The sequence below is a fragment of the Methylobacterium organophilum genome, from assembly GCF_022179465.1.
In the GTDB taxonomy this organism is placed as follows: domain Bacteria; phylum Pseudomonadota; class Alphaproteobacteria; order Rhizobiales; family Beijerinckiaceae; genus Methylobacterium; species Methylobacterium organophilum.
In genome coordinates, this window is sequence record NZ_BPQV01000014.1 from 110,066 (window position 1) to 165,424 (window position 55,359).

At 70.9% G+C, this 55,359-nt stretch carries 55 protein-coding genes (2 of these 55 only partly in view); 24 read left to right on the plus strand and 31 right to left on the minus strand.

From position 1 onward, the window contains the following. The 3 genes in view from MFF21_RS20610 to MFF21_RS20620 are tightly spaced (at most 49 nt apart) and all read right to left on the minus strand, a layout consistent with a single transcriptional unit that may run on beyond the window. On the minus strand, positions 1–260 hold the start of the coding sequence (locus tag MFF21_RS20610) for an RBBP9/YdeN family alpha/beta hydrolase (RefSeq protein ID WP_238313530.1). Its footprint begins 292 nt before the window's first position; 260 of the gene's 552 nt are visible here — the first part of the coding sequence; it begins with the start codon at positions 258–260; its stop codon lies beyond the left edge, outside the window. Between the two features lie 42 nt (positions 261–302). Beyond that, positions 303–1,376, minus strand: a complete 1,074-nt coding sequence (locus MFF21_RS20615) for an apurinic/apyrimidinic endonuclease family protein (RefSeq protein WP_238313531.1) — start codon at positions 1,374–1,376, stop codon at positions 303–305. A gap of 49 nt (positions 1,377–1,425) precedes the next feature. Continuing rightward, a complete protein-coding gene (locus MFF21_RS20620; protein WP_238313533.1) occupies positions 1,426–2,973 on the minus strand; it encodes a CYTH and CHAD domain-containing protein in 1,548 nt (515 codons plus the stop codon). A gap of 262 nt (positions 2,974–3,235) precedes the next feature. On the opposite strand from MFF21_RS20620, the gene MFF21_RS20625 reads away from it, so the two are divergent. Beyond that, positions 3,236–3,886 (plus strand): hypothetical protein, encoded by a 651-nt coding sequence (locus MFF21_RS20625; protein WP_238313535.1) that lies wholly within the window; start codon positions 3,236–3,238, stop codon positions 3,884–3,886. A 54-nt stretch (positions 3,887–3,940) separates the two neighbouring features. Here MFF21_RS20625 and MFF21_RS20630 read toward each other — a convergent pair whose 3' ends face one another. From MFF21_RS20630 to MFF21_RS20655, 6 genes are all read right to left on the minus strand, one after another. Beyond that, positions 3,941–4,174, minus strand: coding sequence for a hypothetical protein (locus MFF21_RS20630; protein WP_238313537.1), 234 nt, complete (start codon positions 4,172–4,174; stop codon positions 3,941–3,943). 539 nt (positions 4,175–4,713) lie between these two features. Further along, positions 4,714–6,249 carry an ATP-binding protein gene (locus MFF21_RS20635; protein ID WP_238313539.1) on the minus strand — a complete coding sequence of 512 codons (1,536 nt, stop codon included), beginning with the start codon at positions 6,247–6,249 and terminating at the stop codon, positions 4,714–4,716. A gap of 135 nt (positions 6,250–6,384) precedes the next feature. Continuing rightward, positions 6,385–6,750 carry a VanZ family protein gene (locus MFF21_RS20640; RefSeq protein WP_238313541.1) on the minus strand — a complete coding sequence of 122 codons (366 nt, stop codon included), beginning with the start codon at positions 6,748–6,750 and terminating at the stop codon, positions 6,385–6,387. Between the two features lie 105 nt (positions 6,751–6,855). Continuing rightward, entirely contained in the window at positions 6,856–7,194 is a 339-nt protein-coding gene (locus tag MFF21_RS20645) for a DUF3325 domain-containing protein (RefSeq protein WP_238313543.1), read from the minus strand. Positions 7,195–7,218: 24 nt separating this feature from the next. Continuing rightward, positions 7,219–8,769 (minus strand): PepSY-associated TM helix domain-containing protein, encoded by a 1,551-nt coding sequence (locus MFF21_RS20650; RefSeq protein WP_238313544.1) that lies wholly within the window; start codon positions 8,767–8,769, stop codon positions 7,219–7,221. Between the two features lie 25 nt (positions 8,770–8,794). Then, entirely contained in the window at positions 8,795–9,100 is a 306-nt protein-coding gene (locus MFF21_RS20655; RefSeq protein ID WP_238313546.1) for an iron transporter, read from the minus strand. Positions 9,101–9,710: 610 nt separating this feature from the next. Here MFF21_RS20655 and MFF21_RS20660 point away from each other — a divergent pair. Beyond that, a complete protein-coding gene (locus MFF21_RS20660) occupies positions 9,711–9,911 on the plus strand; it encodes a hypothetical protein (protein ID WP_238313548.1) in 201 nt (66 codons plus the stop codon). A gap of 65 nt (positions 9,912–9,976) precedes the next feature. Here MFF21_RS20660 and MFF21_RS20665 read toward each other — a convergent pair whose 3' ends face one another. Genes MFF21_RS20665 through MFF21_RS20695 form a run of 7 tightly spaced genes read right to left on the minus strand, consistent with a single transcriptional unit; the run spans position 9,977 to position 14,217 of the window. Then, positions 9,977–11,758, minus strand: a complete 1,782-nt coding sequence (locus MFF21_RS20665; RefSeq protein ID WP_238313550.1) for a complex I subunit 5 family protein — start codon at positions 11,756–11,758, stop codon at positions 9,977–9,979. Continuing rightward, the gene (locus tag MFF21_RS20670; protein ID WP_238313552.1) at positions 11,755–12,165 is read right to left on the minus strand and encodes a sodium:proton antiporter; all 411 of its coding nucleotides are present in this window, start codon (positions 12,163–12,165) and stop codon (positions 11,755–11,757) included. Before MFF21_RS20670 ends, MFF21_RS20665 begins: the two co-directional genes overlap by 4 nt. Before the next feature lies 1 nt (position 12,166). Next, positions 12,167–12,940 carry an MnhB domain-containing protein gene (locus tag MFF21_RS20675; protein ID WP_238313553.1) on the minus strand — a complete coding sequence of 258 codons (774 nt, stop codon included), beginning with the start codon at positions 12,938–12,940 and terminating at the stop codon, positions 12,167–12,169. Next, positions 12,937–13,197, minus strand: a complete 261-nt coding sequence (locus tag MFF21_RS20680; protein WP_238313556.1) for a Na(+)/H(+) antiporter subunit B — start codon at positions 13,195–13,197, stop codon at positions 12,937–12,939. Before MFF21_RS20680 ends, MFF21_RS20675 begins: the two co-directional genes overlap by 4 nt. Continuing rightward, positions 13,194–13,490: a monovalent cation/H(+) antiporter subunit G gene (locus tag MFF21_RS20685; protein ID WP_238313557.1), complete on the minus strand. Its 297-nt coding sequence runs from the start codon at positions 13,488–13,490 to the stop codon at positions 13,194–13,196. The genes MFF21_RS20680 and MFF21_RS20685 overlap by 4 nt, the downstream gene beginning before the upstream one ends. Continuing rightward, the gene (locus tag MFF21_RS20690) at positions 13,487–13,744 is read right to left on the minus strand and encodes a hypothetical protein (RefSeq protein ID WP_238313559.1); all 258 of its coding nucleotides are present in this window, start codon (positions 13,742–13,744) and stop codon (positions 13,487–13,489) included. The genes MFF21_RS20685 and MFF21_RS20690 overlap by 4 nt, the downstream gene beginning before the upstream one ends. Then, entirely contained in the window at positions 13,741–14,217 is a 477-nt protein-coding gene (locus tag MFF21_RS20695) for a Na+/H+ antiporter subunit E (protein ID WP_238313561.1), read from the minus strand. Before MFF21_RS20695 ends, MFF21_RS20690 begins: the two co-directional genes overlap by 4 nt. A 252-nt stretch (positions 14,218–14,469) precedes the next feature. Between MFF21_RS20695 and MFF21_RS20700 the strand changes: the two genes are divergently transcribed. Next, positions 14,470–14,739 carry a hypothetical protein gene (locus tag MFF21_RS20700; RefSeq protein ID WP_238313563.1) on the plus strand — a complete coding sequence of 90 codons (270 nt, stop codon included), beginning with the start codon at positions 14,470–14,472 and terminating at the stop codon, positions 14,737–14,739. 52 nt (positions 14,740–14,791) lie between these two features. On the opposite strand, the gene MFF21_RS20705 is transcribed toward MFF21_RS20700, so the two are convergent. Further along, positions 14,792–15,160 carry a hypothetical protein gene (locus tag MFF21_RS20705; protein WP_238313565.1) on the minus strand — a complete coding sequence of 123 codons (369 nt, stop codon included), beginning with the start codon at positions 15,158–15,160 and terminating at the stop codon, positions 14,792–14,794. Between the two features lie 556 nt (positions 15,161–15,716). Between MFF21_RS20705 and MFF21_RS20710 the strand changes: the two genes are divergently transcribed. Beyond that, entirely contained in the window at positions 15,717–17,339 is a 1,623-nt protein-coding gene (locus tag MFF21_RS20710) for a porin (RefSeq protein ID WP_238313567.1), read from the plus strand. Positions 17,340–17,360: 21 nt separating this feature from the next. Here MFF21_RS20710 and MFF21_RS20715 read toward each other — a convergent pair whose 3' ends face one another. Continuing rightward, positions 17,361–19,226: an ABC-F family ATP-binding cassette domain-containing protein gene (locus tag MFF21_RS20715; RefSeq protein ID WP_238313569.1), complete on the minus strand. Its 1,866-nt coding sequence runs from the start codon at positions 19,224–19,226 to the stop codon at positions 17,361–17,363. 230 nt (positions 19,227–19,456) lie between these two features. Here MFF21_RS20715 and MFF21_RS20720 point away from each other — a divergent pair, with 230 nt between their 5' ends. The 4 genes from MFF21_RS20720 to MFF21_RS20735 all read left to right on the plus strand — a co-directional run bounded on the left by MFF21_RS20720 (position 19,457) and on the right by MFF21_RS20735 (position 23,027). Beyond that, positions 19,457–20,149, plus strand: a complete 693-nt coding sequence (locus tag MFF21_RS20720) for a Crp/Fnr family transcriptional regulator (RefSeq protein ID WP_238313571.1) — start codon at positions 19,457–19,459, stop codon at positions 20,147–20,149. A 90-nt stretch (positions 20,150–20,239) separates the two neighbouring features. Continuing rightward, on the plus strand, positions 20,240–21,325 hold the full coding sequence (locus MFF21_RS20725; protein WP_238313573.1) for an ABC transporter ATP-binding protein: 1,086 nt from the start codon (positions 20,240–20,242) through the stop codon (positions 21,323–21,325). Next, positions 21,322–22,248: an ABC transporter permease subunit gene (locus tag MFF21_RS20730; RefSeq protein ID WP_238313574.1), complete on the plus strand. Its 927-nt coding sequence runs from the start codon at positions 21,322–21,324 to the stop codon at positions 22,246–22,248. The genes MFF21_RS20725 and MFF21_RS20730 overlap by 4 nt, the downstream gene beginning before the upstream one ends. After that, positions 22,245–23,027: an ABC transporter permease gene (locus MFF21_RS20735; RefSeq protein ID WP_238313575.1), complete on the plus strand. Its 783-nt coding sequence runs from the start codon at positions 22,245–22,247 to the stop codon at positions 23,025–23,027. Before MFF21_RS20730 ends, MFF21_RS20735 begins: the two co-directional genes overlap by 4 nt. Before the next feature lie 78 nt (positions 23,028–23,105). On the opposite strand, the gene MFF21_RS20740 is transcribed toward MFF21_RS20735, so the two are convergent. After that, positions 23,106–23,357: a hypothetical protein gene (locus tag MFF21_RS20740; protein WP_238313576.1), complete on the minus strand. Its 252-nt coding sequence runs from the start codon at positions 23,355–23,357 to the stop codon at positions 23,106–23,108. 609 nt (positions 23,358–23,966) lie between these two features. Between MFF21_RS20740 and MFF21_RS20745 the strand changes: the two genes are divergently transcribed. After that, the gene (locus MFF21_RS20745) at positions 23,967–24,338 is read left to right on the plus strand and encodes a hypothetical protein (RefSeq protein WP_238313577.1); all 372 of its coding nucleotides are present in this window, start codon (positions 23,967–23,969) and stop codon (positions 24,336–24,338) included. Positions 24,339–24,386: 48 nt separating this feature from the next. Here the strand turns inward: MFF21_RS20745 and MFF21_RS20750 are convergent, their stop codons facing one another. The 4 genes from MFF21_RS20750 to MFF21_RS20765 all read right to left on the minus strand — a co-directional run bounded on the left by MFF21_RS20750 (position 24,387) and on the right by MFF21_RS20765 (position 28,716). Then, a complete protein-coding gene (locus tag MFF21_RS20750; RefSeq protein WP_238313578.1) occupies positions 24,387–26,630 on the minus strand; it encodes a xanthine dehydrogenase family protein molybdopterin-binding subunit in 2,244 nt (747 codons plus the stop codon). Further along, positions 26,623–27,681, minus strand: a complete 1,059-nt coding sequence (locus tag MFF21_RS20755; RefSeq protein ID WP_238313580.1) for an FAD binding domain-containing protein — start codon at positions 27,679–27,681, stop codon at positions 26,623–26,625. Before MFF21_RS20755 ends, MFF21_RS20750 begins: the two co-directional genes overlap by 8 nt. Beyond that, positions 27,678–28,163 carry a (2Fe-2S)-binding protein gene (locus MFF21_RS20760; RefSeq protein ID WP_238313582.1) on the minus strand — a complete coding sequence of 162 codons (486 nt, stop codon included), beginning with the start codon at positions 28,161–28,163 and terminating at the stop codon, positions 27,678–27,680. Before MFF21_RS20760 ends, MFF21_RS20755 begins: the two co-directional genes overlap by 4 nt. Before the next feature lie 160 nt (positions 28,164–28,323). Further along, entirely contained in the window at positions 28,324–28,716 is a 393-nt protein-coding gene (locus tag MFF21_RS20765; RefSeq protein ID WP_238313584.1) for a c-type cytochrome, read from the minus strand. Between the two features lie 450 nt (positions 28,717–29,166). On the opposite strand from MFF21_RS20765, the gene MFF21_RS20770 reads away from it, so the two are divergent. The 3 genes from MFF21_RS20770 to MFF21_RS20780 all read left to right on the plus strand — a co-directional run bounded on the left by MFF21_RS20770 (position 29,167) and on the right by MFF21_RS20780 (position 34,224). Next, a complete protein-coding gene (locus tag MFF21_RS20770) occupies positions 29,167–30,339 on the plus strand; it encodes an efflux RND transporter periplasmic adaptor subunit (protein ID WP_238313586.1) in 1,173 nt (390 codons plus the stop codon). Between the two features lie 14 nt (positions 30,340–30,353). Next, a complete protein-coding gene (locus MFF21_RS20775) occupies positions 30,354–33,476 on the plus strand; it encodes an efflux RND transporter permease subunit (protein WP_238313588.1) in 3,123 nt (1,040 codons plus the stop codon). Positions 33,477–33,738: 262 nt separating this feature from the next. Beyond that, complete coding sequence (locus MFF21_RS20780; protein ID WP_238313591.1) at positions 33,739–34,224, plus strand: Ros/MucR family transcriptional regulator; 486 nt, start codon at positions 33,739–33,741, stop codon at positions 34,222–34,224. A 391-nt stretch (positions 34,225–34,615) separates the two neighbouring features. On the opposite strand, the gene MFF21_RS20785 is transcribed toward MFF21_RS20780, so the two are convergent. Further along, the gene (locus MFF21_RS20785) at positions 34,616–35,965 is read right to left on the minus strand and encodes an MFS transporter (RefSeq protein ID WP_238313593.1); all 1,350 of its coding nucleotides are present in this window, start codon (positions 35,963–35,965) and stop codon (positions 34,616–34,618) included. Between the two features lie 329 nt (positions 35,966–36,294). Here MFF21_RS20785 and cyoA point away from each other — a divergent pair, with 329 nt between their 5' ends. From cyoA to MFF21_RS20845, 12 genes are all read left to right on the plus strand, one after another. Continuing rightward, entirely contained in the window at positions 36,295–37,467 is a 1,173-nt protein-coding gene (gene cyoA / locus MFF21_RS20790; protein WP_238313595.1) for a ubiquinol oxidase subunit II, read from the plus strand. A gap of 51 nt (positions 37,468–37,518) precedes the next feature. Further along, positions 37,519–39,510, plus strand: coding sequence for a cytochrome o ubiquinol oxidase subunit I (gene cyoB, locus MFF21_RS20795; RefSeq protein WP_238313597.1), 1,992 nt, complete (start codon positions 37,519–37,521; stop codon positions 39,508–39,510). A 4-nt stretch (positions 39,511–39,514) separates the two neighbouring features. Continuing rightward, a complete protein-coding gene (gene cyoC, locus MFF21_RS20800) occupies positions 39,515–40,144 on the plus strand; it encodes a cytochrome o ubiquinol oxidase subunit III (RefSeq protein WP_238313599.1) in 630 nt (209 codons plus the stop codon). Beyond that, positions 40,141–40,590 carry a cytochrome o ubiquinol oxidase subunit IV gene (gene cyoD, locus MFF21_RS20805; RefSeq protein ID WP_238313601.1) on the plus strand — a complete coding sequence of 150 codons (450 nt, stop codon included), beginning with the start codon at positions 40,141–40,143 and terminating at the stop codon, positions 40,588–40,590. The genes cyoC and cyoD overlap by 4 nt, the downstream gene beginning before the upstream one ends. Positions 40,591–40,604: 14 nt before the next feature. Further along, positions 40,605–41,348 (plus strand): SURF1 family protein, encoded by a 744-nt coding sequence (locus tag MFF21_RS20810; protein WP_283950081.1) that lies wholly within the window; start codon positions 40,605–40,607, stop codon positions 41,346–41,348. A gap of 296 nt (positions 41,349–41,644) precedes the next feature. Beyond that, a complete protein-coding gene (locus MFF21_RS20815) occupies positions 41,645–42,817 on the plus strand; it encodes a zinc-dependent alcohol dehydrogenase (protein ID WP_238313603.1) in 1,173 nt (390 codons plus the stop codon). A gap of 32 nt (positions 42,818–42,849) precedes the next feature. After that, positions 42,850–43,428 carry a cyclase dehydrase gene (locus MFF21_RS20820; RefSeq protein WP_238313605.1) on the plus strand — a complete coding sequence of 193 codons (579 nt, stop codon included), beginning with the start codon at positions 42,850–42,852 and terminating at the stop codon, positions 43,426–43,428. 116 nt (positions 43,429–43,544) lie between these two features. Further along, positions 43,545–44,834, plus strand: a complete 1,290-nt coding sequence (rlmN, locus tag MFF21_RS20825; RefSeq protein WP_238313608.1) for a dual-specificity RNA methyltransferase RlmN — start codon at positions 43,545–43,547, stop codon at positions 44,832–44,834. 15 nt (positions 44,835–44,849) lie between these two features. Then, entirely contained in the window at positions 44,850–45,347 is a 498-nt protein-coding gene (locus tag MFF21_RS20830; protein WP_238313610.1) for a hypothetical protein, read from the plus strand. 411 nt (positions 45,348–45,758) lie between these two features. Continuing rightward, on the plus strand, positions 45,759–46,625 hold the full coding sequence (locus tag MFF21_RS20835; RefSeq protein ID WP_238313612.1) for a transporter: 867 nt from the start codon (positions 45,759–45,761) through the stop codon (positions 46,623–46,625). A gap of 89 nt (positions 46,626–46,714) precedes the next feature. Then, positions 46,715–48,472 carry a gamma-glutamyltransferase gene (gene ggt, locus MFF21_RS20840; RefSeq protein WP_238313614.1) on the plus strand — a complete coding sequence of 586 codons (1,758 nt, stop codon included), beginning with the start codon at positions 46,715–46,717 and terminating at the stop codon, positions 48,470–48,472. A 112-nt stretch (positions 48,473–48,584) separates the two neighbouring features. Next, positions 48,585–49,505 carry a LysR family transcriptional regulator gene (locus tag MFF21_RS20845; RefSeq protein ID WP_238313616.1) on the plus strand — a complete coding sequence of 307 codons (921 nt, stop codon included), beginning with the start codon at positions 48,585–48,587 and terminating at the stop codon, positions 49,503–49,505. A gap of 10 nt (positions 49,506–49,515) precedes the next feature. Here MFF21_RS20845 and MFF21_RS20850 read toward each other — a convergent pair whose 3' ends face one another. From MFF21_RS20850 to MFF21_RS20880, 7 genes are all read right to left on the minus strand, one after another. Then, entirely contained in the window at positions 49,516–50,109 is a 594-nt protein-coding gene (locus MFF21_RS20850; RefSeq protein WP_238313618.1) for a flavin reductase, read from the minus strand. A 23-nt stretch (positions 50,110–50,132) separates the two neighbouring features. Next, the gene (gene rutD / locus MFF21_RS20855) at positions 50,133–50,903 is read right to left on the minus strand and encodes a pyrimidine utilization protein D (RefSeq protein ID WP_238313620.1); all 771 of its coding nucleotides are present in this window, start codon (positions 50,901–50,903) and stop codon (positions 50,133–50,135) included. After that, positions 50,903–51,295 (minus strand): pyrimidine utilization protein C, encoded by a 393-nt coding sequence (rutC, locus tag MFF21_RS20860; RefSeq protein WP_238313622.1) that lies wholly within the window; start codon positions 51,293–51,295, stop codon positions 50,903–50,905. Before rutC ends, rutD begins: the two co-directional genes overlap by 1 nt. A gap of 42 nt (positions 51,296–51,337) precedes the next feature. Continuing rightward, a complete protein-coding gene (gene rutB, locus MFF21_RS20865; protein WP_238313624.1) occupies positions 51,338–52,075 on the minus strand; it encodes a pyrimidine utilization protein B in 738 nt (245 codons plus the stop codon). After that, complete coding sequence (gene rutA, locus MFF21_RS20870) at positions 52,075–53,199, minus strand: pyrimidine utilization protein A (protein WP_238313659.1); 1,125 nt, start codon at positions 53,197–53,199, stop codon at positions 52,075–52,077. The genes rutB and rutA overlap by 1 nt, the downstream gene beginning before the upstream one ends. Positions 53,200–53,681: 482 nt before the next feature. Next, positions 53,682–54,314: an HTH-type transcriptional regulator RutR gene (gene rutR, locus MFF21_RS20875; protein ID WP_238313626.1), complete on the minus strand. Its 633-nt coding sequence runs from the start codon at positions 54,312–54,314 to the stop codon at positions 53,682–53,684. Positions 54,315–54,390: 76 nt separating this feature from the next. Then, a protein-coding gene (locus MFF21_RS20880) for an HAL/PAL/TAL family ammonia-lyase (RefSeq protein WP_238313628.1) crosses the window boundary here: on the minus strand, positions 54,391–55,359 show its 3' portion. 669 nt of this gene lie beyond the right edge of the window; 969 of the gene's 1,638 nt are visible here — the last part of the coding sequence; the start codon falls outside the window, past its right edge — the gene reads right to left on this strand; it ends in the stop codon at positions 54,391–54,393.

Here is a 55,359-nt window from a genome sequence, read left to right on the forward strand (position 1 = left end):
TTGCCGGGGGCGAAGCGCGGCGCGGCCTCCACCGCTGCGACCACGCCGAGGCTGTGGGCGATCAGAATCACCGGCTGCGTCGCCGCCGCCACCGCCTCGGCGATGCGGGTGCGCCAGCCCTCCGGGTCCGGGTTGTGCCAGTCGTCCTGGGCGACGATGCGGGCGGTGCGCATCTTGGCGGCCCAGCGCGCCTGCCAATGCTCCTCCTCGGAGCCGGCATAGCCCGGCAGGATCAGGATCTCGGCGTCGGCAGTCTTCATGGGGCCGGGATAGCGCCTGGCGGGGGAAGCGTCGAGATGCGGTCAGGCGGCGGCCCTGGCCCGCCGGCGGGTGATCCAGGCGGCGAGCGCGGTCGAGGCGCGGTTCTTGGCCTTGGCCTCGATTTCGAAATCGCTCCAGGCGAGGTGGCGGGCCACCAGCGCGTTCACCGCCTCGTTCCACATCCCGTCCGAATGGGCCGCGAGGTCGCGCCGGGAATGGCCCGCGGCCGAGAGGGCCGCGTAGTCCGGCAGCACGCGCACGTCGTGATCGGCCAGGAGCGCCTCCCGCGAGACGCTGATATGGCTGACCGGGCGCACCCCGCGCCAGGAAGCGATCACCGCGGGGATGCGCGCATCCTCCGGCTCGAGATAGGCGCCGCCGCTCTCGACCCAGTGATGATGCAGGTCGAGGACGATCGGCACGCGGTCGCCGAGCCGCAGCACCGCGTCCAGGGAGAACAGGGATTCGTCGTTCTCCACCGTGAGCAGGTCGCGGGCGGCCTGGGAGAGCAGGGGCAGGTTCTCGCGGAAGCCCTCGATGCCCGGCTCGCGCCCGCCGATATGGATGTTCACGTGGGCGCCATGCGGATGCCAGCCGCCGCCATAGCCGAGCAACCCCATGATCTCGGCGTGGTATTCGAGCTCGGCGATGCCGTTGCGCTGCGCCTCCGGGTTGCGCGAGGCGATGATGCAGAAGGGGCCGGGATGCATGCTGAGGCGCACGCCGTCCGCCCGCGCCGCCTCGCCGATCCGGCCGAGCCCCGTCTCGATGAGACGCCGGAGCTCGGGCGCCGCGTAGATGTCCCGGGCGACGGGATGGTTGAAACCCGGCAGCACGTCGCTGCTGATGCGCATCAGGCGCTCCAGGGGCGGCCGGCCGGCGACCCAGGCCACCTGCCGCCCGAGCGCCGCGAGGTTGTGGCGGACGATCCCCTCGATCTTCGCCCGGCGTGCGGCCGGGGCGAGCTTGCCGAGATGCGCCATGGTGGTGCCGGTAAGATTCATCGCCAGGGCCGCCGCGCGGGCAGCCTTGAGGGTGGCGTGGCGGCCGGGCTCCTCGTCGGGGATGAACTTGCAGCAGAAGCCGAGGCGGGGCGGGGAGGCGGGCCGGGTCATGACCCGACAACGCCCCAGGCCCGGTTTCGCCCGTTTCAGCGAGCGTTTCTCAACTCCAGAACGGCTTCACGTCGACGAGGGCGTCGAAGCCCGTCTCCGCCTTCTCGATGAGGTCGCCGGCATGGGCCTCGTTGTCCGCCGCCGTCAGCCCCGCCGCGAACAGGGCCGGGCCAGGGGTCTCGGCGCCGGGCTCCTGCGGCGTCAGCATCCGGGCGATGGCGTGGGCCGTGGCGAGGTCGTTGAGCGCGCCGAGCTGGTCCTGCATGTCCGAGAGGGCGACGACGAAGGCCTTGTGCCGGCGGCGCGCCTTCTTGTCGGAGAAGAGCGGCGCGAAGAACTCCGCGCCGTAGCGCAGCTTCTTGGCCTCGATGCGCAGGCGGTGGCGCGCCTCCGGCTCGAGATCGGCGAGGTGCTTGCCGCGCTTGCGCACCCGGCGGCGCAGGCGCTGCAGCACGTCCGCGGCGAAGTCCACCGCCGGCCGGTCGCGCTCGGGCAGCCCTTCCGCCTTGTGCCAGGTCCCCGCCTCCAGCCAGGTGACGAGATCGATGAGAAGGGCGCGCCATTCCGGGCTGCCCAGAACCGCGAGCACCGCGTCGTAGCTCGCCGCGCGCTTCGGGAGCAGCTTCTCCCGCAGCTCCGGCAGGCCCGGCTCGTGGGGCCGCCGCTCGATCTCGGCGGGCAGGGTCTCGCTCAGGAAGACGTCGAGGTTGCGCGCCTCGCCGAAGGGGGCGGTGACGCGCTTGATCTCCCCGCGCAGGCGCTCGGCGGCGGCGTCCTCCTTCAGCATCGGCTTGAACAGGGTGAAGGCGGAGCGCAGCCGCCGCACGGCCACGCGGATCTGGTGCAGCGCCTCGGGGTCGCGATTGAACAGGAACACGTCCTCGTTCAGGCGCAGGTGCCGCAGGCAGCCATGGGCGATCTGCACGAAGGCCTCCCCGGCCGTGCCCTCCGGGTCGAGGGGCGTGGTGCCGGCCTTCGAGGGCTTGTGCAGGCGCTCGCCGATCAGCGCGTCGCCGCGCTCGCCCTTGCTCAGCACGCCGAGGCGCAGGGGCACGGTCTCGGCCAGGGCCTGGGCGAGGGCGAAGAGGTCGGCGGGCTGGCCCTGCTTCAGCTCCAGCTCCAGCTCGCAGACCGGGGCGTCGCCCAGCTCGCTCTCGATGCGGCCGAGATCGAGGGTCATGGCGATGGTCGCGGCGCCGTACGGCACCGTGCGGGCGGTGCGCTCGATCGCGGTGACGAAGAGCGGCGCGAGGGTGGCATCGTCCGCCTTCGCCAGCACGGCGGCCACGGGCGTGTCGGCATAGGCCGCGGGATCGGGCGCGTTGCCCGCGATCTCCCGCTCCCATTCCGGCCGGTCGAACAGGCCGGTGGAGGCGGAGGCGCCCTTCACCGTCTGGAGGATCCGCTCCCCCTCCCGCCGCACCCGCAGGGACAGCCCGGCCGCGCGCAGGTCGCGGGCGGGGGTGTCGAAATAGGTGGCGGAGAGGAGGAGGGGCTCCGTCTCGGCCTCCGCCTGGAGCAGGGGATGCGCCGAGAGCGCGGTGAGGTCCGGGCCGTCGCATTCCAGCTTCAGCTCGATCTCGCGGGCACCCGACATGCGTCCTCTCACCCTCCGTGCGGTGGATCGCGGCAGCGCGCCGCGCCCCTCCAACGCCCGCCACCTCGCGCGGATGCATGGCATGGCGTCAAGCCTCCGCACCGATGCCGGCGCGCTTTGCATGAACGGAATGATCGACGGGAGCACCGGGTTTCGCTAAGCTTGCCACCCGCCGGCCGATCTGCCGTGGCGCCGTCCGTCCCGGCCTTCGGCGATTCGCGCGACGCTTCCGGCGGCCGAGACCGCCACGGGAGAACGCTAGATGTCCCACGGCACCGGCTCCGTCACCGCTCTTCTCGTGCTCCTGCTCGGCACCCTCGCCGCCTCCGCCCAGGAGAGCGGGCGGGAGGCCAGGCCCGGCCAGGGCAGCTGGACCGATCCGCCGGCCCGCACCGCGGCACCGGACAAGAGCGCGGAATCCGCCAAGGCCGCGGAGAGGGCCGCGCCCGTCGCCGGAGCGCGGGCGCCGTCTTCGCAGGAGCGCCAGCGGCCGGGGAAGGTGGCCCGGCAGAGCCCGACGCCCGCCGCCTCCGGCCTCGCCCGGCCCCCGCGCCGCGCGACGGCGCAGCGGACGCGGACGGTCAAAGCGGCGCCGGCGAAGGCACGTCTGACCCGGGTGGCGACGCGGTCACGGCCGCCGCGGCGCGAGGCGGGCCCGGTGCTCGTCCGCGACCGCGCTCCGGCGCGGGCCGTCGACGGTTTCGCCTATGGCCCGGCCTATCCGACCCCGCGGGACTATCCCGTCATGGTCGGGCGCCGGCTGGAACGCGAGGGCTGGGAGGACGAGCGGGCGCACCGCATCGCCCGGGCGCGGGCGGCGGGCTTCCTGGTGATGCGCGCCCGCACCGTCCGCTACCCCGACGGCACGGTGGCGCGCAGCCTCAGGCCGGTGAGCGTGGAGGACGATTTCTGAGGCGGGATCCGGCCCGGCGGGCGCGACGAGCGCCGCGACCGGGGTTCAAAAGGCTTAGCGGATCCGGCCGGGGCGGGCGGGCTCGAACACGATCCGCCGGTGGAACGCGCACCAGCTCTTGCCGTCCGCGACCGGGGCGCCGCAGCAGACGGCGCGGTCGTTCGGCTCGCCGATGATGTATTTGCAGACGAAGGCGCCCGACTGCGCGAAGGGCACGCGCAGCTTCTCGGAGGGCTCCTCGATGGCGTTGGCATCGTCGAACTGCGAGATGCGGAGCATCTGGTTCATGCGTGTCGAACTCGTGTCTCGACCGTGAGAGGATCCACACAGAAGCGCCGTTCCGTCCCGCACCCCTTGTGCGGTCAGGCCGTTTGTCGCTATGCGGTCGATCTCCGGTGGAACTTCAGAAACGTCGGGACCCGTTTCGCGGCGGCTTGATCCAAAACCGAGACTCAACGGCGCATCCCGCTGTTATAACTGGGGTTCTTGCTGCGGCAAACAAGTGCTGGCGTCCCCCCCGCCATGCATGCACAGACCATCACGAAGACGGTGAACGACCCGCAACGGGCCGCGGGCATTGCTTGCGACGGCCGAAGATCAGGGCGTTTTCTTTAATCATTACAATTGTTTGAAACTGTTCTTCGACCTTGAGTTGGAAGGTCCCGAGCCGGATCCCCGGGCGGCGGAACGCAGGCCTGCCTCAATCGGACACAGGGTTTTGACCCCCGCGCGGCATTCCGCGGGGATCCGGGACGAGCGCTTTCACCGCTCCTGTCGAATCGCCGCGAATCGCACCCCTCCCGGCCAGCCGGGCGAGAAGGCGACGGCTACTCCGCCGCGAACAGCGTCGGCTCGTCCGGCTCGGCCTCCGCCGCACGGGGATCGCCGGGGGCGGTCTCGCAGCCGAGGCCGGGCAGGGCGGCGACGCGGGTGCCGCGGAAGCCGGTGCGGCAGACCACGAGGCCGCGGGTCTCCATGTAACTGAGCAGGCGCCGCGCCCGGCCCGGGGAGCGGCTGCCGATGGCCCGCGCCAAGGCCGCATCGCCGGGGCAGGGCGCGCCGGCCAGGGCCGCCCGGGCGATGAGCAGGAACACGCCCTGCACCTCCTCCGGCAGCTGCGCCGCGGCGGCCCTAGCCTGCTCCCAGCGCTCGTCCGGCACGCTCTCGGGGGCGGGCTCCGCCTCGTCGAGGCCGGCCCGGGCGACGCCGAGGCGGCGGCGGAAGGCGGGCAGGTCCATGGCCTCCCCGTCGAGACCGCGCATGCGGCAGCGGACCAGGAAGTCCTGGTACATCACGGCGACCGGCTGGCCGCGCATCTCCGCATCGTCCGCGAGGCCGCGCAGGACGGCGTCGAGGCCGGCGCGCTCCGCCTCCGGGTCGCGGGGCGTCTCGGCCACCGGCTCCGGGCGATGGGCGGCGAGCTCGCGCAGGAGATCGGCGGTGCTGGTGCGGGGCGCCGGCGCCGGGCGCGGAGCCGGGCTCCAGGCGGGCGGGGCCGGCTCGTCGGGGGAGCGGGTGAGGATGAGGGCGCGCAGATCCGCCTCGGAGGCCTGCGGCAAGGGGATGAGCTTGGCCGGCGCCGAGCGGGCGGCGGTGGCGACCGGGCCGATGCGCAGCGCCAGCGGGCGGCGGGCGAGGGCCGGCCCGAGGGCCACGAACTCGCCCCGGGCGAGGTCGCGGAAGCGCTCGGCCCCGCGCCGGTCGAGGCCGAGCAGCTCGGCGGCGCGCTGCATGTCGATGTCGAGGAAGGTGCGGCCCATCAGGAAGTTGGTGGCTTCCGCCGCCACGTTCTTGGCGAGCTTGGCGAGGCGCTGCGTCGCCACGATGCCGGCGAGCCCGCGCTTGCGGCCGCGGCACATCAGGTTGGTCATCGCCCCGAGGGAGGCCTTGCGCGCCTCGTCGGAGACGTCGCCCGCCGCGGCGGGGGCGAAGATCTGCGCCTCGTCGACGATGACGAGGGCCGGGTACCAATGCGCCCGCTCAGCCTCGAACAGCCCGCCGAGGAAGGCGGCGGCGGCGCGCATCTGCGCCTCCATGTCGAGGGCCTCTAGGTTGAGCACCACCGAGACCCGATGCGCCCGCACCCGGGCGGCGATGGCCTGGAGTGCGGCCTCGCCGTGGGTGCCTTCGACCACGACATGGCCATGCGCCTCGGAGAGCGAGACGAAATCGCCCTCCGGGTCGACGATGACCTGCTGCACCGCCCCGGCGCTCTGCTCCAGCAGGCGGCGCAGGAGATGCGACTTGCCCGAACCCGAATTGCCCTGGACGAGGAGACGGGTCGCGAGAAGCTCTTCGAGGTCGAGCAGGGCGGGGCCGCCGCCCGGCCCCAGCGCAGTGCCCATCTCGATGGCGACGCTCATCCTGTCTCCGTTCGCCTCAGAATCCGAACGGGCCTTCTAGCACGCTCAGACCCGGCCCGCGGCGCGGACACCGCGCCGATCCACACGTCTTCTCGCGGGCGATGGGCCGCGGGCGGCAGGCGGAACCGGAGCGGGTCAGGCCCGCGGCGGCGCGTCCGGCCGCACGGTGCGCTGATAGAGCACGAAGAGCAGGCGGGCCGAGAGGCAGCCGAGGATCGCCGCCACCGCCTTCACGTCGAAATCGCTGAAACGCCCGTGGCGGGAATGGACGAGCAGCTGACCCGCCTCGAGGAGCCCGGCCAGCATCACGCAGGCCGCCAGCGCCCAGAGCCAATGCCGGGGATAGGCCAGCGCCAGGGTGAAGCCGAGCAGGGCATAGGCCAGCGCGCGCTCGAGCATGGCGGATTCGAACAGCTCCGGGCGCAGGCCGATCGGCGAGAGCGTGGCGAAGGCCAGGGCCGCGATCAGGAACCAGGCGGCGAGGCGAACGAGGGCGAGCATGGGGAGTCCTCGCCCGGGACGGAGGGATCGGTCAAGGCACAGGCGCGTGCGGCCCATTGCTGACCACCGATGCCCTAAGATTTCGTCAGCCTCGGGCCGCCGCTCTCAGGCCAGGATCGCGACGATCAGCGCCAGGGGGAGGGCGGCGAGCGCCGCCGGGCGGATCAGCCGGGGACGATAGGAGGCGAGCGCCACCACCAGGAGCGCGGCGCCGGTGAGGGCGCCGAGCCATTGCACGGGTCCGAAATTCCAGCCCTCCCGCAGCACCGCCACGGCGAAGGAGGCGGCGATGCCGGCCCAGCCGGCGAGGCGCAGCACCCGCACCCGGCCCGGCGAGGGCCGGCCGGCCAGGGCCTCGGCATGGTGGCGGTTCATGCTGAGGCACAGGGCGGCGAGCGCCGCGAAGCTGAGGCCGAGATTGAGGAGCAGGACGGAAGGCGTCACGGGCACGTCACCGGTTCGAGGCCGTCAGGCCCGTTCGAGTTGGGCGAGGCCCGCCGCCGGCGTCGGCCGCGGGCGCGGGGTCGTGGCCCGGGCCGCGACGACCTTGCGGCTGGCGAAGGCGAGGAGCGCGCCGACGCCGAGGAGCGCCGCATCGAACCCCAGGGACGGGCTGCCCGAGACGCCGAGCGTCAGCAGGTCGACCACGGGCAGGGCGGCGAACAGGGCGGCCCCGGCCGCGAACAGGGCACGCCAGGCCGCCCGCTGCGGCATCAGAAGGCCGAGCCCGGCGGCGAGGCACCAGGCCGCGAAGAAGGCGCGCACCTCCCCGTCGCCGCGCCCGGAAAGGTCGAGGGGCAGCAGGCGGTTCGCCAGAAGATAGGCGGCGATGCCGATCGGCAGGCCGGCGATCACGCCGAGATTGAGCGCGCCGACGAGGCGCAGACCGAAGAAGGGGCGCTCCCCGGGCCGGGGCGCCCGGGCGACGCACCAGAGCACGAGCCCCGTCGCCACCGTGGCCACGCCCATCAGGCCGCACAGGAAGAACAGCACCCGCAGGGCCGGCCCGGCGAAATGAGCTTCGTGCAGGCCGACCATCACCGCGTAGGTCTTCACCGCGGGCTTGGCCTCCGCGAACAGGGTCTCGATCACCGCACCGCTCGCGCCGTCGAAGACGACCTGCGGGTGCTGGTGGGCGAGGCCATGCGGCTCCTCGAACACGGCCGAGACCGTGGCCGAGGCATCGGCGGGGGCGCTGACGATCAGCATTTCCAGGGGCTGGCGGGTCATGCCCGCGGCCCGCTCGACCATGGGCGCCACCGGCGCGAGCGTCCCGGGCCGGTTCGCGTAGGGGCGCTGCGCCGCCATCTGCCCGGCCTCCGCATAGAAGCGCAGCTCGTCGCCCTTGTAGGCCGCCATCAGCCCGAAGGGCATGTAGATCGGCGCCAGGGTGACGAGGCCGGTATAGATCACGAGCAGGTGGTAGGGCAGGGCCAGCACGCCGGTGACGTTGTGCGCGTCGAGCCAACCGCGCTGGGCCGACTTGCCCCGCCGGAAGGTGAAGAAATCCGCAAAGATGCGGCGATGCGTGACGATGCCCGAGAGCAGGGCCACCAGCATGACTAGCGCGCACAGGCCCACGAGATAGCGCCCGAGCAGGGGCGGCATGTGCAGCTCGTAGTGGAAGCGGTAGAGGAAGTCGCCGCCGAGCGTCTCGCGGACCTTGGGCTCGCCGCCGGTCGCGGGATCGATGCGGGCATGGCCGAACGGGGCGTCCGGCGCCGTCATCCAGTACAGGTCGAGGACCGGATCCTCGGGCTTGGGGAAGTTGACGTACCAGGCGATGGCGGCGGGCGCCTTCTCCTTCAGATGGGCGAAGCCCGTCTCCGCGGCCCGGGCGAGCTCGGCCGGACTCGCCGGCACGGCCTGGTCCCGGGCCTCCGGCCGCATCCAGTCGGAGATCTCGGCCCGGTAATAGCTCGCCGTGCCGGTGACGAAGACGCAGAAGAACACCCAGCCGACGACGAAGCCGGCCCAGCTGTGCAGCCAGGCCATGGACTGGCGCAGACCGTTCCTCATCGCTCCCTCCCCATGACCGCCGTTCCTATCCCGCCTGACCGACGCCCGTGGAGAGGGCGAGCCAGAGGGCGGCGCCGAGCCCGAGGAGCGGCAGGCCGAGCCCGATGGTGGCCGCCTTCAGGGAGCGGGCGGAGAAGACGTAGAGAACGGCCAGCGCCATGACGGCAAAGCTCGCCAGGGTGGAGGCGGTCACGGCCTCGGCCCGGTCGAGGGGAAGGGTCAGGGAGAGCAGGGCCGTCAGCAGCGCGGCGAGCCCGTAGCCGCCGAGAGCCGCGAGCGCGATTCGCCCGGCGACGGCGGCACGATCGGCCAGGGTGAGGGACCGACTCACGCAACGCGCTCCTCAATTTCTGCGTGACGCCGCGGGGAGACCCGGCGCCCCGGGACGAGACCCGCGGCGCGACCGGTCCCGCGACGGGAACCGGGTTCGCGGATAGCAGCCCGGGCCAGCGCGAAGCAACGCGAATGTTATGGAACCGTTCTAATCAAGCGGTTGAGGCAGAAGGGGTTTTCCCGAGCCTGGGAAAGGATGCGCCCGTCCTCCTCCGGGACGAATGCGCATCGGCGGACCGGACGGGCCCGTTCGAGCCACCCGATCCGCCGAAGGCGACGTCGCCCTGCTGGGGGGCTGCAGGCGTGCCGCGCATGCCGTTCTAGATTGCAATTAATGCTGCATTGTTTCGGAGCCGCGCCCGCGAGAGCCCGGAAGCGGGACAAAGCGGCCTCCGCCGCCGATTCACCGCCGTCCCATCCGATCGTCGAGTCGGAGCCCGCTCCCCTGGCGCCCGGCAGACGCGGCTCGGGAACTGCGTCTTCTGTGCCATGGTTGACGATTCCTGTGCGCAAGCGACCCGGGATTCGCATCCGCATTCCCCATCTGGGGGATGAACCCCGATGCTACCTCATGTTGATCTTTGCTCGCTGTGGTGGGGAACACGTCCATGCGAAGCTCAACGACTCTTCCTGGCTGGGTCATGCGCCAGCTCAATCGTCGGGCCGGCCGGTACAATGACGACAAGATCGTGCGCTGGATCAGCCTGAATCCCGGACGTGACCGGGCGGACCTGCAGGGCGAGCTGCAGGAGGGCGGCTCCGACAACGTGGTGGATTTCAACAGCCGCCGTCTCCTCGCCGCCTCCTGAAGCGGCCACCCTCAAGAAACTTGACGTTGATTCAAGCCGTCCCGTCGGGGCGGCTTCTTCGTGTTTCAGGCCAGCATCAGCCGGGCGGCGATCAGAGCGAGGCCGAGGGCGAGCCAGGTCACGTAATCGCCGACGAGCCCGCTATGGGCCGCCTCCAGGATCCGGTTGGGCAGGGAGGCGGTGCGCCGCAACCCGCCGGTGAGCCCCGCCGGCAGATGGGCGCGGGACAGGTCGTAGCCCGCCACCACCAGGGCGAGCACCACGGAGAGCCAGGGCAGCCACGGCGCGGCCTCGGCCGCGGTGACGGTCGCGCCGCCCGCATGGGCGAAGGCCGGCACCGCATCCCGCGCCAGGCGCTCCACCGGCCCGGCGGGCACGGCGAGCGCGACGGCGAGCAGGAAAAGGCAGGGGCTCAGCATCAGCCACAGCGGCCGGTCCGCCTTCTCGCGCTCCGCCTCGCTCGGCGCCCGTTCCTCGTCGCCGGCCACCGCCCCCCAGCCGAGGAAGATCCGGCCGGCGGCGCGCAGGACCGCGGCGCCGGTCAGGCCGCAGCCGACGAGGCTCGCGGCGAGGGCGACACCATGCCCGTCCCGGGCGAGCGCGCCCTGCAGCAGGTGGGTGCCGTGATCGAGCAGGCCGAGGGGGAGCCCCGCCAGCAGCAGGCCGCCCAGCGCCATCGCCGCGCCGGTGGGCCCGAGGCCGCGGCCGAGCCCGCGCAGGCCGATCTCGTCGATGCTGGCGCGGGTGGCGAGGAGGATGCCCGCGACCATGAACAGGGCGCCCTTCACCAGCCCGTGGCCGACGAGATAGACGAGGAAGCCGCCGAGCCCGGCCTGGGACAGGGCGCCGATGCCGAGCATCATGATGCCGGCATGGCTGATGGTGGAGAAGGCGAGCAGGCGCTTCAGGTGACGCTGCTTGAAGGCCATCACCCCGCCGAGCAGGGCGGTGACGCCACCGAGCCAGACCATGGCGTCGGAGACCGTACCGGCGATCCGGTCCGAGGCCGAGAACACGACCCAGACGAGCTTGGCGAGGCCGAACAGCCCCAGGGAGACCATCGCCCCCGAAAAGATCACCGAGACCGGGCTCGGGGCGACGGCATGGGCATCGGCCAGCCAGAACTGGAAGGGCACCATCGCCGCCTTGATCATCAGGGCAGTGGCGATCAGGCAGAAGGCCGCCGCGACCAGCGCGTCGCGGGGATGGGCGGCCACCGCCATGCGCAGCCCCTCGAAATCGAGGGTGCCGGCCCGGGCATAGATCAGACCGATGCCGCCGAGCATCAGGAAGCCGGCGAGGCTGTTGGTGACGGTGAAGTTGAGCGCCCCCGACAGGGCGGAGCTCTCCAGCCGGTAGGCGGTGAGCGCGAAGGCCGCCACCGACATCACCTCGAACCAGACGAACAGGTTGAACAGGTCGCGGGTGAAGCAGAAGCCCGTCATCGCCGCCAGGAACAGCAGCATCAGCACCTGGAAATGCCCGTGCACCTCGGCGAAGTAGCCCCAGGCGAAGACGAAGGCCGCCGCGTAGAGCAGGCCGATGAAGGCCGCGATCCAGGCGCTCGCCGCATCGACCTGGAAGCCGATGCCCACGGCCTGCCCCGCCCGGGGCGCCCAGCCGCCGAACCAGTAGACCAGCGGCCCCGCTTCCGCCGCCCGCAGGGCGATGAGCCCGGACAGGCCGCTGCAGAGGAGCGCCGTCAGGGTGGCGAGGATGTCGGGTAGAGGGCCCCGCATCCGGCCGGACAGAGCGAGGGTGAGGGCGCCGACGAGGAGCGGCAGGGCGACCGGCAGGGGCGGCAGCACGGAGGAGGGCAGCCAGGCGAGGGAATCGGCCGGGCTCATGCGCGCCCGTCCTTCCCGTCCGCGGATCTCCCGGCGGGCGCGCCGGGACCCTGCGGATGCATCGGCCGCAGCATCTCCGGGTCGAGGGTGCCGCGCCGCTTGTGGATCTGGATCGCCAGCACGAGGAGCAGCGCGCTCACCGTGGCGCCGACGACGATGTCGGTGAGCACCAGCGCCTGGACCACGGGATCGACGGCGGGGGTGCCGGGCGGGTGGTCGTAGAAGATCGGCGCCACCGCATCGAAGCGGTAGCCGACCGCGAGCAGCAGCACGTAGGTCGCCGACTGGCAGACGGAGAGGCAGCCGACGAGGTGGATGGCGTTGCGGCTCGTGGCGATGCCGTAGAGGCCGATGGCGAAGAGCCAGCCGGCCACCGCATAGGGCAGGGCACCGAGGAAGGCGCCCATGTCAGGCCTCCTCCGAGGAAGCGTCGTCGTCCTCCGGCGCCCGCGTCTCCTCCATGAATTCGAGGAAGAGCTGGGTGAAGCCGCCGAAGACGGCCAGCGCCACGGCCAGGTTGGCCACGAGGATCAGGCCGCCGGAGAACAGGTCCTTGAAGCTGCCCAGCGGCAGGGTGTTCTCGAGGAAGGCGGCGCCGAGCAGCATCGGCCCGAGGCCGCACAGGGTGAAGAGCAGGGCGCCCCCGCCCTCCAGGGCATCGAGCCACTCGGCGTGGATCGCCGCGCGCCAACCGGCATAGCCCTCGCCGAGATAGAAGAGCAGGGTGCCCGAGGCGAGGATGACGCCGCCCTGGAAGCCGCCGCCGGGCGTCACCGTGGCATGGAGCACGACGTAGAGGCCGAACACCACGGTGGGCGGCCCGAACAGGCGGCAGAGCAGGGTCACGGCCTCCGCCCGCGGCACCACCGGCCGGCCGGGCAGGCGGATGGCGCGGTCGGTCGCCTTCTTGCCCCGGGAGCCGCGCAGCAGCACCACGGTGCCGGCGATGGCCGCGAGCAGCATGAACTCCTCGCCGAGGGTGTCGAGGCCGCGGATGTCGAAATTGATCGCGCTCACCAGGTTGGCGACGTGGCGCTCCTTCGGCCCGATCTCGTTGATCAGCGCGCCATAGGGCGGCAGGTCGGTGCCGAAGCCCGGCATCGCCCCCAGAACCGCGACGAGCCCCGGCAGCAGCAGGAGGGCGGCGAGCCCGAGCAGGGCGAGGCGCAGCGGGCGGCTCACGCGTCGGGCTCGCCGCGTTTCGATTGCGCCGTGCGCACGGAGCTGAGCGCCACCAGGAAGAGGAGGGGGACGGCAAGCGTGCCCACGGCCAGCTCCGACAGGGCGACATCCGGCGCCTGCAGGGCGAGGAAGAGCAGGGTGAGCACGAAGCCGTTGATCATCAGGGCGAAAACCTGGCGGCGCGGCTCGCGCATCAGGACCACGCCGGTGCCCGATGCGGCGGCGAGGAGGAGGAGCAGGGCGAGGAGCAGGCTCACGCGTCCCGGCCCTCCCGGATGAGCAGGGCCCGGCCGGTGGCATGGGACAGGGCCGCCCCCGCCAGGACGAGGAGCAGCATCATCGCCAGCACCTTGAAGGAGCGCGGGGAGGGGCCGTCCGCACAGAAGGCGGCGAGGCTGATGCAGGCCCCGGCGACGGCGTTGGAGAACGAGACGGCGTGCAGGATGTCGAGGCCCGAGCGCAGGCGCAGGGCCGCCAGGGCGCCGAGCCACAGGCTCAGCACCGCGCCGGTGAGCGACAGGATCACGAGAAGATCGGCGAGGCCGCTCACAGCCAGCGCTCCAGGAACACGGCGGTGAGCAAAGAGGCGGGCAAGCTGAGCACGACCAGGGTGAGGGCGAGGTCGATCGAGGAGGGCTGGTCGATCGCGAAGGTGAGGAGGATCAGAACCACCACCGTCACGGTGGAGGCGAGCTGGGCCGCCGCGAAGCGCCGGGCGATGTTGCCGCGATAGGCCGCGAGCCCCGACAGGGCGAGGGCCGGGACCAGGGCGCAGGCGGAAACGAGGAAGGGCGTCGCGCTCATCGCGCCGCGGCCCCCGGGGGCAGGACATGGACGAGGATGCGGCCGCGCTCGGCCTCGAGGCGCAGCACGAAGGCGTCCGGCGTGATCGAGGTGGCGAGCACCGAGACGGCGCGGCGGCCGGCCTCCTCCGCCGAATCCCCCCTCAAGGGACAGCCGATGATCTCGCCCTCGGTGGCCGCCCGCACCGTGCCGATCGGGCCGCCCCGCCAGACGCCGCGGGCGAGGCGCAGGCCGACGCGCAGGCTCTCCTTCGGCAACCGGGCGAGGGAGCCGGCAAGCGGCCGCAGGGCGTCGGGGCGGACCCTGAGCGAGTCCTGCCCGCAGAGGGCGAGCCAGCGCAGGGAGATCGTGCCGAGGGCGCCGCAGATCGCGGCGGCGAGGGCCTCGGTGGCGCTGACGCTGCCGACGAGGCCGAGATAGAGCAGGCTCAGCCCGAGCCAGGCGAGGGCGCCCGAGAGGAGGGTGCGGCCCATCGGCCAGGCTCCGCCGTTCCGTCGATCGAGCAAGCGCAACGGAAGGTCGCGGCCAAGGGTTCCGCGCTCTCGGGGTTCCGGCGCGAGGACCGCCTCCGCATGCGCGGGCGGATCTCACGAAATCGTCCGCGGAAAGGTTTCGGAAGCGGGGTCTTCCCCCGGCAACCCCCTTGGCAGCGCCGACCGGCAGGTTCATGCTGCCACAAAAAAGACACCGTCGAAAAACGCGCGTCGTCGACCGGAGGTTACGCCATGCTCATCGCCAATCGCCTCGTCAAATCCGCTTGGATCGCCGTCGAAGTCGGGCGGGAGCGCTGCGAGCGGGTGCTGGTGGTCGAGGCCTATATCGCGGTCAGCCCACTGGAGAAGGATTTCGACGCGGAGCGCTACGAGAAGGTCGTGGAGGACGTGCGCCGCGTGCTCGCCGAGAACCCGGCGATCGACCGCGCCTCGATCCTGAGCATGCACCGCGACAACAACTGCACCGCCCTGTTCCGGACCAAGCAGGCGAGCGCCGCCTGATTCCGCGCCGCCTCTTCCCCACCTCTCATGACCGTGCGGTCGCGGGGCGTCCTCACTCCTGAGGGGCTTCGGCCGGATCGAAGTCCTGGCCGTGATAGGGCTCGTCGACGACCCGCGCTGCCCTGGGCGTGATGCCGGCGCGGCGCTGGTGCCGCGGCTCCCCGGAACTTCCGCAGCCCTGGCAGACGGAGCCCGCCGCACGCCGGCCGCGCTCCGCGATCACCCGGTCGAGATCCGCCTGACGCTCGGCGTAGTTCTGCTGCTCCCGCAGGGCCTGTTCCGTCGCCCGCCCGATCATGGCCGCGGTCACCGCCGCCGACGACGCGGCGCCGGGAAGCGCCCCGGTCGCATCCTGCGCCGACGCCACCGGCGCGGCGCCGAGCAGGGCGACCAGCCCCAGCCCCCTCAACAAGCCCCGCATGGTTGTCTCCTGCACTGGCATCGCAACCCAGCATAGACGCTCTCGCCCGGTCTGTCCGGTGCGCGGCATCGGAGCAAAGGGGGGAGCCTTCGCCCCTTGTCGGAAACTGTCCGGGCTGGCAAGGACCCCCAAGACTTCATCGAATAATGACAATTGTATGACAGTGTATTTTTCTCGAATTGTTGCGGATTAAAATCGAATATCTGATGTTTAGCCTGCTAAGTCATGGTATTGCTCGATAAATCTACAAGAAAACACTCAAAAGAACTTTCAACAACATCCCATCAATGCTATCGGCACCGCATGTTCATGCATCGGCGGGTGGGATCTGCTGCGCGGTGGAGGGGCCCGAACTTGCGTTCGGCCATCGTGCGGCGATCCGGATCGCCTGCATCGCCTCGGGCGGTGCGGATGCGGGACAGCGGCCGGTGCGGTCGCGACCGGACAGGCGCGGCACGGGCTCCGTGCGCTCTCAAGCAATGACGGCACGCTCCGGCCCGGCCTGACGCGGCGCGCGCGGCCGGCCGGCACAGCGAACCCTTGGGGACCTGAAACGATGAAACTGCGTGTCTTGGCGGCCAAGCTGGGATTGACCGCGTTCGCCTTCATGCCGGATGCGGCCGAAGCCCAGACGGTGGCGGAGCTGCAACGCCAGATCGACGAGCTCCGGGCGATCATCAAGCAGCAATCGGCGGAGCGGGACCGGAAGGGCGGCAACGGCCACCGGAGCGGCCATCCTGTCGGCCGCCACGATGCGGGCACGCATCCCGCGGCGAGCCGGCCGGTCGAATCCGCCGTGATCCGGTCCTCGACCAATGGCGCCCCGACGGCCTCGATCACCGGGCGTTCGGATGCGGGCACCTATCCGGCGGCGGGCCGCCCGGTGCAATCGGCCGTGGCCTTGCCGGCCGCGGGCGGCCTGCCGCCGCACACCCTGGTGATCGACGATCCCGGCACCTGGTGGGACGCGCTGGTGCCGCCGATGCCGCAGATCCTCGCCGACGACCCCGCGCACGCGTCGCGGCCCAAGACCTGGTTCGAGCGGATCTCGATCCGCGGCTACACGCAGTTGCGCGTCAACGAGTTCCTCTCCGGCGACGACACCGCGCCCAACGGCTTCTCGCGGCTGCGCTCCGTCCATGACGGCGGCATCACCGACCAGGGCACCTTCACCTTCCGCCGGGTGCGCCTGATCATCCAGGGCAACATCCACGAGCGGGTCTTCCTCTACATCCAGCCGGATTTCGCGGTGAGCGTGAACAACCAGGCCGGCTCGGAGCAGCGCCTGCATTTCGGGCAGCTGCGCGACGCCTTCGCCGACGTGTTCCTGGACGACGAGCACCGGACCAAGCTGCGCTTCGGCCAGCAGAAGGTGCCCTATGGCTGGGAGAACCTGCAATCCTCGCAGAACCGCCTGACGCTGGACCGCAGCGACGCGATCAACAGCGGCATCCCGGGCGAGCGCGATATCGGCATCACCGCCTATTACACGCCCTGGCACGTGCAGCGGATCTGGGACCGCCTCGCCAAGGACGGGCAGAAGCTGTTCGGCAATTACGGCGCCTTCGGCATCGGCGTCTATAACGGCCAGACCATCAACCGCGTCGAGCGCAACAACGACGTGATGGTGGCCGGCATGGCGACCTGGCCGATCGAGCTCGACCGGCTCGGCGAGGCCTTCCGGGGGCAGGTGCTCGAACTCGGCGCCTCGGCCTATCGCAACGCGTTCCAGCCCGAGATCCGCAGCGGCGGCGTGAGCCCGGTCGCCTTCCGGGACGAGCGCGTGGGCGTGCACGCGATCCTCTATCCCCAGCCCTTCGGCCTCCAGGCGGAGTGGAACTGGGGCCGCGGCCCGGAATACGACCCCGTCACCCGGGCCATCGAGACCAAGCCCCTGGAGGGCGGCTACGTCCAGGCCATGTACCGGGTCGACCATTCCCTGGTCGGTCCCTTCATGCCCTATGCCCGCTGGCAGACCTATCGCGGCGGCTGGAAGGTGGGCACCAACGCCCCCCGGCTCGAGACCGACGAGATCGAATTCGGCATCGAGTTCCAGCCGATCAAGGCGGTCGAGGTCACCCTGGCCTATGCCCACATGAATCGCCACGAAGCCGACGAACGCCGCCTCGGCCGCGCCGAGGGCGACCTGTTCCGGGCCCAGCTCCAGATCAACTACTGAGGCGATGCCCGGCCGGCCCGGTCAGGCCGCCTCGATCTCCGTGCTCACCTCCAGCCATTCCTCCTCGGCCCGGGCGAGGGCGTCGGCGGCCTCCGCGCGCATGCGGGCGAGGTCGCCGGCCTTGGCGGCGTCCTTGAGGAAGGCGGTGCCGTCGGCGAGCGCGGCGTCGATCTTGGCCATGGCGTCGGAGAGCTTGGCCATCCGCGCCTCGATCGCTTCGAGGCGCTTCTTGAGGGGCGCCAGAGCCGCCCGGCGCTCCACGGCGGAGCGGCGGGCCTCCGCCTTCTGGCCGCCGGTCGATTCGGCGGCGCCCGCCTCCGCCCGCTCCGGGCCGGCGAGCACTAGGTGGCGGTAATCGTCCATGTCGCCGTCGAAGGCCTTCACCGAGCCGTTGCGCACGAGCCAGAGCCGGTCGGCGCAGGCCTCGATCAGGAAGCGGTCGTGGGAGACCAGGATGACGGCGCCCTCGTAGTCGTTGATCGCCTCGACCAGCGCCTGCCGGCTCTCGATGTCGAGGTGGTTGGTCGGCTCGTCGAGGATGAGCAGGTGCGGGCCGGAAAAGGCGGCGAGACCCATCAGCAGCCGCGCCTTCTCGCCACCTGAGAGCTGGGAGACCGGCGTGTCGGCCTTGGTGGCGGGGAAGCCCAGGCGGGCGGCGGCGGAGCGCACCTTCGCCTCCGGCGCATCGGGCATGAGGTCGCGGACATGGGCGACGGCGCTCTCGGCCGGGCGCAGCTCGTCGAGCTGGTGCTGGGCGAAATAGGCGACCTCCATCTTGGAGGAGCGCTTCAACTCGCCCGAGAGGGGGGCGAGGCGCCCGCCGATCAGCTTGCAGAAGGTCGACTTGCCGTTGCCGTTGGCGCCGAGCAGCGCCACCCGGTCGTCGGGGGCCAGCGAGAGATTGAGGCCCGAGAGCACGACGCGCTCGCCGTAGCCGGCCTGGACGCGCTCCATGGCGACGATGGGCGGCGAGAGCGGCTTTTCCGGGCTCGGCAGGTGGATCACCGGCACGTCGTCCTCGAGGAGGGCCGCGATCGGCTCCATCTTGGCGAGGCGCTTCATGCGCGACTGGGCCTGGCGCGCCTTGGTCGCCTTGGCCTTGAAGCGGTCGATGAAGCTCTGGAGATGGGCGCGCTCGGCGGCCTGCTTGGCCTTGGCCTTGGCCTGCAGCACCCGCTTCTCGGAGAGCTGGCGGGCGAAGGAGCTGTAGCCGCCCCGGTAGATCGTGAGCTTGCCCCGGTCGAGATGCAGGATGTGGTCGACGGAGGTGTCGAGCAGGTCCCGGTCGTGGCTGATGATGATCGCCGTGCGCGGATACTTCTCGAGATAGTCGTAGAGCCAGAGCGTGCCCTCGATGTCGAGGTAGTTGGTCGGCTCGTCGAGCAGCAGCAGGTCCGGCTCGGAGAACAGCACCGCGGCGAGCGCCACGCGCATGCGCCAGCCGCCGGAGAAGGCCGAGCAGGGCCGTCCTTGAGCCTCCGCGTCGAAGCCGAGGCCGTGCAGGATCGCCGCCGCCCGCGCCGGGGCCGAATGGGCGCCGATATCGACGAGCCGGGTCTCGATCTCGGCCCGGCGGAATCCCTCCGCGGTCTCGGCCTCCGCGAGCAGCCGCGTGCGCTCGGTATCGGCGGCGAGCACGACCGCGTGCAGCGTCTCGGGGCCGGCCGGCGCCTCCTGGGCCACCGCGCCGATGCGCATGCCCTTCGGGATCGAGACCGCGCCGGCATCCGTCGGCAGGTCGCCGAGGATCGCCCGGAACAGGGTGGTCTTGCCCGCCCCGTTGCGGCCGACCAGCCCGACCCGCGCCCGATCGGGGATCGCGAAGGTCGCGGAATCGAGGATCACCCGCTCGCCGATGCGGTAGGAGAGGTCGTTGACGCGCAGCATGGGGCCTATTGCCGGGTGACGGCGCGGGAAGGCAAGGGGGCGCAGCGCGCCCGCCATCCACGCCAAACGCCGCCCCGCCACCGCACCGCGACTTGACCCGCCCGGACGAGGCGCTAACGATCCGCCCAAGCTTCGTGTCTCTCGCCCGACGCATGCATCGCCATCGGCGCCGGAATGGGCACCGTTCCCGGGGGGCGTTTCGTGAGCGACGCCTGAAGGGGGTTTAGAGCGTGGCGACAGGCCGGTTGGCGACCATCCCGTTTTTCCGGGAACCCGGGGTCGATCTCTCCACCTACGAGACCCGCTGCCACTGGCGGCGCTTCGACGAGAACGAGGTTCTCGTCGATTACGACGACGTCTCGACCGACGTGTACTTCCTGGCGGCGGGCGAGGTGCGCATCCTCAACCGCTCGCAATCGGGCAAGGAGGTGATCCTCGGCGAGATGCGCGGCGGCGCCTTCTTCGGCGAGCTCGCCGCCTTGGACGGGATCGGCCGCTCGGCCAACGTCACGGCGCTCACCCGCGGCGAGGTCTGCGTGGTGCCGGCCAATGTCTTCCGCCAGATCGTGTTCGCCTCCGAGGCGATCGCCGACCGGCTGTTCCGGCTGCTCGCCAAGCGCGTGCGCGAATTGAACACGCGGCTCATGGAGCACGCGCTCCTCGACCTGCGCCACCGGCTCTACGCGGAGCTTCTGCGCCTGTCGGTGCCCCGGGCGGGGCATGACGGGGAGCGGGTGGTGACGCCGCCGCCCTATCACCACGTGCTCGCCGCCCGCATCGGCTGCCGCCGGGAGCAGGTGACCCGGGAATTCACGGTGATGGCAGGCGAGGGCCTGATCGACCGCACCCGCGGCGCCCTGGTGCTGCGCCGGCCCGACCTGCTCGAAGCCCGCGTCGCCGAGGCCCTGCGCGAGGACGGCTGAGGCCGGCTTCACCTCCGCGCGGCACGGCTTTAGCGTCTCCGCCGCGCCCCCACCCGAAAACCCCGCTGGGCGCCTGATCCCGGACGCATCTTGCTCGCTCCCGCACCGACCGCCTCCGCCCCGCTGCTGCATCTCGACGGCGTCACCAAGCGCTTCGGCGGCCATGTGGCGGTCGATGCCGTCTCCCTCGACCTCGCGGGCGGCGAGTTCTTCTGCCTGCTGGGGCCCTCGGGCTGCGGCAAGAGCACCCTGCTGCGCCTGATCGCCGGGTTCGAGACCGCGAGCGAGGGCGCGATCCGCCTCGACGGGATCGACATCACCGGCTTGCCGCCGCACCGGCGGCCGGTGAACATGATGTTCCAGTCCTACGCGCTGTTTCCGCATCTGAGCGTGGCCGGGAACATCGCCTACGGCCTGAAGGGGCGCGGCCGCGCGGCCATCGCGGCGCGGGTCGCGGAACTGCTGCGCCTCGTGCGCCTCGAAGGCTTCGCCGAGCGCCGGCCGGACAGCCTGTCCGGCGGCCAGCGCCAGCGGGTGGCGCTCGCCCGGGCGCTGGCCCGCGAACCGAAGCTGCTCCTGCTCGACGAGCCCCTCGGCGCCCTCGACCGGGGCCTGCGGGAGGAGACGCAGGCCGAGCTGCGCGCCCTGCAGAAGCGGCTCGGCACCGGCTTCGTGGTGGTCACCCACGATCCGGCGGAGGCGCTCGCCCTGTCCGACCGGATCGGGGTGATGGACCGGGGCCGGCTCGTCCAGGTCGGGCCGCCGCGGGACCTCTACGAGCGGCCGGCGACCCGCTTCGTGGCCGGGCTCCTCGGCGACGTGAACCTGATCGAGGGCCGGCTCGGCCCCGCGGAGAACGGCCGGCGCGTGGTCGACACCGCCCTCGGGCGCCTGCTCTGCGGGCCGAGCGGGGAGGGGGCGCAGGGGGAGGCCGTGGTCGTGGCGATCCGGCCGGAGCGGATCCGCATCGGCGCGGCGCTGGGCGACGAGACCGCGCTCACCGGCATTCTGGAGGAGGCGACCTATCTCGGCGACCGCCTGCGCCGCACGATCCGCATGGAAGACGGCAGCACCCTGCGCGTCGTGGCGAGCCTGCCCGGCCCCGCGGCGGAGGCGCCGGGGACGCGGATCGACCTGAGCCTGCCCGCCGACGCCCTGGTGCTGCTCCCGGCATGAGCGCGCCGGGACCGAAGGGCTTCGGCGACCGGGCTCTGCGCGGGCTGGTGCGCGGCCTGCCCGCCCTGTGGCTCGCCCTGTTCTTCCTCGTGCCCTTCGCGGTCACCCTGAAGATCAGCTTCTCCTCGCCGGCCACCGCGCAGCCGCCCTACCTGCCGGTGATCGACTGGCAGGGCGGCCTCGAGGGCTGGCGCGAGTTCCTGGAAGCCCTCGACTTCCAGAACTACGAGATGCTGGCCTCGGACACGCTCTATCGCGATGCCGCCCTCTCGTCGCTCGGCTACGCGCTCGCCGCGACGGCGCTCCTCGTCCTGATCGGCACGCCCATGGCCCATGCCATGGCACGGGCCGAGCGGCGGTTCCAGCCGCTGCTCGCCGCCCTGGTGATCGTGCCGTTCTGGACGAGCTTCCTGATCCGGGTCTATGCCTGGATCGCGATCCTGAAGCCCGAGGGGCTGCTCAACGCGGCCCTGCTGCGCCTGCACCTGATCGGCGAGCCCCTGCAGATCCTCGACACGCCGCTCGCCGTGCTGATCGGGCTCACCTACGCCTACCTGCCCTTCATGGTGCTGCCGCTCTACGCGGTGATGAGCCGGCTCGACCCCGCCCTGCCGGAGGCGGCGGCCGATCTCGGGGCGGGCCGGGCGCGCATCTTCTTCACGGTGACGCTGCCGCTCGCCGCCCCCGGCCTCGCCGCCGGGGCATTGCTCTGCTTCATCCCCATGGTCGGCGAGTTCATCATCCCCGACCTCCTCGGCGGCTCGGACACGCTGATGCTCGGCCGCGTCCTGTGGAGCGAGTTCTTCTCCAACCGCGACTGGCCGCTCGCCTCCGCCGTGGCGGTGCTGCTCCTCGTCCTCGTCGTCGGCCCGGTGGTGCTGTTCCGCGAGGCGGAGCAGCGGCGCGAGGAGGCGGCGCGATGAGTGCGCTCAACCGCTGGTCGCTCGGGCTCGGGCTGGCCTTCCTCTACGCGCCGATCCTGGTGCTGGTGGCCTATTCCTTCAACGCCTCGAAACTCGTCACCGTCTGGGGCGGCTTCTCGACCCACTGGTACGGCGTGCTCCTGGCCGACGGCCCGCTCATCGCCGCCGCCCTCGTCTCCCTGAAGGTGGCGCTGCTCTCGGCCGGCATCGCCAGCGTGCTCGGCACGCTCGCCGCCCTGGCCCTCGACCGGCACGGGCGCTTCCGCGGGCGCGGCGCCTTCACCGGCATGCTCTACGCGCCGATGGTGATGCCGGAGGTGATGACCGGGCTGTCGCTGCTGCTGCTCTTCGTCGGGATCGGCCTCGACCGGGGGCTGACGACCATCGTGATTGCGCATGCGACCTTCGCCACGGGCTTCGTCGCGGTGGTGGTGGGCGCGCGCCTCAAGGGCCTCGACCGCTCCCTGGAGGAGGCGGCGGCGGATCTCGGGGCGCCGCCCTGGCGGGTCTTCCTCAGCGTGACGCTGCCGCTGATCGCGCCGTCGCTGGCGGCCGGGTTCCTGCTCGCCTTCACCCTGTCGCTGGACGACCTCGTGATCGCGAGCTTCGTCTCGGGACCGGGGGCGACCACCCTGCCGATGCGGCTCTACAGCCAGGTCCGGCTCGGGGTGAATCCGGAGATCAACGCCGCCTCGACCCTGCTGGTGGCGGCGGTGACCGTGATCGTGCTGGCCGCCTCCTGGCTCAGCGCCCGCAGCGGCGGCACGCAGGCCGGCTGAAGCAGCCCGCCCGAGACGGTGCCCCTGACGAGAGCGGAGTTGGTGCGGGGCGTCGCCGCAGCGACGCCCCGGAGATCCTTACGCCTGCGCGACCTCCTGCCACTCGGCGACGCGGGCGAGGCCCTTCTCGGTGATCTGCCAGACGGCGAAGGTGCCGCCGATATGCGGGCCGGCCTGGGTGCCGACGAAGCGCAGCTTGCCGGCGCGCTCCAGCACCCGCAGGCGGGCATGGTCGCGGGGCCAGCCGCGTTCGGGGGTCTGCTTGATGGAGATACGGCCTTCGACACCGAAGGCGGCCTTGGACAGAAGACGGCGGGCATGCGGATGCATGGCAGCTCCATGGTTGGAGAAGCGGGCGGTCTTGTTCGGGTCGCGCCGCCGCGGACGGCAGCACGGAGAAGGCAGGGCAGCGACGTCGCGCATCGGATCCGGTCCGACGCCCGAGAACCTCGCAAGGCATCGGCGGTTTCCGGATCGTGGATCCCACCATCCGGGCCGATGCTTTCGGCCGCAGCGCGCACCCCTTCGCGCATCCCTGGGACGCGTCGCGGCGTGTGCATGATCGAGCGATCGGTCTCGATGGCGCTCCCACCGTCGCCAGCGGAAACACGATGCAGCGGCTTCACATCCCCGCCGGACCCTCCCGGTCCGCGGCGCGAGGCGGTCGGCCGTTGCGGGCCGGTCTCCGAGGGGAAGGCCCGGTCGAGGGCGTCCCGTCGAATCGATGGCCGAGCGCACCGGGGTGCGGCGGGAATCTTAGCCGTTCAGAGTCGTGAAGCAACCCTTGGGCGAACGATTGGCCGACACGATCCGGTGTGCGCCGCCGCAACTGTTCCGCGGCACCACGCAGCCCCGGATTGTTGCGCGGTTGCGCTTTCGCCCGGCCGGCCGCCCTGCCATGGAGCGGAAATCGAAGCTGAGCAGGAGACGATGAGGGGCATGACGGCGCGAATGACGGAGTTGCCCGCGCTCTTGGCCAAGGTGGTCGAGCATGTCCGAACCGCCAACGAGAAAGCGGAAATCGCCCAGGGCCGCATCCTCGAGATGGCCCGCCTGCTCGATGCCCTGGCCGAGGAGAACGCGCAGTTGCGGGCCGATCTCGACGCCCAGGAGGCGGCGGCCGCCCAAGCCGCGACCGAGATCCGCCGGGTCTCGGAGGCGCTGGAGGCCGAGCGGCAGATGCGCGCCCTGATGGAAACCCGCGCCCGCCGGGCGGAGCAGCGCTGCCCGGACCATGGCGGCCATGCGGGCGGCACCAGCCCCCTCTCCGGCCCGGACAGCCTCCGGCCCCCGTCCTCCGCCCTGCACTGAGCGGGGCGGGCGGAGCCGACGCCGGTCAGATGCCGGCCCCGCGCCGCCTCACCCCAGCAGCCGGTCCAGGGTGATCGGGAATTCCCGCACCCGCACGCCCGTGGCGTGATGGATCGCGTTGGCGATGGCGCCCGCCGTGCCGGTGATGCCGATCTCCCCCACGCCCTTGATGCCGAGCGGATTCACGTGCGGATCCTGCTCCTCGACGAGGATCGCCTCGATCGAGGGCAGATCGGCATTCACCGGCACGTGATACTCGCCGAGATTGGCGTTCATGACCCGGCCCGTGCGCGGGTCGAGCACCGCATGCTCGTGCAGGGCGAAGGACACGCCCCAGATCATGCCGCCGTAATACTGGCTGGTGACGAGGCGCGGATTGATCACCCGGCCCGCCGCGAAGGCGCCGACGAGGCGGGTCACCCGCACCTGGCCGAGATCGGGATCGACCGCGACCTCGGCGAAGACCGCGCCGTGAGCATGCATGGCATAGGCGTCCCGCGAAGCCGGATCGGCCACGCCCTTGCCGGAGGCCTTCACCGAGGCGCGGCCGGCCCGCTGCAGGATCTCGGCGAAGGATTCGCTGCGGCTCTCGTCGTCCCGGCGGTGGAGCCGGCCGCCCCGGGCGACCGTGCCGGCATTGCCCGCCCCGAAGAGCGGCGAGCGCTCGTCGCCGGTGGCGAGCTGCGCGAGCTCGGCCAGCACCGCCTGGGTCGCCGCATGGATCGCCGTGCCCGCGGTGGCGGTATGGGCCGAGCCGCCGGCGATGCCGGCATTGGGCAGGTCCGACGAGCCGCTGCGGAAATCGAGCCGGTCGAGATCGAGGCCGAGCCCGTGCGCGGCGATCTGCGCCAGCGCCGTCCAGGCGCCCTGGCCCATGTCGTGCGCGCCGAGCGACACCACGCCGGTGCCGTCGGCCCGGATCTCCGCCTCGGCCTCCCCCTGCATCATCAGGGCCGGGAACAGGGCGGTGCCGACGCCCCAGCCGAGCAGGCGCCCCTCCGGATCCCGGAGGGACCGCGGCGCCCGCGGCCGTCGCTCCCAGCCGAAGCGGGCCGCGCCCTGCGCGTAGCATTCCCGCAGAGCCTTCGAGGAGAAGGGCTTGCCGGAGATCGGTTCGGCCTCCGCGTAGTTCTTCAGGCGGAATTCCAGCGGGTCGAGGCCGCAGGCCTCCGCCATCTCGTCGATGGCGCTCTCCAGTGCGATGCTGCCCGTGGCCTCGCCCGGCGCCCGCATGAAGATCGGCGTGCCGGTATCGACCCGCACCCCCGCATGCGAGGTCGAGAGCGCGGGCGCCGCGTAGAGATAGCGGGAGACGGCGCTGGCCGGCTCGTAGAAATCGTCGAAGCGGCTGGTGGCGGTCAGGGTGTGGTGGTCCAGCGCGGTGAGCGCCCCGGCCGCATCCGTGCCCAGGCGCAGGGTCTGGCGGGTCTCGGCCCTGTGGCCCACGGGGCCGAACATCTGCTCGCGCCGCAGCACCAGCTTCACCGGTCGGCCGGTGAGCTTGGCCGCCATGATGCCGAGCACCTGGGGCCCGCTCATGGTGCCCTTGGAGCCGAAGCCGCCGCCGAGGAAGGGCGAGCGGATCAGGATGTTCTTCGGATCGAGGCCGAACAGGCCGGCGAGCCGCAGTTGGCCCATGGCGAGGCCCTGGCTCGGCGTGTCGACGACGAGCCGGTCGCCCTGCCACTGCGCCACGATGGCATGGGGCTCCAGGGCGTTGTGATACTGAGCCGGGGTCTCGTAGACCGCCTCGATCCTGCGATCCGCCGCGGCGAGGCCGGCCTCCACGTCGCCGCGGGCCACGGTCGCCTTGTCGCCGGCGCCGACGGCGGGGGGCGCGAAGGGCGCGTCCGCATCGAGCCCGAGGGCGGGCGCCTCCGTCTCGTAGCGGGGGCTGAGCAGCTCGGCCCCCTCGGTCGCCGCCTCCAGCGTCTCCGCGATCACCACGGCGATCGGCTGGTGGGCGTAGCGGACCCGGTCGTTCTGCAGGAGGTCGAGCCGGAACATGAAGGGATTTTCCTTCGCGTCCGGGTCGAGGGCGAGCTTCGGGGCGTTGGCGGGCGTCATCACCGCGACGACGCCGGGATGGGCCTCGGCCGCCGCCACGTCGAGATGGGCGACGCGGCCCCGGGCGATGCGGCTCACGGCGATCACCGCATGCAGCAGCCCCTCGGGGCGGTTGTCGGCGGCGTAGGTGGCCGCGCCCGTGACCTTGAGGCGGCCGTCGCGCCGGGTCAGCGGCTGGCCGAGGCTCGACCCGTGCCGGGCCTGCTCGTAGGCGATGTCAGGCATGGAGGCTGTGTCCCGGATGGGGGGCGAAGGGGGAGCCGGGCAGGGCGGGCATCCGCTCCGGCGTGCCGGCGGCGGCGAGCGCGAAGGCGCGCCGGATCAGCCGCCGGGCGAGCTCGATCTTGAAGGCGTTGTTGCCGGAGGGTTTCGCCTCCGCCAGAGCGGCGTCGGCCGCACCACGGAAGGCCGCCTCGGTGGGCTCGGCCCCGGCGAGCAGGCTCTCCGCCGCGCGGGCGCGCCAGGGCTTGAGGGCGACGCCGCCCAGCGCCAGCCGCGCCTGCCCGATCCGCCCCCCGTCAAGGGTGAGCGCCGCAGCGGCGGAGACCACGGCGAAGGCATAGGAGGTGCGCTCGCGGACCTTGAGGTAGCGGCTGTGGCCGGAAAAGGCCGAAGCCTCCGCTGGCAGGCGGACCGCCACGATCAGCTCGCCTGGCGCCAGCACGCTCTCCCGCTCCGGCGCGTCGCCGGGCAGGCGGTGGAAGGCGTCGAGCGCCACCTCGCGGCGGCCGTCCTTGCCCTCGATCTCCACCACCGCGTCGAGGGCGACGAGGGGCACGCAGAAATCGGAGGGATGGGTGGCGATGCAGTGCTCGCTCCAGCCGAGCACGGCGTGCATCCGGTTGGCCCCGCCCCGCGCCTCGCAGCCGGCGCCGGGCGCGCGTTTGTTGCAGGCGCTGGCCGGGTCGTAGAAATAGGCGCAGCGGGTGCGCTGCATCAGGTTGCCGGCGGTGGTGGCCGCATTGCGCAGCTGCGCCGAGGCGCCGGAGAGCAGGGCTTCGGCCACCGCCGGATAGGCCCGGGCGAAGTCCGGGTCGTGGGCGAGATCGGCGTTGCGCACCAGCGCGCCGATCCGCAAGGCCCCGTCCGGCAGTCGCTCGATCCGGTCAAGGCCGGGCAGGCGGGTCACGTCGACGAGGCGGCTCGGGCGGCTGATCCCCCCTTTCATCAGGTCGAGGAGATTGGTGCCGGCGGCGAGATAGGCGGCGCCGGGCTCGGAGGCGGCGGCGACCGCCTCGGCGAGGCTGCCCGCGCGGACGTAGTCGAAGCGGTTCACGCGGCCTCTCCCCTCATGCGCGCCTGCGCGTCGAGGACGGCCTCGGTGATGCCGATATAAGCGCCGCAGCGGCAGAGATTGCCGCTCATCGCCTCCCGCACCCGCTCGGGATCGTCCCCGGTCTGGGCCTCCCGGATCAGCCCGACGGCGCTCATGATCTGGCCGGGGGTGCAGAAGCCGCACTGGAAGCCGTCATGGTCGATGAAAGCGGCCTGGACCGGGTGGAGCGCGTCGCCCTGCGCTAGCCCCTCGATGGTCGTGACCGCCGCCCCGTCGAGGCTGACGGCGAGGGCCAGGCAGGAATTCACCCGCCGGCCGTCGACGAGCACCGTGCAGGCGCCGCACTGGCCGCGGTCGCAGCCCTTCTTGGTGCCGGTGAGGCCGAGGCGCTCCCGCAGGAGGTCGAGAAGCGTGACCCGGGGATCGTCCAGCGCGATCACGCGCGGCTCCCCGTTCACGGTCAGCGTGAGGGACTTGCTCATGGCCGAGCCCATGCGGTTTCCGGTATGGAACCGTTTTAAGTAGCCCAGGCTTGACCGGCGACCAGTGCGGTGCGGCATCCACAACCGGATCGCGCGCAGGCCGGAGCCTTTCCCGAAGCGGTCGCCTCGGGAGAGGCAGCGGCGCTCTTAAGTCCCGCGGCTATTTCGGGAACGGGGCGCCGGCGGAATCGGCCGAGAGCGGCTTGTCGCCGGCCGTCACGCCGTTCTTCGAGAGGATATGCGCGACGATCGGATCGAGCTGGTCGTCCGGCAGAGAGCCGGGAGCGTTCTGCGGCATGTTCTCGTGGATGTAGGTGCGTAGGTCCGCCACCGGCTTTCCGGCCCATTTCTCCTTGAAGGCGTCCCCGACCAGGGCGGGCCCCTGCGCGCCGGACAGGTTCGGCCGGTGGCACTGGGCGCAATGGTTGTTGAACTTGGTGTGGCCGTCCTCGGCCTGCTGCTGGGTGAAGGGGCCGGTATCGGCGAGCGCCGCGCCCGCGGGCAGGGCGATGGCAAGGGTGAGGGCGGCACACAGTCTCGTTGCGCGCATCATGGCGTGGTGTTCCTCCAAAGTCGGGTCGGCCCTGATGATCGTCCGGGGCGGAGCCGAACCGCCGGGCCGGACATTGGCGCGCCCGTGGCGTTCGAGCGCAGCGACGCAACTCCCGAGACACCGAAAGGATGCAACCGGACATTGAATCACTGAAGTTCTTCCTCGCAGAGACTGTCGATCTGCCGGGCGAAAACTGTATTCATCGATCGATTTTGCAACGCAAAACGATCTCATTGGCAACAATTCAATTGGACCTGAAAAAGTCTTCCCGGTCACAGTTTCCGAGATCGTCGCCGGGTCCCCGCATCACGAGACCCGCGCGTCGCCGGAAAGCGCAGGCGATCCCCAGAGTTTGGGCAAATCTGGTATCAAAAAACGGGATAATTCGGTAATGGACAGCGGAGGCGCCGCGCCGGACAGGATGCGCGCTCCGGGTCGGATGGGGTGGAAATGGCGGTGCGTGTCCAGTGGGTCGCGGGGCTGATGGCCGGTGGCGCGGCTCTTGTTCTGCTCGCCGCCCCCTCGGCCCTGCCCTCCGCGTGGGTCGCGCCGCTGGCGCCGCTACGCCATGCAACCCTGGGGATGGTGGACCAGGCCTTCGACCGGATCAAGGACGCCCTGCCGGCCCCGCGCGGCGCCAAGGCCGAGCGCCCCCCCGTCACCCCCGCCAGCGGGGGCGCTCCCGCGGTGAAGCCGGCGCAGCGCACCGCCATCGAGGGCGGCCGCGTCGTCGTGAGCCTGAGCGCGGAGGAGCGGGAGCGCGCTGGGATCGAGACGGAGACGCGCAGGCCGCAAGCCCATCGCATCGAGATCCAGGCCTATGGCAGCGTGCTCGACCTCGCCCGGGTGACGGAACTCACCAATGCCTACGCCAGCGCGAAGGCCCAGCTTCAGACGGCGGAGGCCAGGGCGGAGGTGTCGCAGGCCGCGATCCTGCGGGCCAAGAGCCTCGGCCCCTACGCCACCCAGGTACAGGTCGAGACGGCGGAGGGCACCTACCGCACCGATCAGGCGGCGCTCGCCGCCGCCCAGTCGCAATTGCGCACCCTCGCCGCGACCGCGCAGCAGGAATGGGGGCCGGTGATCGGCAAGGCCATCGTCGAGCGCGCCCCCCTGATCACGCGGCTGATCGAGCGCACCGACTTCCTGGTGCAGGTGACCCTGCCCCCCGGCGAGAGCCTGAAGGGGCGCCCGGACGTGGCCTTCGCCGAGGTGCCGCCCCAGAGCGAGCGGGTCGCCCTGCGCTACGTCTCCCCGGCCACCCGCACCGACCAGCGCATCCAGGGCGTGAGCCTGTTCTACATCGTCTCCGGCGACAGCGGCCTCCTGCCCGGGATGAGCACGCTCGCCTTCATCACCATCGACCGTGCCGCCACCGGCATCCTGGTGCCGGAAGAGGCGGTGGTGCACTGGCAGGGCGGTGCCTGGTTCTATCGCAGCCTGGGGGAGGGCGGCTTCGCCCGGCATCCCCTGCGCCCGGACGCGCAGGCCTCGGCCGATTCCTTCATCGTCGAGGATCTCGACGGCGAGACCGGGATCGTCCTGAAGGGCGCGCAGACGCTGCTCTCGGAGGAGCTGAAGGCCTCGCTCCAGGTCGCCGGCGGCGCGGACGACGACGACTGACCGGACGAGACGCCGTGACACCCCCCCTCTCCGGCCCGCAGGCTGCCCTCGTCCGCTTCGCCGTGCGCTTCCGCGGCGTGATCCTGGCCCTGGGCCTCGCGCTGATCGCCTACGGCGTGCTCGCCCTCGGCGAGGCCAAGTACGACGTCTTCCCGGAATTCGCGCCGCCCAGCGTGACGATCCAGACCGAGGCGCCGGGCCTCAACCCGGAGCAGGTCGAGGTCATCGTCACCCAGACGGTGGAGGTCGCGATCAACGGCCTGCCGGGGCTGACGGCCCTGCGCTCCTCCTCGATCCAGGGCCTGTCGGTGATCAACGCGACCTTCGGGGCGGGCAGCGACATCTACCGGGTGCGCCAGCTCGTCAACGAGCGCCTCGCCGCCGTCGCCGGCCGGCTGCCCCAGGGGGTGATGCCGCCCTCCATGACGGCGCTGACCTCCTCCACCGGCACCGTGCTCCTGGTCGGGCTGACCTCCGACACGCGCTCGGCCCTCGACCTGCGCACCCTGGCCGATTGGCGCCTGCGCCTGCGTCTGCTCGCCGTGCCCGGCATCGCCGAGGTGCTGGTCTATGGCGGCGACCTGCGCTCGATCCAGATCCAGGTGCGCCCGGCCGATCTCGTGCGCTTCGGCATCGGCCTCAACGACGTGCTCGCGGCGGCGCGCAAGGCCACCGGCGTGCGCGGGGCGGGCTTCGTCGACACGCCCAACCAACGCATCACCCTGCAGACCGAGGGGCAGTCGCTCACGCCGGAGGCGGTGGCGCGTACGGTCCTCCTCAACGAGGGCGGGGCGAGCGTGCTGCTCGGCGATGTCGCCAACGTCGTGGACGCCCCCGAGCCGCCGATCAGCGCCGCCCTGGTCGACGGCAAGCCCGGCGTGCTCCTCATGGTCGGGGCGCAGATCCGGGCCAACACCGTGGACGTCACCGCGCGCGTCGAGGCGGCCCTGGCCGAATTGAAGCCGGGGCTGGAGCGGGAAGGCGTCCAGATGCGCACGGACCTGTTCCGGCCGGCGAACTTCATCGCGCTCGCCAACGGCAACGTGCTGCAGGCCCTCTCCATCGGCGGCGGCCTCGTCGTCGTGGTGCTGTTCCTGTTCCTGTTCGACTGGCGCACCAGCGTGATCAGCGCGGTGGCGATCCCGCTCTCGCTGCTCGCGGCGGTGAGCGTGCTGCAGGCGCTGGGCGAGAGCCTCAACACCATGACGCTGGGCGGCCTCGCCATCGCCATCGGCGAGGTGGTGGACGACGCGGTGATCGGCGTCGAGAACGTGGTGCGGCGCCTGCGCGAGAACCGGCGGGCCGCCGAGCGCCGGCCCGAAGCCGCCGTCATCGTCGACGCGATCCTGGAGGTGCGCAGCTCGGTCGCCTACGCCACCTTCGCCGTGCTGCTCGTCTTCCTGCCGGTGCTGGCGTTGACCGGGGTCGCCGGCCGCCTGTTCGGCCCCCTGGCCCTCGCCTACATCCTCGCGGTGCTCGCCTCCCTGGTGGTGGCGCTGACCGTGACCCCGGCCCTGTCCGCGCTGCTCCTTACCGGCCGGGAGCTGGCACCGCGCGACCCGCCGGTGATGCGCACCGCCCGCGCGGGCTATGCCTGGCTGCTGCGGCGGATCAACCGCCATCCCCGGCTCGTCACCCTGGCCGGCCTGCTGCTGACCCTCGCCGGGGGCGCGGTGCTGCCCGTCTTCGGGGGCGCCTTCCTGCCCGACCTGAAGGAGGGCCACCTGATCCTCCACATGGCGGCGCTGCCGGGCACCTCGCTCGAGGAATCCTTACGCATCGGCGGGCGGATCACCACGGCGCTCAAGGAGATCCCCGGCGTGCGCGCCGTCGCCCAACAGGTCGGCCGGGCCGAGGCCGGCTACGATGTCGGCGGCACGCATTACAGCGAGATCCATATCGACCTCACCCCCGGCCTCGACGGGGAGGGCCAGGAGCGGGCGGAGGCCGGGATCCGCGCCGTGATGGCGCGCACCCCCGGCGCGCATTTCTCCCTCAAGACCTTCCTGACCGAGCGGATCGAGGAGACGGTCTCCGGCTTCACCGCGCCGGTCGTCATCAATGTCTACGGCTCCGACCTCGACCGGATCGAGGCCGCCGCCCGCGACGTCGCCAGGGAGCTCGGGGAGGTGCGGGGCGCCGCCGACATCCAGCAGCAATCCCCCGCCGGCCTGCCGCAGATCAATGTGAGCCTGCGCCCCAACGACCTGCGCCACTGGGGCCTCGACGCCGTCGAGGTGCTGGAGAGCGTGCGCACCGCCTATCAGGGCGACGTGGTGGGCCAGACCTACCAGGGCAACGCCGTGTTCAACGTGATCGTCATCCTCGACCGGGGCACCCGCGCGCGCCTCTCGAGCATCGGCGAACTGCCCCTGAAGGTGCGCGGCGGCCTCTATGTCCGCCTCGCCCAGGTGGCCGACGTCTACGAGACCTCGGGCCGCTATTCCGTGCAGCATTCGGGCGCCCAGCGCGTCCAGGCCATCACCGCCAACGTGGTCGGGCGGGACGTCGCCTCCTTCGTGGAGGCCGCCAAACGCAAGATCGCCCGGGAGGTGAAGCTGCCGCCGGGCGTCTATGTCGGCTTCGCCGGGGCGGCGGAGGCCCAGGCCCGGGCGCAGCGCGATCTCCTCGCCTATTCGGCGCTGGCCGGCCTCGGCATCGTCGTCCTGCTCGCCGTGGTGACCGGCTCCACGCGCAACCTGCTGCTGGTCCTCGTCAACCTGCCTTTCGCCTTCGTCGGCGGCGTGGTGGCGGTGGCGCTCACCGGGGCGGTGATCTCGCTGGGCTCCATCGTCGGGTTCGTGACCCTGTTCGGCATCTCGCTGCGCAACACCATCATGATGATCGCCCATTACGAGCATCTCGTCGGGGTGGAGGGCCGACGCTGGAGGCCGGAGGCCGCGGTGGAGGGCGCCTGCGACCGCCTCGTGCCGATCCTGATGACCTCGCTGGTCACCGGCCTCGGCCTGCTGCCCCTGGCGCTCGGGGCCGGCGAGCCGGGCCGCGAGATCGAGGGGCCGATGGCGATCGTGATCCTCGGCGGCCTCGTCACCTCGACCCTGCTCAACCTGCTGATCCTGCCGGCCCTGGCGCTCCGCCACGGCCGTTTCGCCCCCGCGGAGAGCCCGGCGGCCTGAGACTCGGCCCCCCGGAAAGCCCGCCGGAGCCGCCCCGCGATCGGTCCGCGGAGAAAACACGCAAGGGAAGATCTGGAATTGTTCCTGCCGAAGTCGCTGTGGATGCGACCAAACCGAACGATTTCATCAGGTTGAGACGCGCTCCTAGCTGTCACGCCACGTAAAGCCGGTGGGATCGCATGACTTTTTCAAGATTGGTGCTTGCGTCCTTGCGTCGACCGTATAATCGTGCCGCGCGGGGGCATACGAACGGATCAATGGGATGACGGAAGAGAACCAAGAATTTACCAAAGACTTCGTTGCTCTGGCCGGCGACATCGTGTCTGCCTACGTCTCGAACAATTCGATGCCGGCGGCCGAGCTCCCGGCCCTGATCCTCAACATCCATTCCGCATTGCTCGGCCTTGCCGGCCCCGCGGCGCCCGCCCCGGTGGCTGCCGAAGCCGTCGAGAAGCCGAGCCCGGCGCAGATCCGGAAGTCCGTGACGCCGGACGCCATCATCAGCTTCATCGACGGCAAGCCCTACAAGACGCTCAAGCGTCACCTGGGCACCCACGGCCTGGATCCCTATTCCTACCGCCAGAAGTTCGGCCTTCCCTCCGACTACCCCATGGTCGCACCGAACTATGCCGCGCAGCGCTCCGCGCTGGCGAAGTCGATCGGCCTCGGCCGACCGGGCGGCCGGCTGCCGGAGGAAGAGCCTGTGGTGGTGGAGCCTGCGCCGAAGGGGCGTCGGAAGTCCTCTTGAGGACCGGTCTCGCGGAGCGCATCGCCGTTATGCGCCCGCGTTCGATTCGCTGAAGAAGGCGGCCTGGCTGCCCCGGCGAAGTGACACGGCGGCAGATCCCGTCCCGGAGGCGCCGCAATCACGCCCCTCTCGCGGGCGTCCCGGCGGGACAAGGCCGTTTTCGTCTTAGCAACGCAACATCCCGACCGGCTCAGGCCCGTCGGGTCGATCGTGTTCGTCCGTGTCGGGTGCCGGCCGGGCTTCAGCCGCCGAAGGCGCCGATCGAGCTATAGGCGCCATCTTTCAGCATCATCCTCTCCGGCCGAGCGCCCGGAGAAGATCGCCTTCCGTCAACCTCCGGCGGCAGAATTGGCGGCCATCCGCGAATGGATGACCGCCGGGGGCGCTCGCCTCAGGCGCGCGCCTGGCCCTCGTCGCGGCTGAGGCTGCGGTTGATGCCCAGAGCCAGCAGCGTCGCGACGCCGCCCGAGAGCAGGTAGACGCCGACCCAGGCGAGGCCGTAGCGGCTCGACAGGGTGAGCGCGACGAGCGGCGCGAAGCCGGCGCCGAACAGCCAGGCGAGGTCCGAGGTCAGGGCGGAGCCGGTGTAGCGGTAGCGGCTGCCGAAGTTCGAGGAGACCGCGCCCGCCGTCTGCCCGTAGGACAGGCCGAGCAGGCCGAACCCGACCACGACGTAGATGGTCTGGGCGGCGGCGCTGTCCCCGAACAGGATCGGCGCGAGGATGCTGCCCAGGGCGAACACGGTGATCAGCGCGGCCGAGATCGCCAGCATGGTGCGGCGGCCGATCTGGTCGGCGATCAGGCCCGAGGAGACCATGGCGCCCGCGCCGATGATCGCGCCGGCGAACTGCACCATCAGGAACTCGCCCGCCGAGCGCTGCGTGAACAGCGTGATCCAGCTGATCGGGAAGATGGTGACCAGGTGGAACAGGGCGAAGCTCGCGAGCGGCACCAGGGCGCCGATGGCGAGGTTGCGGCCATGGCTGCGGATCAGGGCGAAGACCGGGACCGGGGTGAGCTCGTTCTGGTTGAGGAGCTCGGTGAACTCGTCGGTCACGACGAGGCGCAGGCGGGCGAACAGGGCCACCACGTTGATCGCGAAGGCGACGTAGAAGGGGTAGCGCCAGCCCCAGTCCACGAAGTCCGCATCGTCCAGGTTGACGATGAAGAAGGAGAACAGGGCGCTCGCGAGCATGAAGCCGAGGGGCGCGCCGAGCTGGGGCAGCATCGCGTACCAGCCCCGGCGGTTGTCCGGCGCGTTCAGGGCGAGCAGCGAGGCGAGGCCGTCCCAGGCGCCGCCGAGCGCCAGGCCCTGGCCGAATCGGAAGGCCGCGAGCAGCCAGACCGCGACCATGCCGATGGTCTCGTAGCGCGGCAGGAAACTGATCGCGGCGGTGCAGCTGCCGAGCAGGAACAGCGCGATGGTCAGCTTGACACTGCGGCCGTGGCGCCGGTCGATCTCCATGAAGATGGTGGAGCCGATCGGCCGGGCGACGAAGGCCAGCGCGAACAGGGCGAAGGAATAGAGCGTGCCCGTGAGCGGATCCACGAAGGGGAAGAACACCCGCGGGAACACCAGCACCGAGGCGATGCCGAACACGAAGAAGTCGAAGAACTCCGAGGTGCGCCCGATGATCACGCCCATGGCGATCTCGCTCGGAGCGACCTTGTGGTCGGTACTCACCAGATGGGCGTCGCGTTCGAGCGCCGTGGAGGAGGGCAGGGCGTAGTCAGAGCTCATCGGAATGCGGCTCGCATGATCGTGGCCCCCCGGCTACAGGTCCGGGACCGGAAAAGGTTATGGCGCGTCCGCGTTCTGCGTCAAAGCGTAGCCGCGTGCGGCCTGCCGACCCATGTCGTGAACGTCGCACCACGGCACCTGGCTCCGTCGCTGCAATGCGCCAAAACGGCTTGTAGCCATCGCAAGCCGGTTTGCTATGCTCTGAGCGCCCGGCTGATCGAAGCTGACCGCAATTGTCATTATTCCATGTTGCGGCGCAGGAGACAGCCGCCGTCCGGCGGCCTTCTTGGTCCGGGCGCCGTGCCCCGCGTTCACGCCCAGACGAACGGATGACCCTCAGAACCCTGCGCACCCTGGCGCTGCTCCCCCTGTTCGGCCTGCTCTCGGGCTGCAACATGGTCCTGATGCAGCCCTCCGGGGACATCGCCGCGCGCCAGCGCGACCTGCTCATCGCCTCGACGGGGCTGATGCTGCTGATCATCGTCCCGGTGATCGCCTTCACCCTGTTCTTTGCCTGGCGCTACCGCTCCTCGAACACCGAGGCCGCCTACGATCCGGACTGGCACCACTCGACGCAGCTCGAGGTGCTGATCTGGTCGGCGCCCCTCGTCATCATCATCGCGCTCGGCGCGCTGACCTGGATCAGCACGCACACGCTCGACCCCTATCGGCCGCTCTCGCGGATCGAGGCCGGCAAGCCCGTGCCCGCCGGGGTAAAGCCGCTCACCGTCGAGGTCGTCGCCCTCGATTGGAAATGGCTGTTCTTCTATCCGGACCAGGGCATCGCCACGGTCAACGAGCTCGCCGCCCCGGTCGACGTGCCGATCACCTTCAAGATCACCTCGGCCTCGATCATGAACTCGTTCTTCATCCCGGCGCTGGCAGGCCAAGTCTACGCCATGGCCGGCATGGAGACGAAGCTGCACGCCGTGATCAACAAGGCCGGCGTCTACGAGGGCTTCTCGGCCAATTACAGCGGCTCCGGCTTCTCGCGGATGAACTTCAAGTTCCACGGCCTCGACAAGGCCGGCTTCGACGCCTGGGTCGCCAAGGTGAAGTCCGACGGCTCGGAGCTGAGCCGCGACGCCTATCTGAAGCTCGAGCGTCCGAGCGAGCAGGAGCCCGTGCGCTACTACAAGTCGGTGGACGAGGGGCTCTACAGCGCCGTCCTCAACATGTGCGCCGTGCCGGGCAAGATGTGCATGAACGAGATGATGCACATCGACATGGCCGGCGGCGCCGGCAAGGAGAGCCACGAGAACCGCGAGCGGCTCGAATACGACAACCGCCACGCCATCGAGGGCCACGAGGCCGAGGCGGCCACGGTGCCGGCCTCGGGCCGCCCGGCCCGCGCCCACGACGTCCAGCCCGAGGGCATGAAGCCCGACCACGTGGCCCCCAAGAGCAACGAGGGTGGGGCGCCCCCGGCCGAGCCTCGCCACGATCATTCCGCGCCGGGCACGACGCACGACGACCCGGCCCCCAACCAGACGAACCAGTGAGCGCGGCGCTGTCCTAGCCGCCACGCCGCACCTTCGAACGAGTCGATCGCGATGGATCTCCAGAAGCTCCTGTTCGGGCGCCTGACGCTCGAGGCCATCCCATTCCACGAACCGATCCTGATCGTGACCTTCCTCGGGGTCGCGGTGGGCGGCCTCGCGGTCCTGGGCGCCGTCACCTATTTCCGCCTGTGGGGCACCCTCTGGCGCGACTGGTTCACCTCGGTGGACCACAAGAAGATCGGCATCATGTACATCGTGCTGGCGCTGGTGATGCTCCTGCGGGGCTTCGCCGACGCGATCATGATGCGCGCGCAGCAGGCGATGGCCTTCGGCCCGAACGAGGGCTACCTGCCGCCCCACCACTACGACCAGATCTTCACCGCCCACGGCGTGATCATGATCTTCTTCATGGCCATGCCCTTCGTGACGGGCCTGATGAACTACGTCGTGCCGCTGCAGATCGGCGCCCGCGACGTCGCCTTCCCCTTCCTGAACAACTTCTCGTTCTGGATGACGGTGAGCGGCGCGGTCACGGTGATGATCTCGCTGTTCGTGGGCGAGTTCGCCCGCACCGGCTGGCTCGCCTATCCGCCCCTCTCCGGCCCGGCCGCGAGCCCGGGCGTCGGCGTCGACTACTACATCTGGGCGCTCCAGATCGCGGGTATCGGCACGCTGCTCTCGGGCATCAACCTGATCGCGACCATCGTGAAGATGCGCGCCCCCGGCATGACCATGATGAAGATGCCGGTCTTCGTGTGGACCTCGCTCTGCACGAACGTGCTGATCGTCGCCGCCTTCCCGATCCTGACCGCCGTTCTCGCGCTGCTGTCGCTCGACCGCTACGTCGGCACGCACTTCTTCTCGAACGACCTCGGCGGCAATCCGATGATGTACATCAACCTCATCTGGATCTGGGGTCACCCGGAGGTTTACATCCTCATCCTGCCGGCCTTCGGCATCTTCTCGGAGATCGTGTCGACCTATTCGGGCAAGCGCCTGTTCGGCTACGCCTCGATGGTCTACGCCACGGTCGTCATCACGATCCTGTCCTACCTGGTCTGGCTGCACCACTTCTTCACGATGGGCTCGGGCGCGTCCGTGAACTCATTCTTCGGGATCACGACGATGATCATCTCGATCCCGACGGGCGCCAAGATCTTCAACTGGCTGTTCACGATGTACCGCGGGCGCATCCGCTTCGAGGTGCCGATGCTGTGGACGATCGGCTTCATGGTGACCTTCGTGGTCGGCGGCATGACCGGCGTCATGCTCGCGGTGCCGCCCGCCGACTTCGTGCTGCACAATTCGCTGTTCCTGATCGCGCACTTCCACAACGTGATCATCGGCGGCGTGGTGTTCGGCGTGCTCGCCGGCGTCACCTACTGGTTCCCGAAGGCCTTCGGCTTCAAGCTCGACCCGTTCTGGGGGAAGATGTCCTTCTGGTTCTGGCTCACCGGCTACTGGTTCGCCTTCACGCCGCTCTACGTGCTCGGCCTGATGGGCGTGACCCGCCGCCTGAACCACTTCGACGATCCCTCGCTCCAGATCTGGTTCGTGATCGCGGCCTTCGGCGCCTTCCTGATCCTGCTCGGCATCCTCTCGTTCCTGATCCAGCTCGTGGTCAGCTTCGTGAAGCGCGAGGAGTTGCGCGACCTGACCGGCGATCCCTGGAACGGCCGCACCCTGGAATGGTCGACCTCGTCGCCGCCGCCGGACTACAACTTCGCCTTCACGCCCGTGATCCACGATCACGACGCGTGGTGGGACATGAAGCGCCGCGGCTATGCGCGTCCGCTCAAGGGCTTCAGGCCGATCCACATGCCGAAGAACACCGGCACCGGCGTGATCCTGGGCGCGATCAGCGTGGTCTTCTCCTTCGCGATGATCTGGTACATCTGGTGGCTCGCCGCCCTGTCCTTCGCCGCGATGATCGCCGTGTCGATCCTCCACACCTTCAACTACAACCGCGACTTCTACATCCCGGCCGACGCGGTCGTCCGGGCCGAGAACGAGCGCACCGCACTCCTCTCGGGACGGGCCTGAGACCATGGCGAGCCACGCTGACACCATGACCGCCTCCGCCGAGGGGCCGGTCTTCCACCTGGAAGAGGATCATCATCCCGAGAACGGGACGATGCTCGGCTTCTGGCTCTACCTGATGAGCGACTGCCTCATCTTCGCGGTGCTGTTCGCCGTCTACGCCGTCTACGGCCGCAGCTACGCGGCGGGTCCCTCCCCGAAGGACCTGTTCGACCTGCCGCTGGTGGCGGTGAACACCTCGATGCTGCTCCTCTCCTCCATCACCTATGGCTTCGCCATGCTGGAGATGGAGAAGGACCGGCAGAAGCCGATGCAGGTCTGGCTCGCGATCACGGGCCTGTTCGGCCTCGCCTTCGTCGGGCTCGAGCTGTTCGAGTTCGCGCACCTGATCCACGAGGGCGCCGGGCCGCAGCGCAGCGCCTTCCTGTCCTCCTTCTTCACCCTGGTCAGCACCCACGGCCTGCACGTGAGCCTCGGCATCGTCTGGCTCGTGACGCTGATGATCCAGGTTAACCAGCGCGGCCTGATCCCCGAGAACAAGCGCCGTCTGATGTGCCTGTCGATGTTCTGGCACTTCCTCGACGTGATCTGGATCGGCGTGTTCACCTTCGTCTACCTGATGGGAGTGCTTCAATGAGCGCGAGCGCCGGCCACCACGCCGACGGCCACGCCCATCACCATGAGGGCGCCGCCCACGGCTCCTTCTCGGGCTACATGACCGGCTTCATCCTGTCGGTCATCCTCACCGCGATCCCGTTCTGGCTGGTGATGGCCGACGTGCTGGGCGACAACCGCCTCACCGGCCTCGTCATCATGGCCTTCGCCGTGGTGCAGGTGGTGGTTCACATGATCTACTTCCTGCACATGAACACCAAGTCCGAGGGCGGTTGGACCGTGCTCGCGCTGATCTTCACGATCACGCTGGTGGTCATCACGCTGACGGGCTCGCTGTGGGTGATGTACCACCTCAACAGCAACATGATGCCCCATGCCGGGCACGACATGATGCCCAAGCCCGGCATCCAGACGCAGATGCCCGCGGGTCAGCCGGCCCCCGCGCCGCAGCACCACCACGCGCATTGACGCGGGGCGGCGGCGTGGACGCTCCCGGATCCGGGACGGCCCGCCGCCGCTCGACCTCGACCCTCGTCCTGATCGGCCTCTCGGCCGGCCTCGTCTTCCTCGGATTCCTGGCGCTGGGCACCTGGCAGGTGCAGCGCCTCGGCTGGAAGCGGGACCTGATCGCCCGGGTCGAGGCCCGGGTGCATGCGCCCCCCGGTGCCCCCCCGGCCCGGTCCGACTGGCCCCGCCTCGGCGCGGCCGCGGACGAGTACCGGCACGTCCTCCTCGAAGGTTGCTTCCTCCCGCGGGCCGACACCCTGGTCCAGGCCGTGACCGAGCGCGGCGGCGGCTCCTGGGTGATGACGCCCCTGCGCCTCGCCGATGGCGCCCTCGTCCTGGTCAATCGCGGCTTCGTGCCCCTCGAAGCCAAGGATCCCGCCGCCTGGGCACCTCCGGAGGGCGCCGTGACGGTCACCGGCCTGCTGCGCCTGCCCGAGCCGGGCGGCGCCTTCCTGCGGGCCAACGACCCGGCCGCCGGCCGCTGGTATTCCCGCGACGTCGCGGCCATCGCCGCCGCCCGGGGCCTCCCGGAGGTCGCGCCCTATTTCGTGGATGCCGATGCGCGCGGCGACGAGGGCCTGCCGGTCGGCGGCCTGACCGTGATCGCCTTCCCGAACAACCACCTCGTCTACGCGATCACCTGGTACGCCCTCGCCCTGATGGTGGCGGCCGGCTTCGCCTACCTCCTGCGCTACGAGCGCCGGCTCCGGGCCGCCTGAAGGGCCTTCCTCCGTTTCAAGCGCAGCCGGGGCCACAGTCTCCGATACGGCTCGGGAGCCCCCGAAGGTCGATCCTCGCCTGCGGCACAAGCTCTGCAGCAAAGCGTCCGGATCAGGCGACAGAAACCCTGGCTTCCGCAAATTGTTCCGAAGATTTATTACTTTTTATCAGAAACTATGCAGATAAAATCTTGCAATTATTTTTGCATATGTTGATGCGAAGCATCGGTTTCCTTCGATGATCTAAGGCAGCTGGCTCATTCCGGCTTCCTGCATCCATTCGGCGGAGCGTTCTCATGAGAGCCCTGGTCTGGCACGGCACACAGGACATCCGCTGCGACACGGTGCCCGATCCGGAAATCAAGGAGGATCGCGACGCCATCATCAAGGTGACCGCCTGCGCGATCTGCGGCTCCGACCTGCACCTCTACGATCACGTCATGCCCGGCATGGAGAAGGGCGACGTGATGGGCCACGAATTCATGGGGGAGGTGGTCGAGACCGGACGGGGCGTGAACGGCGCCTTGAAGAAGGGCGAGCGCGTGGTGATCCCGTTCACGATCATCTGCGGCGAGTGCGACCAGTGCAAGCGCGGCTTCTTCTCGGTCTGCGAGCGCTCGAACCGCAACAAGCACATCGCGGCCAAGGTCTTCGGGCACACCACCGCCGGCCTGTTCGGCTACACCCACCTCACCGGCGGCTATGCGGGCGGGCAGGCCGAGTACGTGCGCGTGCCCTTCGCCGACCGGACGCACATCAAGGTGCCGCAGAACCTGTCGGACGAGCAGGTGCTCTTCCTCGGCGACATCCTGCCCACCGGCTGGCAGGCCGCGGTGCAGGCGGACATCCAGCCCACCGACACCGTCGCGATCTGGGGCGCCGGGCCGGTCGGTCAGATGACGGTGCGCTCCGCCATCCTGCTCGGCGCGCGCCAGGTGGTCTGCATCGACAGCGTGCCCGAGCGCCTCGCGATGGCGCAGGCCGCCGGGGCGATCACCATCGACCACACCCGGGAGAGCACGGTCGAGCGCCTCAACGAACTGACCGGCGGCAAGGGGCCGGAGAAGTGCATCGACGCCGTGGGCATGGAGGCGCATTCCCCCCGCGCCCTCGAACAGGCCTATGACCGCGTCAAGCAGGCGATGATGCTGGAGAGCGACCGCGCCACGGTGCTGCGGGAGATGATCTATGTCTGCCGCCCGGCCGGCATCCTCTCGATCCCCGGCGTCTATGGCGGCCTCGTCGACAAGCTGCCGATGGGCGCGCTGATGAACAAGGGGCTCACGATCCGCACCGGCCAGACCCACGTGAACCGCTGGACCGACGACCTCGTGAAGCGGATCGACGAGGGACAGATCGACCCCTCCTTCGTGATCACCCACCGGGTCGGCCTGGAGGAGGGCCCGGAGATGTACAAGACGTTCCGCGACAAGAAGGACGGCTGCATCAAGGTCGTGTTGCGCCCGTGACGGTGGCCCCCAGCAAGGCGAGGAAAGCGACGATGGCCGAGACGCGCGATCGGAACGGGCACGACCGGCGACGCGGCGGTCCGGGGCCGCGCAGGCCGGATCCGGCGACGCGGGAGCTCGCCCGCGGCCTGGGCTGGTTCTCGCTCGGCCTCGGCCTGACCGAGATCGCCTGCGGCGACCGGCTCGCCCGCTGGCTCGGCATGCCGGAAGCGGCCCCGGTGCTGCGCGCCTACGGCGTCCGCGAGATCCTGCAGGGCGTCGGCATCCTGAACGCGCAGGATCCGGCCCCCTGGCTCTGGGGGCGTGTGGCGGGCGACGCCCTCGACATCGCCACGGTGCTGCCGGCGCTGACCGAGCGGAACCCGCGCAGCGACAACGCGCGGATCGCCCTGGCCGCCCTCGCGGGCGTCACCGTCCTGGACGTCGCCTGCGCGCGCAGGCTGTCCGAGGCGCCCCGGCAGCCGTCGGAGCGGCTGCACCGGGACTACCGCACGCGCTCGGGCTTCCCCCGGCCGGCCGGGACGATGCGGGGCGCTGCGCACGAAGCCGCCAACCCCCTCGAGATCGTCGGCCCGCAGGCGATGCGGCCGTGGGGGCGGGCGGCCGGTTGAGGGCGAGGCGGCGGGGCGCACCCGCCGCATGCGTGCCGCCTGTCCGCCAAGGGTCGTCTTCGCGGACGGGATCGGCTATCCTTGAAAGCATTCCAGCTTTCCAAGGTTTCTGTCTGATGGCGACGGCGTCCCACGACACCGCCCGGCGCGAGCCCTTTGCCCCTTCCGCGATCGAGAAGACGCCGGATTTCGAGCCGGCTCCGGTGCTGCGGCCGGCCGGGCGCACCTCCCTCGTCGGCCTGTCCCGCGAGGCCCTGAAGGCGCAGCTCATCGAGGCCGGCGTGGCCGAGCGCGAGGCGCGCATGCGCGTGAGCCAGATCTGGCATTGGCTCTACGTGCGCGGCGCCCGCGACTTCTCCGAGATGACCAATGTCGGCAAGGCGCTGAAGGCGCAGCTCGCCGAGCGCTTCACCCTGGACCGGCCGGAGATCGTCACCGAGCAGGTCTCCCGCGACGGCACCCGCAAGTGGCTGCTGCGCATGGCGCCGACCGGCTCCCACGATCACAACCGCGGCGCCGAGATCGAGTGCGTCTACATTCCGGGGCCGGACCGCGGCACGCTCTGCGTGTCGAGCCAGGTCGGCTGCACGCTCACCTGCTCGTTCTGCCACACCGGCACGCAGCGCCTCGTGCGCAACCTCTCCTGCGCGGAGATCGTGTCCCAGCTCGTCGTCGCCCGCGACCAGCTCGGCGATTTCGCCGGCCAGATGCCGAGCAAGGATGCCGGCGGCACCGGCGAGGTCGGCCGGCTCGTCACCAACATCGTGTTCATGGGCATGGGCGAGCCGCTCTACAACCTGGACAACGTGATCGAGGCGGTCTCGGTGATGTCGGACCAGGAGGGGCTCGGCCTGTCCCGCCGCCGCATCACGGTCTCGACCTCCGGCGTGGTGCCGCAGATCGAGCGCCTCGGCCTGGAGGCGAACGCCATGCTCGCGATCTCGCTGCACGCCGTGCGCGACGAGTTGCGCGACGAACTGGTGCCGTTGAACCGGAAATACCCGATCGCCCAGCTGCTCGAGGCCTGCCGCGCCTATCCGGGCCTCAGCAACGCCCGCCGCATCACCTTCGAATACGTCATGCTCAAGGGCGTGAACGATTCGGACGGCGATGCCCGCGCCCTGGTGCGCCTGCTCAAGGGCATCCCGGCCAAGATCAACCTGATCCCGTTCAATCCCTGGCCCGGCTCGAAATACGAGTGCTCGGACTGGGACCGGATCGAGCGCTTCTCCGAGATCGTGTTCAACGCCGGCTACGCCTCGCCGGTGCGCACGCCGCGGGGCCGCGACATCCTCGCCGCCTGCGGCCAGCTCAAGAGCGAGACCGAGAAGCTGCGCGCCCGCGCCCGGATGATGATGGAGGAGGGCATGGGCGCCGAGGCGATCTATGCCGGCGCCGAGGACTGAGCGGCCGCCGCCGCGATGCATCTCGTCGGCCGCCTGCTGATCGGCGCCTTCGCCCTCCTGCTGGCGATCCCCTGCGGCGCCGCGGTGCTCGCCACGGGCGTCCTGCTCGACCCCGCGACGAGCGAGGCGCTGAGCCGCCTGGGCCTCGTCGGATTCTTCGGGGGCCTCAGCGACCTTGCCGAGGGCATCCCGCCGGAGGTCGCCTTCATGGCCCTGCTCGCCTTCGCGCAGGCGCTGTTCGTCCTCCTCGTCCTGCCGCCGACCCTCGCCGCCATCCTCGGCGAGGCCTTCGGCCTGCGGGCCCTGGCCTGGTATGGCGGCGCGAGCGGCCTCTTCACCGCCCTCCTGCCCTGGCTCGCCCGGGGCGGCATCCGCCCGCCCTCCGGCCCGGCGGCCTTTGCCGCGGAAGGCCGCATCGCGGCCATCCTGCTCCTGGCGGGCACGGCCTCGGGCCTCGTCTACTGGCTGGTGGCCGGGCGCGGAGCCGGGCGCAGGGCCACCCCCGCCTCCTGAGCCGCGGGTGCGTGCCGCGTCCCTCGCGACCACGGCACGAGCGGCCACCCGATCCGGGCGGTCGTGAGAAGGCGCAGCCCGCCGCGCAGCCCGTTCCTTCTCTGATTTCGGCACGGTGCGCCCGGCCGGCGCGCCCGCGACAAAAAATTCCCCGCGGCACCGGGAATAAATCACCACGTCATCCGTAATAGAAGGGATAGATCAATATCACGGTCTACGGCAGATCGACTTGCCCCCTCAATCGATCGACAGACCGCACACAATCCCTTGTTGCGTTTTCGTAACATTCATCCCTGATATTTGATTTGCATGCATTATCAGCGCGCATCGCGCTCACGAATTCGCGATGATGGGGCCATCGCGGCATAGGGAATAAAATCCCCGCCGCTTGGTGCTCAGGAGTTCGCAATAATGCTGGGTCGGTTCAAACGCGCAGCGGTCGCGGTGAGCGCGCTTCTGCTCGGTTTCGGTGCGGAACAAGCGCAGGCGGCTTCGGCGGCCCAGCCGGGTCAGACCATCGGTCTTCCCACAGGTGCCCAGCTGCCGATCGGTCTCATCCTGCTCGACACGTCGAGCTTCGGCATCCGCAACACGCAGCCCAACCAGACCGAGAACAACATCAACCTGCCGGGCATCGTGTGGGTGCCGGGCGTGCACCTCTTCGGCGGCCGGCTCCACCTGATCTTCATCCAGCCGGCCGTGGTCACCAAGCCCGCCTCCGGCGCCCGCACGATGAGCGGCATCGGCGTCCCCCTCGTCGCCGCGCAGCTCGCCTGGAAGCTCACGCCGAACTTCAGCGTCTCCTATCTGCTCGGCGGCTACCTGCCGATCGACACGCAGTTCGTCATCAACCAGGGCTCGCTGCAGCAGCGCTTCGCCGCCAGCTATCTCGGCGACGGGCTCAACCTCACCGCCAACCTGCTCTACGGCACCTATTTCGATCCGACCAACGCCCAGGGCGTGACCTATCCGGACTTCCTCAACCTCGACCTGACCGCGGTGAAGAGCTTCGGCAAATGGCAGCTCGGGCCGGTCGCCTTCGGCTCGGTCGACCTGCCGGTCAACCGGCCCGGCTACCGGCGCCAGGCTCAGATCGCCGTCGGCGGCCTCGTCGGCTACAATTTCGGCGACTGGTTCCTGCAGGGCTACGTGACGCGGGACATCGTCGAGCAGAATTACGGCGGCTACGACACCCGCGGCTGGCTGCGCGGCGTCTTCTTCCTCTACAAGCAGCAGGATGCTGCGTCCCCGATGACCGGCCTGCTGGTCAAGCGCTGACGCCCCGCGTCAAGGCGGGCCGCGGCGACGCGGGCCCGCCTTCCGGCAGGGGTGGAGATGGAATCGCCGCCGCGCGCTATATGCGGCGCATGGCGACCTTCCTGCGTTCCCTGGGCACGTCCCTCCTGTTTCTCGGCGCCCTCGCCGGCACGGCCCGCGCCCAGGCGGATCCGACGCCAGGCTGGTCGGGCACCGCGCCGATCCAGGCCGAGGAGGCGCGCGAACTGCCGGTGCTCGCCGCCCACGGCATGGTCTCCTCCCAGGAGGCGCGCGCCACGAAGGTCGGCGTCGAGATCCTGCGGCGGGGCGGCAACGCCGTGGATGCGGCGGTGGCGGTCGGCTTCGCCCTGGCCGTGACGCTGCCGCGGGCGGGCAATCTCGGCGGCGGCGGCTTCATGATGGTCCATCTGAAGGACCGCAACGAGACCGTGGCGATCGACTACCGCGAGACTGCCCCCGCGGCCGCGACCGAGACCATGTTCCTCGACGCCAAGGGCGAGCCCGACCGGGCCGCCTCGACCCGCACCGGCAAGGCGGTGGGGGTGCCCGGCACCGTGCGCGGGCTCGCCGAGGCGCATCGCCGCTACGGCTCGGGCAAGTTCAGCCTCGCCGACCTGATCGCGCCGGCGGAAAGGCTCGCCCGCGAGGGGATCCCGGTGGAGTCGGGCCTCGCCGATTCCCTGCCCCGCGCCTCCGGGCTGCTGGGGCAATGGCCTTCGAGCCGGGCGATCTTCTTCGAGGGCGACCACGTGCTGCCGCGCGGCGCCACCCTGGTGCAGCGGGATCTCGGGCAGACCCTGGACCGGATCGCCAAAGAGGGGCCGGACGCCTTCTATACCGGACCGATCGCGGAGCGGATCGCGGCGGCCGTGCGGGAGGCCGGGGGCCTGATGACGGCCCAGGACCTCGCCGCCTACCGGCCCGAGATCCGCACACCCGTGCGCGGTACCTATCGCGGCTACGAGATCGTCTCGATGCCGCCGCCGAGCTCGGGGGGCGTCCACCTGATCGAGATCCTGAACATCCTCGAGGGCTACGACCTCGCCGCCATGGGGGCGGGCAGCGCCGCCGCGCTCCACACCCTGGCCGAGGCGATGAAGCCGGCCTATGCCGACCGCGCCGCCTGGCTCGGCGACCCCGACCGCACCAGGGTGCCGGTCGCCGGCCTGACCACGAAGGCCTATGCGGCGGAGCTGCGCGCGAAGATCGATCCGGAGCGGGCCCGGCCGGCCGAGGCGGTGAAGGCCGGCAACCCACTGCCCTACGAGAGCGACCAGACCACGCATTTCTCGGTGGTCGATGCCGAGGGCAACGCGGTCTCGAACACCTACACCCTCAATTTCTCCTACGGGATCGGGCTCGTGGCCGAGGGCACCGGCGTGCTCCTCAACAACGAGATGGACGATTTTTCCGCCAAGCCCGGCGCGAAGAACGCCTACGGCCTCGTCGGCGGCGCGGCCAATGCCGTGGCGCCCCGGGCCCGGCCGCTCTCCTCGATGACCCCCACCTTCGTCTTCCGCGACGGCCGGCTCTTCCTGGTGACGGGCAGCCCCGGCGGCAGCCGCATCATCACCACGACCCTCCAGGTGATCGTGAACGTGATCGATTTCCGCATGAACCTCGCCCAGGCCGTGGCGGCCCCGCGCCTCCACCATCAATGGCAGCCGGACGTGCTGATGCTGGAGGAGGGCGTCTCGCCCGACACCATCGCCCTGCTGCGCCAGCGCGGGCATACGGTGAAGGTCGGCGCCCCCTCCGGGTCGGCCAATTCCGTGATGATGCAGGACGGCCTGCTCGCCGGCGCCGCCGACCCGCGCCAGCGCGGGACCCTGGCCGAGGGAGAGTGAAGGGCTCAGGCGTAAAAGGCCCAACCGCAGGTGGTCGGCCGTCAAACCGGCGCCGGGCTTGCTTGTCGACCGGGGAGGGGGGAACACACCTCCGACCGCCGAGGACGCCGACATGCAGGGACCCGGAACGCCGACGCTCGACCAACTCACCGTCTTTCTGACCGTGGTCGAGGCGGGCAGCTTCGCCGCCGCCGGGCGCAAGCTCAACCGCGCCACCTCGGTGATCAGCTACGCGATCGCCAATCTGGAGCTGCAGCTCGGGCTGCCGCTCTTCGACCGGGAATCGACTCGCCGGCCGCAGCTCACGGAGGCCGGCCGCGCGGTGCTCGCCGAGGCGCGCACCGTCTCCCACAGTATCGGGGCACTGCGGGCCAAGGTGCGGGGCCTGCTCGGCGGCCTCGAATCCGAGGTGAGCTTCGTGGTGGAGGTGATGCTGCCCACCGCCCGGCTCGTGGACGCGCTCCAGGCCTTCCGGGAGACCTTCCCCACCGTCGACCTGCGCCTGCACGTCGAATCCCTCGGGGCGGTGACGCAATACGTCAACGAGGGCCGGGCGGTGATCGGCATCACCGGGCCGATCGAGACCGGGATCGACACGATGGAGCGCATCGCGGTCGGCTCGGTGGAGATGGTGCCGGTGGCCGCCCCCCTGCATCCCCTGGCCCAGGCCTCGGCCAACCTGCCCGGGGCGGTGCGCGACCACGTGCAGCTCGTGCTCTCGGACCGCTCGCCGCTCACGGCGGGCCGCGACTTCGCGGTGCTCGCGACCCATACCTGGCGGCTCGCGGATCTCTCCGCCAAGCACGCCCTGCTGCTCGCCGGGATCGGCTGGGGCAGCCTGCCGCTGCCGATGATCGAGGCCGACCTCGCCGCGGGCCGGCTGAAGCGCCTCGCCATCCCCGAGGCGGTGCAGCGGCGCCTCGCCTTCAGCGCGATCTACCGCACCGACACCCCGCCGGGGCCGGCGGCGAGCTGGCTGATCCGCCGCTTCGTGGAGCAGGCCGAGGAAACGGAGACGCGGGCGGCCTCCTGACTCGAGCCGCTCAGACGAGGCGCAGGGCGGGCCGGGCCGGCCGGCCGCTCTCCCGCGCCTCGGCGGCGGGCGCTTCGCTGGCGGGCTTCGGGCCGACCGCGTGGTAGCGGCGATGGGCGTAGACCAGCCCCTCCGTCTCGGTGGGCTCGGACAGAGCCACGACCTCGCAGAACAGCACGTCGTGGGTGCCGACCGGCTCCCGCTTCACGATGCGGCAATCGAAGGCGATGAGCGCGCCTTCGAGCACCGGCGCCCCGGTCGCGAGGGCGCTCCAGCGGCCGGCGGCGAAGCGCTCGTCCATGGGCGTGCGCCCGCCGAAGGCACCGGCCACCCCCTGCTGCTCGGCCGCGAGCGTGTTGACGCAGAGCGCGTCGTTGCGGGCGACGGCCGGATAGGCGGAGGAGGCGCGGTTCACGCAGACGAGGAGGGTCGGGGGCGCGTCGCTGACGCTGCACACCGCGGAGGCGGTGAAGCCCGCCCGCCCGCCGGGGCCGTCCGTGGTGACGAGATGCACGGCGCTGGCGAGCCGCGCCATGGCCTCGCGATAGGCCCCCGCCGCGATGCCCGGCCGCGCGTCCTGCGCCATCGGATTGGTGTCGGTCATGGGCGGGCCTTTCGCGGGCGGGGTCAGGTCCGGTCGAGGAACCCGAGCAGCGTGCGGTTGAATGCCTCCGGCTGCGTCACGCTGTGGGCGTGGCCACCCTCGGGGGCAAGGTCGAGATGGGCCTTCGGAAGGCAAGCCGCGAGCCGTTCCGAGGCGGTGTAGGGCACGAGCACGTCGTCGCGGGCGGCCATCACCAGGGTCTCATGGCCGATCCGCCCGAGATCGGGTCGCGCATCGAAGCGTTCCAGGGCCGCGATCCGGGCGAACACGTTGGCCGCCCCCGGGAAATGGGCGAGGGCATGGGCCTCGTCCGCCGCCACCCGCTCGGCATGGGCCGAGAGCCAGGGCGCCGGATAGAGGAAGATCGCCTGCGCCCTCACATAGGCCTCCGGCCCGACCGCCGCGAGCAGCGCCTTGCGGGCGGCGAAGCAGCGGCGCGTCGCCGGATCCATCGCGTCCCAGCCGTTGATCACCACGATGCAGCCGACCCGCTCCGGATGGTCGAGGGCGAGCTTCAGGGCGATCAGGCCGCCGAGCGCATGGCCGACGATGTCCGCCTGCGGGATCGCGTGGGCGTCGAGCACGGCGAGGGCGTCCCGCGCCATGGCCGCGATGTCGTGGCCGGGCTCCAGGGCGCCGGGGGAGCGCCCTGTGCCGCGGTGGTCGTAGGTGAGGACCCGGAAACGCGCCGCCAGAGCCGGGATCTGCGGGGCGAAATAGCCCGCCGAGCCCCCCAGCCCCGGGGAGAGCAGGACGGCGCGCCCGCCCTCGCCCTGGATCGCGTGGTGGAGCATCAGGCCGCCTTGCCGAGATGCGCGACGGAGGCGATCTCGACCAGGGCGTCGGGCTTCACCAGCCCGCACTGGATGCAGTAGCGGGCCGGCTTCTCGCCGGGGAAGTACTCGGCATAGACGGCGTTGATCGCGCCGTAATGGGCCCAGTCCTTCAGGAAGATGTGGTTGAAGGTGACGTCGTCCATGCTGCCGCCCGCGGCCTCGACCACGCCCTTGATCGTCTCCAGCACGTGCCGGGTCTGGGCGCTCGCATCGCCCACATGAACGACATTGGCCTCGGCATCGAGGGGCAGCGTGCCCGAGACGTAGAGCACGCCGTCGGCCAGCGTGCCGGGCACGTAGGGCGCGAGCGGCTTGCCGGTGCCGGGCGGGATCACGACGGTCTTGGGCATGGGCGGGACACCTCGGGCAGAATGAACGGGGAGGAAACGGGACTATTCGGCGGCGAGGGCGGCGGCGGGCTTCAGGGCCGCCTGGAAGCTTCCCACGTCGGAGACCCAGCCGAAGAAGGTCTCGATGTTGAGGAGCGCGCCCTCCTGCAGGCTCGGCGGGCCGGCCTGATGGGTCGCGTCGGCGAGGACGATTCCGAAATATTCAAGGAAGAAGCCGTCGCGCAGGGTCGATTCCACGCAGACATTCGTGGCGATGCCGGTGAAGACCAGGGTGCGGATGCCGCGGGCGCGCAGGGTGCTGTCGAGATTGGTGTTGTAGAAGCCGCTGTAGCGCGGCTTCGGCATCAGGATGTCGCCGGGCTGCGGCTTCAGCGCGTCGACCAAGGCGTAGTCCCAGCCGCCCTTGGCCAGCAGGGTGCCGGAGAGTTCCGGCCGCTTGCGCATGGTCTTGAGGGCGTTGGACTTGTGCCAGTTCGGCGAGCCGGGGCCGCCCGCCTCGACATAGGCCGGGTCCCAGCCGTTCTGGAACCAGACGATGGTGATGCCCGCCGCCCGCGCGGCCGCCACGGCCTGGGCGATCTTCTCGATCACCGGCCCCGTGGCCGAGACGTCGAAGCCGGCGAGGTCGAGATAGCCGCCCTTGGTGGCGTAGGCGTTCTGCATGTCGACCACGATCAGCGCGGTCGCGGCCGGGTCGAAGGCGATCGGCTCGGGCCGGGCCTTCAGGGTGGTGCCGCCGAAGCGGCCGGCGGGGTCGCGGTAGCCGGCGGGCGCGTCCATCACGCCACCTCCGCCAGGGCCGCGGGGGCGGACGCCGCGAGGGGGGCGACCTCCGCCGTGATGTGCCGGCGCGTCTTCATGAGCGGCTGGATCCGGGTGCCGAAGGCGTCGAGCCCCTTCAGGAAGTCGTCGAAGGTGAGCAGCACGCCGCCGGTGCCGGGCACCTCGGCCACCTCGTCGAGCATGCGGGCGATGCTGGCATAGGAGCCGACCAGCGTGCCCATGTTGATGTTCACCGCGGAGGTCGGATCGGCCATCTGGCGGATATTGGTGTCGCCGCCGGATTTGGTGTCGACCGCGCCCTGCAGCCCGAGCCAGGCGATCGCCTCCTCGTCGGCGCCGGCCTTGTAATGCTCCCACTTGGCCTGGGCCGCCTCGTCGGTCTCGTCGGCGATGAGCATGAACAGGACGTAGGAGGAGACCTCCCGCCCGGTCGCGGCCTTGGCCTCCTCCAGCCGGGCCACGGTGGGGGCGAAGGCGGTCGGCGTGTTCACGCCCTTGCCGAAGCAGAAATTGTAGTCCGCGTATTTCGCGGTGAAGGCCATGCCCGCCGCGCTCTGGCCGGCGCAGATCACCTTCATCGGCACCTGCGGCTGCGGGCTCAGCCGGCAATCGTCCATCTGGAAATAGGTGCCCTTCAGGTCGCTGCGGCCGGTCTCCCAGAGCTCGCGCAGGATCTGGGCGTATTCCGACAGGTAGTCGTAGCGCTTGGCGAAGAACTCGTCCCCGGGCCAGACGCCCATCTGCGAGTATTCGGGCTTCTGCCAGCCGGTGATCAGGTTGACGCCGAAGCGGCCGTTCGAGATCGAGTCGATGGTCGCGGCCATGCGGGCCGTGATGGCCGGCGGGATGCAGAGCGTCGGCGCGGTGGCGTAGAGCTTGATCCGGCTGGTGACGGCGGCGAGCCCGGCCATCAGGGTGAAGGAATCGAGGTTGTGGTCCCAGAACTCGGTCTTGCCGCCGAAGCCGCGCAGCTTGATCATCGAGAGGGCGAAGTCGAGCCCGTAGCCTTCGGCCTTGAGCGTGACCTGCTTGTTCAGCTCGAAGGTCGGCATGTATTGCGGGGCGTTTTCCGAAATCAGCCAGCCGTTGTTGCCGATCGGGATGAAGACGCCGACGTTCAGGGACTTGGTCATGGCACCCTCGCTGCACCGGCCGCGCTGCCGAAATGGCATCGAGACCTGACGAGTTTCGAGGCCGCGCCGCTTCGGGATGGGCCGAAGACTTGCGGCGACGTGCAACGGTAGCAATTCGGACCAAATGGTCAAACTTCAAACGGCCGATTTTGACCGTTTGCACAAACTCTCCGCGCGATGCCTGCGCTTCGTGCGGGGTTTGCTTGTTCCGGGTGCGGAAATCGGGCGGGGCGGGCAGGGGAGGGGGCGAATCGGGCCGGTTAGCCGCGCGTCTTTCCTCCGCCTTTGGGGAGGGGGCCGCGAAGCGGACGGAGGGGGCCGTCACCGCAGCGGCCAGCATCAAGCGCGGCCCCCACTCCCCCGCGCGGCGCGCGATCCCCCTCGCCCAGGGGGCGCGGCGAGGCGCAGCATCCGGCCCGCGCCGAGATCCGCGCGTCCGGTCGCCGCTTACGGGGAGAGGGCGTCTCGGCTCACGTCAGCCCCAGCCCGGCGAGCACCATGCGCTGGGTCTGGGCCACCGTGGCCTCGAAGAAATCCGGGTCGTCGAGGGTGCGGCCGGTCACGGCCTCCACCTGCGCGGCGAAATCGGCATAGTGCTGGGTGATCGCCCAGATCGCGAAGACGAGGTGGTAGGGGTCGTGGGCGGCGATGCGCTTCTGCGCGATCCAGCCGCGCAGCACCGCGGCCTTGGCCTCCACCAGGGCCCGCAACGGCCCGGCGAGCTCCGCCCGCAGCAGGGAGGCGCCCTGCACGACCTCCAGGCAGAACAGCCGCGAGGCCTGGGGCGCGTCCCGGGAGAGGGTGATCTTGGTGCGGATGTAGCTCTTCAGGGCCTCCGCCGGCTCGCTGTCGGCATCGAGCGCCTGGAGCGGGTCGAGCCAGACGGTCAGCACCCGGCGCAGCACCGCGACGTAGAGCTCTTCCTTGGACGGGAAATAGTAGAGCAGGTTGGTCTTGGAGAGGCCGGCCCGCTCGGCGATCTGGTCCAGGCTCGCCCCGTGCAGGCCGACGGTGGAGAACACCTCGAGCCCGGCATCGAGGATCGCCTCCCGCCGGGCCTCCCCGTCCTTCCGCCTGCGCCGCGTCCCTGCTGCTGCGGCCACGCCGCCCTCCCCCTGCGCGCCGGCTTCGGCCGGCGTCAGGGGGTCCTAGCTCATTTTCCTCGAGCGGGGCGAGCGCCTATTCGAGGCCGCCCACCGCGCTCTCCACCGCCGCGAGGATCGCCCCCGAGCGCAGGAGCGCGAGGGCGTCGACCATCTCGGTGTGGTACCAGCGGTCGCCCGACAGGGAGGGCGCGATCACCGCGCGCACCGCGTCGAGGGCAGCCTGCGTGCCCGTGCCGATCGGGTGCTCCCCCGCCAGCTCGCCGACCAGGGTGAGGGCCTGGGCCGCCATCAGGATCTCGCCGGCGACGATGGCCTGGGCGTTCTGCACCACCGTGCGGGCCTTGCGCGCGCACCAGGTCGAGTTCGAGACATGGTCCTCGGCGTTGGACTTGCCGGGGATCGAATCGACCGAGCCCGGCATCGACAGCGTGCGGTTCTCCATGACCAGGGCCGACATCGAGCATTGCACCGTGGCGTAGCCGGTGTTGAGCCCCTTCTTGCCGGCGAGCAGGTTGCGCGGCAGGCCGTAGCTCATGGTCGGGTCGATCAGGCGGGCGAGGCGGCGCTCGGAGATGGAGCCGAGATCCGTCGTGGCGATGGCGAGCAGGTCCATGGCCTGGGCCACGTAGGCGCCGTGGAAATGGCCGCCGGAGATGCAGGTGTAGCCCCCGGTGCCGTCGGCGAAGATCAGCGGGTTGTCGGTGGCCGAATTGATCTCCGTGCCGATGATCCCGTCGATGTAGCGGAGCGCTTCGCGCACCGGTCCGTGCACCTGGGGCGCGCAGCGCAGGGAATAGACATCCTGCACGCGCGGAGGCGGCACCTGGCCGGGCTGGCGGCTCTCCTCCGGATAGACCGTGAGCCGGGCGGCCTCCGAGCAGCGCTGCGAGTCGCCGATGAGCTTGAGCACGTTGCGGGCGCTCGCCGCCTGACCCTGGTGGGGCCTCGCCGCATGCACCCGCGGGTCGAAGGCGGCCTTCTCCGCGCGCAGGCATTCGAGCGTGAGCGCCAGGGCGATGTCGGCATGCTTGAGCAGGCTCTT

What these genes read in the sequence shown, in the direction of transcription:
- MFF21_RS20830 (WP_238313610.1), top strand. Translation starts at nt 44,850, where the DNA reads ATGCATCTCGTCGGCCGCCTGCTGATCGGCGCCTTCGCCCTCCTGCTG.
- rlmN (WP_238313608.1), top strand. Translation starts at nt 43,545, where the DNA reads ATGGCGACGGCGTCCCACGACACCGCCCGGCGCGAGCCCTTTGCCCCT.
- MFF21_RS20695 (WP_238313561.1), bottom strand. Translation starts at nt 14,217, where the DNA reads ATGGGCCGCACCCTCCTCTCGGGCGCCCTCGCCTGGCTCGGGCTGAGC.
- MFF21_RS20735 (WP_238313575.1), top strand. Translation starts at nt 22,245, where the DNA reads ATGAGTGCGCTCAACCGCTGGTCGCTCGGGCTCGGGCTGGCCTTCCTC.
- MFF21_RS20765 (WP_238313584.1), bottom strand. Translation starts at nt 28,716, where the DNA reads ATGATGCGCGCAACGAGACTGTGTGCCGCCCTCACCCTTGCCATCGCC.
- MFF21_RS20660 (WP_238313548.1), top strand. Translation starts at nt 9,711, where the DNA reads ATGCGAAGCTCAACGACTCTTCCTGGCTGGGTCATGCGCCAGCTCAAT.
- MFF21_RS20670 (WP_238313552.1), bottom strand. Translation starts at nt 12,165, where the DNA reads ATGGGCGCCTTCCTCGGTGCCCTGCCCTATGCGGTGGCCGGCTGGCTC.
- MFF21_RS20630 (WP_238313537.1), bottom strand. Translation starts at nt 4,174, where the DNA reads ATGAACCAGATGCTCCGCATCTCGCAGTTCGACGATGCCAACGCCATC.
- cyoC (WP_238313599.1), top strand. Translation starts at nt 39,515, where the DNA reads ATGGCGAGCCACGCTGACACCATGACCGCCTCCGCCGAGGGGCCGGTC.
- MFF21_RS20665 (WP_238313550.1), bottom strand. Translation starts at nt 11,758, where the DNA reads ATGAGCCCGGCCGATTCCCTCGCCTGGCTGCCCTCCTCCGTGCTGCCG.
- MFF21_RS20625 (WP_238313535.1), top strand. Translation starts at nt 3,236, where the DNA reads ATGTCCCACGGCACCGGCTCCGTCACCGCTCTTCTCGTGCTCCTGCTC.
- ggt (WP_238313614.1), top strand. Translation starts at nt 46,715, where the DNA reads ATGGCGACCTTCCTGCGTTCCCTGGGCACGTCCCTCCTGTTTCTCGGC.
- MFF21_RS20740 (WP_238313576.1), bottom strand. Translation starts at nt 23,357, where the DNA reads ATGCATCCGCATGCCCGCCGTCTTCTGTCCAAGGCCGCCTTCGGTGTC.
- MFF21_RS20850 (WP_238313618.1), bottom strand. Translation starts at nt 50,109, where the DNA reads ATGACCGACACCAATCCGATGGCGCAGGACGCGCGGCCGGGCATCGCG.
- MFF21_RS20780 (WP_238313591.1), top strand. Translation starts at nt 33,739, where the DNA reads ATGACGGAAGAGAACCAAGAATTTACCAAAGACTTCGTTGCTCTGGCC.
- MFF21_RS20760 (WP_238313582.1), bottom strand. Translation starts at nt 28,163, where the DNA reads ATGAGCAAGTCCCTCACGCTGACCGTGAACGGGGAGCCGCGCGTGATC.
- MFF21_RS20785 (WP_238313593.1), bottom strand. Translation starts at nt 35,965, where the DNA reads ATGAGCTCTGACTACGCCCTGCCCTCCTCCACGGCGCTCGAACGCGAC.
- MFF21_RS20650 (WP_238313544.1), bottom strand. Translation starts at nt 8,769, where the DNA reads ATGAGGAACGGTCTGCGCCAGTCCATGGCCTGGCTGCACAGCTGGGCC.
- rutC (WP_238313622.1), bottom strand. Translation starts at nt 51,295, where the DNA reads ATGCCCAAGACCGTCGTGATCCCGCCCGGCACCGGCAAGCCGCTCGCG.
- MFF21_RS20615 (WP_238313531.1), bottom strand. Translation starts at nt 1,376, where the DNA reads ATGACCCGGCCCGCCTCCCCGCCCCGCCTCGGCTTCTGCTGCAAGTTC.
- cyoB (WP_238313597.1), top strand. Translation starts at nt 37,519, where the DNA reads ATGGATCTCCAGAAGCTCCTGTTCGGGCGCCTGACGCTCGAGGCCATC.
- MFF21_RS20705 (WP_238313565.1), bottom strand. Translation starts at nt 15,160, where the DNA reads ATGCGGGGCTTGTTGAGGGGGCTGGGGCTGGTCGCCCTGCTCGGCGCC.
- MFF21_RS20710 (WP_238313567.1), top strand. Translation starts at nt 15,717, where the DNA reads ATGAAACTGCGTGTCTTGGCGGCCAAGCTGGGATTGACCGCGTTCGCC.
- MFF21_RS20700 (WP_238313563.1), top strand. Translation starts at nt 14,470, where the DNA reads ATGCTCATCGCCAATCGCCTCGTCAAATCCGCTTGGATCGCCGTCGAA.
- MFF21_RS20815 (WP_238313603.1), top strand. Translation starts at nt 41,645, where the DNA reads ATGAGAGCCCTGGTCTGGCACGGCACACAGGACATCCGCTGCGACACG.
- MFF21_RS20715 (WP_238313569.1), bottom strand. Translation starts at nt 19,226, where the DNA reads ATGCTGCGCGTCAACGACCTCTCCTACCGCATCGGCGAGCGGGTGATC.
- MFF21_RS20620 (WP_238313533.1), bottom strand. Translation starts at nt 2,973, where the DNA reads ATGTCGGGTGCCCGCGAGATCGAGCTGAAGCTGGAATGCGACGGCCCG.
- MFF21_RS20770 (WP_238313586.1), top strand. Translation starts at nt 29,167, where the DNA reads ATGGCGGTGCGTGTCCAGTGGGTCGCGGGGCTGATGGCCGGTGGCGCG.
- MFF21_RS20845 (WP_238313616.1), top strand. Translation starts at nt 48,585, where the DNA reads ATGCAGGGACCCGGAACGCCGACGCTCGACCAACTCACCGTCTTTCTG.
- rutB (WP_238313624.1), bottom strand. Translation starts at nt 52,075, where the DNA reads ATGGACGCGCCCGCCGGCTACCGCGACCCCGCCGGCCGCTTCGGCGGC.
- cyoD (WP_238313601.1), top strand. Translation starts at nt 40,141, where the DNA reads ATGAGCGCGAGCGCCGGCCACCACGCCGACGGCCACGCCCATCACCAT.
- MFF21_RS20750 (WP_238313578.1), bottom strand. Translation starts at nt 26,630, where the DNA reads ATGCCTGACATCGCCTACGAGCAGGCCCGGCACGGGTCGAGCCTCGGC.
- MFF21_RS20690 (WP_238313559.1), bottom strand. Translation starts at nt 13,744, where the DNA reads ATGAGCGCGACGCCCTTCCTCGTTTCCGCCTGCGCCCTGGTCCCGGCC.
- MFF21_RS20745 (WP_238313577.1), top strand. Translation starts at nt 23,967, where the DNA reads ATGACGGCGCGAATGACGGAGTTGCCCGCGCTCTTGGCCAAGGTGGTC.
- MFF21_RS20835 (WP_238313612.1), top strand. Translation starts at nt 45,759, where the DNA reads ATGCTGGGTCGGTTCAAACGCGCAGCGGTCGCGGTGAGCGCGCTTCTG.
- cyoA (WP_238313595.1), top strand. Translation starts at nt 36,295, where the DNA reads ATGACCCTCAGAACCCTGCGCACCCTGGCGCTGCTCCCCCTGTTCGGC.
- MFF21_RS20640 (WP_238313541.1), bottom strand. Translation starts at nt 6,750, where the DNA reads ATGCTCGCCCTCGTTCGCCTCGCCGCCTGGTTCCTGATCGCGGCCCTG.
- MFF21_RS20635 (WP_238313539.1), bottom strand. Translation starts at nt 6,249, where the DNA reads ATGAGCGTCGCCATCGAGATGGGCACTGCGCTGGGGCCGGGCGGCGGC.
- MFF21_RS20730 (WP_238313574.1), top strand. Translation starts at nt 21,322, where the DNA reads ATGAGCGCGCCGGGACCGAAGGGCTTCGGCGACCGGGCTCTGCGCGGG.
- MFF21_RS20820 (WP_238313605.1), top strand. Translation starts at nt 42,850, where the DNA reads ATGGCCGAGACGCGCGATCGGAACGGGCACGACCGGCGACGCGGCGGT.
- rutD (WP_238313620.1), bottom strand. Translation starts at nt 50,903, where the DNA reads ATGCTCCACCACGCGATCCAGGGCGAGGGCGGGCGCGCCGTCCTGCTC.